Annotated in this window: 44 protein-coding genes, 1 other RNA gene and 2 pseudogenes (1 of these 47 running past the window's edge); 29 read left to right on the forward strand and 18 right to left on the reverse strand. The window is 61.1% G+C overall.

Features of this window, described 5'->3' with window-relative positions:
- Together RS887_RS01400 and RS887_RS01405 are read left to right on the forward strand one after the other, a co-directional pair.
- Positions 1–204, forward strand: the 3' end of a protein-coding gene (locus RS887_RS01400; RefSeq protein WP_322614111.1) for a universal stress protein. It extends 237 nt beyond the left edge of the window; the window shows 204 of its 441 coding nt (coding positions 238–441); its start codon lies beyond the left edge, outside the window; it ends in the stop codon at positions 202–204.
- 38 nt (positions 205–242) lie between these two features.
- Positions 243–320, forward strand: a pseudogene (locus RS887_RS01405) (outer membrane lipoprotein carrier protein LolA); the annotation flags it as partial.
- A 73-nt stretch (positions 321–393) separates the two neighbouring features.
- Here the strand turns inward: RS887_RS01405 and RS887_RS01410 are convergent.
- The gene (locus RS887_RS01410) at positions 394–2,313 is read right to left on the reverse strand and encodes an ATP-binding cassette domain-containing protein (RefSeq protein ID WP_322614112.1); all 1,920 of its coding nucleotides are present in this window, start codon (positions 2,311–2,313) and stop codon (positions 394–396) included.
- A 213-nt stretch (positions 2,314–2,526) separates the two neighbouring features.
- Between RS887_RS01410 and RS887_RS01415 the strand changes: the two genes are divergently transcribed.
- Positions 2,527–4,455 (forward strand): transglycosylase SLT domain-containing protein, encoded by a 1,929-nt coding sequence (locus tag RS887_RS01415; protein WP_322614113.1) that lies wholly within the window; start codon positions 2,527–2,529, stop codon positions 4,453–4,455.
- Positions 4,456–4,554: 99 nt separating this feature from the next.
- Here RS887_RS01415 and RS887_RS01420 read toward each other — a convergent pair whose 3' ends face one another.
- On the reverse strand, positions 4,555–6,342 hold the full coding sequence (locus RS887_RS01420; RefSeq protein WP_322615243.1) for an ABC transporter transmembrane domain-containing protein: 1,788 nt from the start codon (positions 6,340–6,342) through the stop codon (positions 4,555–4,557).
- Between the two features lie 251 nt (positions 6,343–6,593).
- On the opposite strand from RS887_RS01420, the gene RS887_RS01425 reads away from it, so the two are divergent.
- Positions 6,594–6,773: a PA1571 family protein gene (locus RS887_RS01425; protein WP_322614114.1), complete on the forward strand. Its 180-nt coding sequence runs from the start codon at positions 6,594–6,596 to the stop codon at positions 6,771–6,773.
- Between the two features lie 262 nt (positions 6,774–7,035).
- Here the strand turns inward: RS887_RS01425 and pdxB are convergent, their stop codons facing one another.
- A complete protein-coding gene (pdxB, locus tag RS887_RS01430; RefSeq protein ID WP_322614115.1) occupies positions 7,036–8,178 on the reverse strand; it encodes a 4-phosphoerythronate dehydrogenase PdxB in 1,143 nt (380 codons plus the stop codon).
- 255 nt (positions 8,179–8,433) lie between these two features.
- On the opposite strand from pdxB, the gene RS887_RS01435 reads away from it, so the two are divergent.
- Positions 8,434–9,834 (forward strand): MATE family efflux transporter, encoded by a 1,401-nt coding sequence (locus tag RS887_RS01435; protein WP_322614116.1) that lies wholly within the window; start codon positions 8,434–8,436, stop codon positions 9,832–9,834.
- A gap of 48 nt (positions 9,835–9,882) precedes the next feature.
- Here the strand turns inward: RS887_RS01435 and tusA are convergent, their stop codons facing one another.
- Both tusA and rlmM read right to left on the reverse strand, forming a co-directional pair.
- A complete protein-coding gene (gene tusA, locus RS887_RS01440; protein ID WP_322614117.1) occupies positions 9,883–10,134 on the reverse strand; it encodes a sulfurtransferase TusA in 252 nt (83 codons plus the stop codon).
- Positions 10,135–10,330: 196 nt separating this feature from the next.
- Positions 10,331–11,404 carry a 23S rRNA (cytidine(2498)-2'-O)-methyltransferase RlmM gene (rlmM, locus tag RS887_RS01445; RefSeq protein ID WP_322614118.1) on the reverse strand — a complete coding sequence of 358 codons (1,074 nt, stop codon included), beginning with the start codon at positions 11,402–11,404 and terminating at the stop codon, positions 10,331–10,333.
- A gap of 223 nt (positions 11,405–11,627) precedes the next feature.
- On the opposite strand from rlmM, the gene acnA reads away from it, so the two are divergent.
- From acnA to RS887_RS01460, 3 genes are all read left to right on the forward strand, one after another.
- Entirely contained in the window at positions 11,628–14,369 is a 2,742-nt protein-coding gene (gene acnA / locus RS887_RS01450; RefSeq protein WP_322614119.1) for an aconitate hydratase AcnA, read from the forward strand.
- A 252-nt stretch (positions 14,370–14,621) separates the two neighbouring features.
- Positions 14,622–15,413: a CPBP family intramembrane glutamic endopeptidase gene (locus RS887_RS01455; protein ID WP_322614120.1), complete on the forward strand. Its 792-nt coding sequence runs from the start codon at positions 14,622–14,624 to the stop codon at positions 15,411–15,413.
- A 104-nt stretch (positions 15,414–15,517) separates the two neighbouring features.
- Positions 15,518–17,083 (forward strand): PAS domain-containing methyl-accepting chemotaxis protein, encoded by a 1,566-nt coding sequence (locus RS887_RS01460; RefSeq protein ID WP_322614121.1) that lies wholly within the window; start codon positions 15,518–15,520, stop codon positions 17,081–17,083.
- 204 nt (positions 17,084–17,287) lie between these two features.
- Here the strand turns inward: RS887_RS01460 and RS887_RS01465 are convergent, their stop codons facing one another.
- Entirely contained in the window at positions 17,288–17,965 is a 678-nt protein-coding gene (locus RS887_RS01465; RefSeq protein WP_322614122.1) for an alpha/beta family hydrolase, read from the reverse strand.
- 94 nt (positions 17,966–18,059) lie between these two features.
- Here RS887_RS01465 and ccoN (RS887_RS01470) point away from each other — a divergent pair, with 94 nt between their 5' ends.
- The 16 genes from ccoN (RS887_RS01470) (at position 18,060) to RS887_RS01545 (ending at position 33,892) form a co-directional block, all read left to right on the forward strand.
- Positions 18,060–19,484, forward strand: coding sequence for a cytochrome-c oxidase, cbb3-type subunit I (gene ccoN / locus RS887_RS01470; protein ID WP_322614123.1), 1,425 nt, complete (start codon positions 18,060–18,062; stop codon positions 19,482–19,484).
- 10 nt (positions 19,485–19,494) lie between these two features.
- Positions 19,495–20,103: a cytochrome-c oxidase, cbb3-type subunit II gene (ccoO, locus tag RS887_RS01475; RefSeq protein ID WP_322614124.1), complete on the forward strand. Its 609-nt coding sequence runs from the start codon at positions 19,495–19,497 to the stop codon at positions 20,101–20,103.
- 3 nt (positions 20,104–20,106) lie between these two features.
- Positions 20,107–20,304, forward strand: a complete 198-nt coding sequence (locus RS887_RS01480) for a CcoQ/FixQ family Cbb3-type cytochrome c oxidase assembly chaperone (RefSeq protein ID WP_322614125.1) — start codon at positions 20,107–20,109, stop codon at positions 20,302–20,304.
- A complete protein-coding gene (gene ccoP / locus RS887_RS01485; protein WP_322614126.1) occupies positions 20,301–21,254 on the forward strand; it encodes a cytochrome-c oxidase, cbb3-type subunit III in 954 nt (317 codons plus the stop codon). Before RS887_RS01480 ends, ccoP (RS887_RS01485) begins: the two co-directional genes overlap by 4 nt.
- Before the next feature lie 482 nt (positions 21,255–21,736).
- Positions 21,737–23,176: a cytochrome-c oxidase, cbb3-type subunit I gene (ccoN, locus tag RS887_RS01490; RefSeq protein WP_322614127.1), complete on the forward strand. Its 1,440-nt coding sequence runs from the start codon at positions 21,737–21,739 to the stop codon at positions 23,174–23,176.
- Positions 23,176–23,784 carry a cytochrome-c oxidase, cbb3-type subunit II gene (ccoO, locus tag RS887_RS01495; protein ID WP_007905434.1) on the forward strand — a complete coding sequence of 203 codons (609 nt, stop codon included), beginning with the start codon at positions 23,176–23,178 and terminating at the stop codon, positions 23,782–23,784. The genes ccoN (RS887_RS01490) and ccoO (RS887_RS01495) overlap by 1 nt, the downstream gene beginning before the upstream one ends.
- 5 nt (positions 23,785–23,789) lie before the next feature.
- The gene (locus tag RS887_RS01500; RefSeq protein ID WP_003175465.1) at positions 23,790–23,975 is read left to right on the forward strand and encodes a CcoQ/FixQ family Cbb3-type cytochrome c oxidase assembly chaperone; all 186 of its coding nucleotides are present in this window, start codon (positions 23,790–23,792) and stop codon (positions 23,973–23,975) included.
- On the forward strand, positions 23,972–24,949 hold the full coding sequence (gene ccoP, locus RS887_RS01505) for a cytochrome-c oxidase, cbb3-type subunit III (protein WP_008017952.1): 978 nt from the start codon (positions 23,972–23,974) through the stop codon (positions 24,947–24,949). The genes RS887_RS01500 and ccoP (RS887_RS01505) overlap by 4 nt, the downstream gene beginning before the upstream one ends.
- Positions 24,950–25,367: 418 nt before the next feature.
- The gene (gene ccoG / locus RS887_RS01510; protein WP_322614128.1) at positions 25,368–26,783 is read left to right on the forward strand and encodes a cytochrome c oxidase accessory protein CcoG; all 1,416 of its coding nucleotides are present in this window, start codon (positions 25,368–25,370) and stop codon (positions 26,781–26,783) included.
- A gap of 11 nt (positions 26,784–26,794) precedes the next feature.
- Positions 26,795–27,334 carry a FixH family protein gene (locus RS887_RS01515; RefSeq protein WP_322614129.1) on the forward strand — a complete coding sequence of 180 codons (540 nt, stop codon included), beginning with the start codon at positions 26,795–26,797 and terminating at the stop codon, positions 27,332–27,334.
- A gap of 140 nt (positions 27,335–27,474) precedes the next feature.
- Positions 27,475–29,925 carry a heavy metal translocating P-type ATPase gene (locus RS887_RS01520; protein WP_322614130.1) on the forward strand — a complete coding sequence of 817 codons (2,451 nt, stop codon included), beginning with the start codon at positions 27,475–27,477 and terminating at the stop codon, positions 29,923–29,925.
- A gap of 22 nt (positions 29,926–29,947) precedes the next feature.
- Positions 29,948–30,166: a cbb3-type cytochrome oxidase assembly protein CcoS gene (ccoS, locus tag RS887_RS01525; protein WP_322614131.1), complete on the forward strand. Its 219-nt coding sequence runs from the start codon at positions 29,948–29,950 to the stop codon at positions 30,164–30,166.
- On the forward strand, positions 30,159–30,842 hold the full coding sequence (locus tag RS887_RS01530) for a sulfite exporter TauE/SafE family protein (RefSeq protein ID WP_322614132.1): 684 nt from the start codon (positions 30,159–30,161) through the stop codon (positions 30,840–30,842). Before ccoS ends, RS887_RS01530 begins: the two co-directional genes overlap by 8 nt.
- A gap of 213 nt (positions 30,843–31,055) precedes the next feature.
- Entirely contained in the window at positions 31,056–32,438 is a 1,383-nt protein-coding gene (gene hemN, locus RS887_RS01535) for an oxygen-independent coproporphyrinogen III oxidase (RefSeq protein ID WP_322615244.1), read from the forward strand.
- Between the two features lie 90 nt (positions 32,439–32,528).
- Positions 32,529–33,263 carry a fumarate/nitrate reduction transcriptional regulator Fnr gene (fnr, locus tag RS887_RS01540; protein ID WP_007995802.1) on the forward strand — a complete coding sequence of 245 codons (735 nt, stop codon included), beginning with the start codon at positions 32,529–32,531 and terminating at the stop codon, positions 33,261–33,263.
- 80 nt (positions 33,264–33,343) lie between these two features.
- On the forward strand, positions 33,344–33,892 hold the full coding sequence (locus RS887_RS01545; RefSeq protein ID WP_007985920.1) for an adenine phosphoribosyltransferase: 549 nt from the start codon (positions 33,344–33,346) through the stop codon (positions 33,890–33,892).
- A gap of 141 nt (positions 33,893–34,033) precedes the next feature.
- Here RS887_RS01545 and RS887_RS01550 read toward each other — a convergent pair.
- The 5 genes and pseudogenes from RS887_RS01550 to dnaX form a co-directional block, all read right to left on the reverse strand.
- Positions 34,034–35,181, reverse strand: a pseudogene (locus tag RS887_RS01550) (acyl-CoA dehydrogenase family protein).
- A gap of 192 nt (positions 35,182–35,373) precedes the next feature.
- Positions 35,374–35,976, reverse strand: a complete 603-nt coding sequence (gene recR, locus RS887_RS01555) for a recombination mediator RecR (protein ID WP_057715679.1) — start codon at positions 35,974–35,976, stop codon at positions 35,374–35,376.
- Positions 35,977–36,055: 79 nt separating this feature from the next.
- Positions 36,056–37,090, reverse strand: a complete 1,035-nt coding sequence (locus tag RS887_RS01560) for an NADP-dependent oxidoreductase (protein ID WP_322614133.1) — start codon at positions 37,088–37,090, stop codon at positions 36,056–36,058.
- A 265-nt stretch (positions 37,091–37,355) separates the two neighbouring features.
- Positions 37,356–37,694 (reverse strand): YbaB/EbfC family nucleoid-associated protein, encoded by a 339-nt coding sequence (locus RS887_RS01565; RefSeq protein WP_007985911.1) that lies wholly within the window; start codon positions 37,692–37,694, stop codon positions 37,356–37,358.
- 67 nt (positions 37,695–37,761) lie between these two features.
- Entirely contained in the window at positions 37,762–39,861 is a 2,100-nt protein-coding gene (gene dnaX / locus RS887_RS01570; RefSeq protein ID WP_322614134.1) for a DNA polymerase III subunit gamma/tau, read from the reverse strand.
- Positions 39,862–39,984: 123 nt separating this feature from the next.
- Between dnaX and RS887_RS01575 the strand changes: the two genes are divergently transcribed.
- On the forward strand, positions 39,985–40,782 hold the full coding sequence (locus tag RS887_RS01575) for a transporter substrate-binding domain-containing protein (protein ID WP_322614135.1): 798 nt from the start codon (positions 39,985–39,987) through the stop codon (positions 40,780–40,782).
- Between the two features lie 60 nt (positions 40,783–40,842).
- Here RS887_RS01575 and ffs read toward each other — a convergent pair.
- The 6 genes from ffs to RS887_RS01605 form a co-directional block, all read right to left on the reverse strand.
- An RNA gene (gene ffs / locus RS887_RS01580) (signal recognition particle sRNA small type) lies at positions 40,843–40,939 on the reverse strand.
- Between the two features lie 111 nt (positions 40,940–41,050).
- Positions 41,051–42,217, reverse strand: coding sequence for a zinc-binding metallopeptidase family protein (locus tag RS887_RS01585; protein WP_322614136.1), 1,167 nt, complete (start codon positions 42,215–42,217; stop codon positions 41,051–41,053).
- A gap of 179 nt (positions 42,218–42,396) precedes the next feature.
- A complete protein-coding gene (gene ligA / locus RS887_RS01590) occupies positions 42,397–44,754 on the reverse strand; it encodes an NAD-dependent DNA ligase LigA (RefSeq protein ID WP_322614137.1) in 2,358 nt (785 codons plus the stop codon).
- A 250-nt stretch (positions 44,755–45,004) separates the two neighbouring features.
- Positions 45,005–45,859, reverse strand: coding sequence for a cell division protein ZipA (gene zipA / locus RS887_RS01595; protein ID WP_322614138.1), 855 nt, complete (start codon positions 45,857–45,859; stop codon positions 45,005–45,007).
- A 258-nt stretch (positions 45,860–46,117) separates the two neighbouring features.
- Positions 46,118–49,606, reverse strand: coding sequence for a chromosome segregation protein SMC (gene smc / locus RS887_RS01600; RefSeq protein WP_322614139.1), 3,489 nt, complete (start codon positions 49,604–49,606; stop codon positions 46,118–46,120).
- Positions 49,607–49,608: 2 nt separating this feature from the next.
- Positions 49,609–50,268, reverse strand: coding sequence for a GntR family transcriptional regulator (locus RS887_RS01605; protein ID WP_322614140.1), 660 nt, complete (start codon positions 50,266–50,268; stop codon positions 49,609–49,611).
- Between the two features lie 276 nt (positions 50,269–50,544).
- On the opposite strand from RS887_RS01605, the gene xdhA reads away from it, so the two are divergent.
- The 4 genes from xdhA (at position 50,545) to guaD (ending at position 56,683) form a co-directional block, all read left to right on the forward strand.
- The gene (gene xdhA / locus RS887_RS01610) at positions 50,545–51,999 is read left to right on the forward strand and encodes a xanthine dehydrogenase small subunit (RefSeq protein ID WP_322614141.1); all 1,455 of its coding nucleotides are present in this window, start codon (positions 50,545–50,547) and stop codon (positions 51,997–51,999) included.
- Positions 51,992–54,391 (forward strand): xanthine dehydrogenase molybdopterin binding subunit, encoded by a 2,400-nt coding sequence (gene xdhB, locus RS887_RS01615; protein ID WP_322614142.1) that lies wholly within the window; start codon positions 51,992–51,994, stop codon positions 54,389–54,391. The genes xdhA and xdhB overlap by 8 nt, the downstream gene beginning before the upstream one ends.
- Positions 54,392–54,527: 136 nt before the next feature.
- Positions 54,528–55,370: a xanthine dehydrogenase accessory protein XdhC gene (gene xdhC, locus RS887_RS01620; RefSeq protein WP_322614143.1), complete on the forward strand. Its 843-nt coding sequence runs from the start codon at positions 54,528–54,530 to the stop codon at positions 55,368–55,370.
- A gap of 8 nt (positions 55,371–55,378) precedes the next feature.
- On the forward strand, positions 55,379–56,683 hold the full coding sequence (guaD, locus tag RS887_RS01625; protein ID WP_322614144.1) for a guanine deaminase: 1,305 nt from the start codon (positions 55,379–55,381) through the stop codon (positions 56,681–56,683).
- Between the two features lie 162 nt (positions 56,684–56,845).
- Here guaD and RS887_RS01630 read toward each other — a convergent pair whose 3' ends face one another.
- Positions 56,846–57,610, reverse strand: a complete 765-nt coding sequence (locus tag RS887_RS01630; RefSeq protein ID WP_008021853.1) for a GntR family transcriptional regulator — start codon at positions 57,608–57,610, stop codon at positions 56,846–56,848.
- Positions 57,611–57,671: the final 61 nt, after the last annotated feature.

Raw genomic sequence — 57,671 nt, forward strand, 5'->3', positions numbered from 1 at the left:
CTCTCAAAAGAGTACAGCCACCTGACCTATGGCCAGCCACGCCAGGAAATCCATCATATGGCCAAGGAACAGGAGTGCGACCTGATCGTCGTAGGCAGTCATGGCCGCCACGGCCTGGCACTGCTGCTGGGCTCCACCGCCAATGACGTGCTGCATGGCGCGCCTTGCGATGTGCTTGCGGTGCGCCTGCAAAACAAAAGCTGACAATACTGCCCCCCCCTGTAGGAGCGAGCTAGCTCGCGATGGTCGCCAACGATGACGCGGGCAGCCTGACACCCCGCGGCGCTCTCAGGTTCATCGCGAGCGAGCTCGCTCCTACAGGGAATTGATTGCAGTGCATATGAAAAGCCCGGCGCTCATCACTGAGCGCCGGGCTTTTTACTGCCGGATCAATCAGGCATCCAGCTCGGCCCAACGCTCAACCATGATGTCGAGCTCAGCCTGCAACTGCTCCAGCTGAGCAATCACCGCAGCCGTTTCGGCAGCAGGACGCTGATAGAAGCCCGCATCCGCCATCTGTGCTTGCACGGCGGCAATCTGCTGCTCCATGGCTTCGATCTGCCCCGGCAACGCTTCCAGCTCGCGCTGCAACTTGTAGCTGAGCTTTTTCTTCGCCACTGGCGCTTCGACGGCTGCCGCCACCGGTGCAGGCTCGGCCTTCACCACGGCGGAGTTCAGGTCGGCCTTGCCGGACTTGCTCTCGGTCACGCCCAGCAGGCGCGGCGAGCCGCCCTGACGCAGCCAGTCCTGGTAGCCACCGACGTACTCGCGAACCTTGCCTTCACCTTCGAAGACCAGGGTACTGGTGACCACGTTATCGAGGAATGCCCGATCGTGGCTGACCATCAGTACGGTGCCATTGAAGGTCAGCAAGACCTCTTCGAGCAATTCGAGGGTTTCGACGTCGAGGTCGTTGGTCGGCTCGTCGAGTACCAGCAGGTTCGCCGGCTTGCTGAACAGCTTCGCCAGCAACAGACGGGCACGCTCACCACCGGACAGCGCCTTGACTGGCGTGCGCGCACGCTGCGGGCTGAACAGGAAGTCGCCGAGGTAGCTCAGTACATGGCGGCTCTGGCCGTCGATATCGATGAAGTCGCGACCTTCGGCGACGTTGTCGATCACGGTTTTTTCCAGATCCAGTTGATGGCGCAACTGGTCGAAGTAGGCGACATCGATCCGGGTGCCCTCTTCCACTTTGCCGCTGGTCGGCTGCAAGCCGCTGAGCATCAGCTTCAGCAGCGTGGTCTTGCCGGTACCGTTGGCGCCGAGCAGACCGATACGGTCGCCGCGCTGCAGCACCATGGAGAAGTCCTTGATCAGGAACGGGCCGTCCGGGTGAGCGAAGCTCACGTTATCGAGGACCATTACCTGCTTGCCGGACTTGTCGGCGGTTTCCAGCTGGATATTGGCCTTGCCGGTACGCTCACGACGCTCGCTACGCTCGACACGCAAGGCTTTGAGCGCACGTACGCGGCCTTCGTTACGGGTGCGACGGGCCTTGATGCCCTGGCGAATCCATACTTCTTCCTGGGCCAGGCGCTTGTCGAACAGCGCATTGGCGGTTTCTTCGGCGGCCAGTGCGGCTTCTTTGTGCACGAGGAAACTGGCGTAGTCGCCGTTCCAGTCGATCAGGCCGCCGCGATCCAGTTCGAGGATGCGGGTTGCCAGGTTCTGCAGGAAAGAACGGTCATGCGTGATGAACAGCACGGCGCCCTGGAAATCCTTCAGCGCTTCTTCAAGCCAGGCGATGGCACCGATGTCCAGGTGGTTGGTCGGTTCGTCGAGCAGCAGCAGGTCCGGCTCGGACACCAGGGCCTGGGCCAGCAGGACGCGACGACGCCAGCCGCCGGACAACTCGGCGAGGGTCTTGTCGGCCGGCAGTTGCAGGCGGCTCAAGGTGCTGTCGACCAGGGTCTGCAAGCGCCAGCCATCGCGGGCTTCGAGGTCGTGCTGGACGTGCATCAGTTTGTCCAGATCGGCATCGGTGACGATGTTCTGGCTCAGGTGGTGATACTCGGCGAGCAACGCACCGACGCCGTCCAGGCCTTCGGCCACCACGTCGAACACTGTCCGCTCGTCGGCTACCGGCAATTCTTGCGGCAATTCGCCGATCTTGAGCCCGGGTGCGCGCCAAACGGAGCCGTCATCGGGCTTCTGGTCGCCCTTGACGAGCTTCATCATGCTGGACTTGCCAGTGCCGTTGCGGCCGATGATGCACACCCGCTCACCACGGGCGATCTGCCAGGACACCTTGTCCAACAACGGCATAGCGCCGAAAGCAAGGGACACATCGCTGAATTTGAGCAGGGTCATGAGCTTCTCCAAAAACCGGGCGCGCATTCTACCTGACTTGAGGCTTCACAAGGCCGGCAATTTCACTCTCGCAACACTCTGCATGACAAATGTTGCGAACTGATGCGGGAAGACCCGCAAAGCTTTCGCCGGCTGCTGGCAAAAGGCTAAGCTACAGACAATTCAGTGCGGGCCCGGCCCGCACTTGTCATGATTTCTCTGCCCGGACGTCTCATGCGCAGTCGCCTCTTCAGACTTTTATCCTGTTTTCTTCTCTCTGCCGCTGCCGTTCAATCCGCCCAGGCGGTGGACCTTTCCACCCAACGCCAGTATTACGATGAAGCCAAACGCGCCCTGGCCAAGGGCGATAGCGGCCCGTACTTCCGTTACAGCCGGGCCCTCGCCGATTATCCACTGGAACCGTACCTGGCTTACGACGAACTGACAGCACGCCTGAAAACCGCGAGCAACGCCGAAATCGAGAAATTCCTCGCCGAACATGGCGACCTGCCCCAGGCCAACTGGATGAAACTGCGCTGGTTGCGCTGGCTGGCGGAACGGGGCGACTGGGCGACCTTCGTCAGGTATTACGATCCCAAGATGAACTTCACCGAACTGGACTGCCTGAATGCGCAGTACCAGGTCAGCCATAACCTCAAATCCGAAGGTTATGCCAATACTGAAAAGCTCTGGCTGACCGGTAAATCCCAACCCGAAGCCTGCGATACCCTGTTCGGCATGTGGGCCGCAGATGGCCAATTGACCGAGCAAAAACGCTGGGAGCGCGCCAAACTCGCCGCCCAGGCGCGCAACTACCCGCTGGCCAACAGCCTGGTCAACAGCATGACCACCCTCGCCCCTCGCGGTCGCTTGCTGGTGGACGTCGCGCAGAAACCGGAACTGCTCAACCAGCCGTCACGCTTCACCCCGGCCGATGAAGCCATGTCCGACGTGGTCAGCCTCGGCCTGCGCCGCCTGGCTCGCCAGGATCCGGACAAGGCCATGGACCTGCTTGATGGCTACGCCAGCAGCATGCACTTCTCCCGGGATGAAAAAGTCGCAATCGCCCGGGAAATCGGCCTGACCCTCGCACGACGTTTCGACAGCCGTGCGCTGGATGTCATGACCAAATACGACCCCGAGCTGCGCGACAACACGGTTTCCGAATGGCGCTTGCGCCTGCTCCTGCGCCTGGCGCGCTGGGACGATGCCTACCAGTTGACCCGCCGCCTGCCCCAGGACCTGGCCACCACCAACCGCTGGCGCTACTGGCAGGCCCGCAGCCTGGAACTGGCGCAACCACAGAATCCGGAAGCACAGACGCTCTATAGAAGCCTGGCCCGCGAACGCGACTTCTATGGTTTCCTCGCCGCCGATCGCTCACAGTCGCCCTACTCGCTGCTCAACAAACCGCTGGTGCTCAGCCAGGCCACAATCAACAAGGTGCGCAACACGCCCGGCGTGCGCCGCGCCCTGGAGCTGCACGCCCGCGGGCAGGTCGTCGATGGTCGCCGTGAGTGGTATTACGTCAGCCGTCACTTTAGCCGCGACGAAATGGTCGCCCAGGCCAAACTGGCCTATGACCTGAAATGGTACTTCCCGGCGATCCGTACCATCAGCCAGGCACAGTATTGGGATGACCTGGATATCCGCTTCCCGATGGCTCACCGGGAAACCCTGGTCCGCGAAGCGAAGAACCGCGGCCTGCATCCGAGCTGGGCGTTCGCCATCACCCGCCAGGAAAGCGCATTCATGGACGACGCCCGTTCCGGTGTCGGCGCCTCGGGCCTGATGCAACTGATGCCGGCCACCGCCAAGGAAACCGCACGCAAGTTCAGCATTCCATATAGCTCGCCACAGCAATTGTTCGATCCGGACAAGAACATCCAGCTCGGCGCCGCGTATTTGAGCCAGGTACACAGCCAGTTCAATGGCAACCGCGTCCTCGCCTCCGCCGCCTACAACGCCGGCCCCGGCCGTGTACGCCAATGGCTGCGCGGTGCCGACCACCTGAGTTTCGACGTGTGGGTAGAAAGCATCCCGTTCGATGAAACCCGCCAGTATGTGCAAAACGTATTGTCGTACTCGGTGATCTACGGCCAGAAGCTCAATTCACCACAGCCGATCGTGGATTGGCACGAGCGGTTTTTCGATGATCAATGATCACTGTAGGAGCGAGCAGGCTCGCGATGGACATTAGAGTGCCGCTGGGTGTCAGGCATCCCGCGTCATCGTTGACGACCATCGCGAGCAGGCTCGCTCTTACAAGAGTTCCCCAGCGTTAATCAATCCATCACTGAACTGCAACGCCGCCAACCGCGCATACAACGCATTGCTGGCAATCAGCTCCTGATGCGTCCCCACCGCCACCAGTTTCCCCTGATCCATCACCGCGATTCGGTCGGCGTTTTTCACCGTGGCCAAACGATGGGCAATCACCAGGGTGGTACGGTTTTTCATCAAGCTCGGCAACGCCTGCTGGATCAGGTGTTCGCTCTGGGCGTCGAGGGCGCTGGTGGCTTCGTCGAGGAGCAGGATCGGGGCGTCCACCAGCAACGCGCGGGCAATGGCCAGTCGTTGGCGCTGGCCGCCGGACAAGCCGAGCCCCCCATCCCCCAGATGCGTCTGGTAACCGTTGGGCATGGCTTCGATAAAGTCATGGGCGTAAGCGATTTTTGCCGCTTCCTGCACCTCGGCCGAAGTCGCCTTCGGATTGCCATAGCGAATGTTTTCTTCAATGCTGCCGAAAAACAGCGCCGGGGTTTGTGACACCAGGGCGAAGCAGCGGCGCAGATCCAGTGGATCGAGTTGAGTCAAGGGCACGCCATCGAGCAGGATGCGTCCCTCGGCCGGGTCGTAAAAGCGCAGCAGCAAGTCATACACCGTCGACTTGCCGGCCCCTGATGGCCCGACCAGCGCCAATGTCTCACCGGCATTGACGCTCAGGTTCAAGCCGTCGACAGCATAACTTTCCGGCCGCGACGGGTAGGAAAACCGTACATTCTGCAATTGCAGGCGGCCGTCGACCCGTTCCGGCAGTGTCACCGTGCCGGACACCGGTGGCAGAATGATGTTTTCCGAACGCAGCAACTCGGCAATCCGTTCGGCCGCGCCGGCCGCCCGCTGCAATTCGCCGATCACCTCGCTCAAGGTGCCGAACGCACTGCCGACGATCAGGCTGTAGAACACGAACGCCGCCAGTTCGCCGGCGGAAATTCGCCCGGCGATAACGTCCATGCCGCCCACCCAGAGCATCACCCCGACCGCACCCAATACCAGGACGATCACCAGGGTGATCAGCCACGCCCGCTGGAAGATACGCTTGCGCGCGGTGTTGAAGGCCTCCTCCACCGTCACGGCAAACCGTCCCTCGTCCTGGGCCTGATGGTTGTAGGCCTGCACGGTCTTGATCTGGCCAAGGGTTTCCGACACATAACTGCCGATATCGGCAATCCGGTCCTGACTCAGGCGCGAGAGGTTGCGCACCCGGCGTCCGAAGATCAGGATCGGCGCGATCACCAGGGGCAAGGCCACCACCACGATGCTGGTGAGCTTGGGGTTGGTGATGAACAACAGGACGATCCCGCCGATCACCATCAACAGATTGCGCAAGAACAACGACAGCGAAGAACCGATGACCGACTGCAGCAGCGTGGTATCGGCGGTCAGGCGGGACTGGATTTCGGAACTGCGATTGTCTTCGTAAAACCCGGGGTGCAGATAAATCAGATGATTGAACACCTGACGCCGGATGTCGGCGACGCAGCGCTCGCCGATCCACGACACCAGGTAAAACCGTACAAACGTACCGATCGCCAGCCCCAGGACCAGCAACATGAACAGAGTGATGGATTGATTGAGCAGATGCGGTGACTGGGTCATGAACCCCTTGTCCACCAGCAGGCGAATACCCTGCCCCATGGACAAGGTAATGCCAGCGGTGACGATCAACGCCAGCAAGGCGCCGAAGGCCTGCCAGCGATAGGGCGCGATGAAACGACTGGCCAGGCGAAAGGCACGGCGGTGACGGGCAGAGAGCATCGCATTCATCCAGAACAAAGCAGTCAATAGAGTCAGCCTACACCGCTCAATGGGGTGGCTCGCTGCAAATCACAATGAGTCAGGTTAATTATGTCCGCCAACACTAGAGGCTAGACGCTATTGGTCTAAAGTTCGGCTAGCCACGCGGTGGCATTTCTGGTGGACTGGTTCTGTCCCCCCGGAAAGATCGCAGGGAGTTGTCATAGCCCGGTCACCTGGAGGCTCTACAGTAAGCACACAACCTGATGAGGAGACAGGCCATGTCCTTGCAACACAGCAGCGATGACAAGATTCAAGTGATCCGCACGCAACCAGACCAGTCTCTGGGTTGCTCGATTATTGACGAGCAGGGTCGCGAAGTACCGATCACTGAAGAGATGATCCAGTCCGCTTGCCGCGAACTGGAAAAGCGATTGGTCAAGCCTGCCGAACAAGAGTGATATAGCCACCGTCTTCTTGACCCGGCCCATTGTTGGCCGGGTTTTTTATTGCCAAAAAAAAACGGCAATTACCCCCTCTCTGTAGGAGCAGCCGGTCGACGCTCGAATGCTCGCGATGTACCTGAGAGCACCACGGGGTGTCAGGTTTCCCACGTCATCGTTGACGACCATCGCGAGCAGGGCTCGCTCCTACAGGGGATTTGTGGTGCATGAAGATCCAGTGTGGGAGCGGGCTTGCTCGCGAATGGGCCACCGAGGTCTATCAGATTGCCGTCGCCCCCAACGCCACCACAATCCTCTGCAACTCAGCCGAGTCCCCCTCGATCCGCACCTGCAACCCGTCGATCTCACGGCGCGACGGGTATTGCTTGCGCAGCCCATCGAATGCCGCACGCTGCTCGCTGACACTGCCGACAAGGCTGCGACGGAAATCCGCGTCGTCACGACGCGGGTCATACACGCCACGGCACAGCATTGCCAACGCCCAGGCCGGGTCGCTTTGCGCATTCAGGGTCACGTGCGACAGCCACGGTGCCGGCAGCAAATCGCTCAGGCTGACGCGGGCCGGTTGCCCGAAGAAGTCGCAATACGCCTGATAGACCTGCGCGGTCCCCCGCTGCCTGCCATCGAGGCTGTAACCGGCAATGTGCGGCGTCGCCAGCACGCACAGTTCGGCAAGCGCCACGTCGACTTCAGGCTCGCCTTCCCAGACATCGAGGACCGCTTGCAGGTCTTCGCGCTCCAGCAGCACATCGCGCAGTGCCGCGTTGTTGACCACCGGTCCGCGACTGGCATTGATCAGCCAGGTGCCGGACCTGAGTTGGTTCAGACGCTTTTCATCGAACAAATGCCAGGTCGACTGCTGGCCCTGTTTAGTCAATGGCGTGTGCAGACTGATGACGTCGCAGGCCTCGATGATCTGCTCGAGGCTGACGTAGTCACCGCCTTCAGCCGCTTGCCGTGGTGGATCGCACACCAGCACCTTCCAGCCCAGGCCTTGCAGGACCTTGACCAGCCGTCCGCCCACTTCGCCGGCACCGACCACACCGTAGGTACGCCGGGTCAGGTCGGCGCCTTCGATTTCGGCCAGGGTCAGCAAGCTGCCGAGCACATAGTCGACCACGCCGCGGGCATTGCAGCCCGGTGCGCTGGACCAGGTGATACCGGCCTGCTGAAAGTAATCCAGATCCAGATGATCGGTGCCGATGGTGCACGTGCCGACAAAGCGCACCTTGCTGCCTTCGAGCAGCGCGCGATTGACGTTGGTCACCGAACGCACCAGCAGCACATCGGCCTGCTCGACCGTGGCACGGTCGATGGCGCGACCCGGCATCCGGCGGATTTCACCGAAACCTTCAAAGAAAGCATCGAGCAGGGGGATATTTTCGTCGGCAACAATCAGCATGGCAGGCTCCTTTGGCGGGTTGGCAGTGTAGGCGCAGAATGCGTCCCTGTGTAGGAGCGAGCATGCTCGCGATGGGCGTTAACGATAACGAGGGCTGCCTGAATGAACGCGGTGCCCTCACATCCATCGCGAGCGAGCTCGCTCCTACAGGGAGAGCGGTGCGATTACAAATACCCAACTCAGTCTTTTCCTGACCGATTCGTCAACGCGTAGAATGCGCGGCCCTGCGCATCAAAACCTCTGGACGCTTCGCTTGTGAATTCCGTGACTGACACTACCGCCGCCCCACGCACGACCCCGGTTCGCCTGGAACTCAAGGGCCTGCTCGGCCTGGCCCTGCCCATCATGATCGCGCAACTGGCCACCACGGCCATGGGCTTCGTCGATGCAGTGATGGCCGGCCGCGTCAGCCCACGGGACCTGGCCTCCGTGGCCCTGGGCAACTCGATCTGGATTCCGGTCTACCTGTTGATGTCCGGCGTCCTGCTGGCCACCACACCCAAGGTCGCACAACGTTTTGGCGCCGGGCAGTTTGACGAGATCGGGCCACTGGTGCGCCAGGCGTTGTGGCTCGCACTCTGTGTCGGGTTGATCGGCAGTGGCCTGCTGCTCGGCGCCGAGCCGATCCTGCACTGGATGAAAGTCGATCCGCAATTGATCGATCCGAGCATGGGTTACCTGCACGGTATCGCCTTCGGCTTGCCGGGCATGGCTTTTTATTACGTACTGCGCTGCTACAGCGATGGCATGGGGCGAACCCGTCCGAGCATGGTCATTGGCCTGTGCGGCCTGCTGTTAAACATCCCGCTGAACTATGCGTTGATCTATGGCCATTTCGGTGCCCCGGCCCTGGGCGGCGTCGGTTGCGGCTGGGCCAGCGGCATCGTGATGTGGTTCATGGCGTTGAGCATGGCCGGCTGGACGTTCTGGGCCCCCTTCTATGCCCGCACCCGTGTGCTGGTGCGCTTCGACCGTCCGAAATGGGCCGTGATCAAGCGCCTGGTCGGGATTGGCCTGCCGATCGGTATCGCGGTCTTCGCCGAGTCCAGCATCTTCGCGGTCATCGCCCTGTTGATCGGCAGTCTCGGCTCTACCGTGGTGGCCGGGCATCAAATCGCTCTCAATATCAGCTCGTTGCTGTTCATGATTCCTTACTCGCTGGGCATGGCGGTAACGGTGAGGGTGGGTCAGGCACTGGGGGCCGGCAATCCCTGGCAGGCGCGCTTCGCGGCGAAGGTCGGGCTCGGCGCAGCACTGGTGTTCGCGGCGTTCTCGGCGAGCCTGATCCTGCTTCTGCGCGAGCCAATCGCCTCGATCTACACGCCTGACAGGAACGTGATCCAGATTGCATCGATGTTGATTGTCTATGCCGCGCTGTATCAGTTTTCCGATGCCATCCAGGTGATTTGCGCGGGCGCGTTGCGTGGATACCAGGACACCCGGGTGACGATGATCCTGACCCTGTTCGCCTATTGGGGCATCGGCCTGCCGGTCGGTTACGTACTGGGGCTGACCGACTGGTTCGGTCCGGCCAGCGGCCCGAGCGGGCTGTGGGAAGGGCTGATTGCCGGCTTGAGCTGTGCGGCGCTGATGCTGTCGATCCGCCTGACGCTCAGTGCGCGCAAACGGATTCGTAACAGCCGCTCGGCCGGTTGATTGCACAAACAAAAAGACCTGCTTTCGCAGGTCTTTTTTTGAGTGCCGTCAGCCGGACTTCTTGCGAATCCAGTAGAGGTAGGTGCCCTCCTCCTCGTGCTGCCCCACCAGTTCGTGGTCGAGAAACACGCAGAACTTGGGAATGTCGCGACGGGTCGACGGGTCGGTGGCGATCACCTTGAGCAGGCCGCCGGGCACCAGGTCACGAATGTGCTGGTGCAGCATCATCACCGGCTCGGGGCAGTTGAGGCCGATGGCGTCGAGGGTGCCGTCTACCGGCGTATCAAGCATTTCACTCATGATTAACTCCTGAAACTGGCCGGCATTGTCGCGCATTGCCGGGTGCAACGTCATCTGTGGCAAAACGCCGCCCTGGTGGGATTACCACTGACCTGTGGGAGCGGGCTTGCTCGCGAAGGCGTCGTGTCAGTCGACATCAACGCTGCTGACACACCGCTTTCGCGAGCAAGTCCGCTCCCACAGGGGGCCGTGTGTGTCAGCGGGACTTGGGTTTCTTCACATCCAGCCGACGCAAATGGCACGTCACTTCCTCGCGGTCGTGGTACAGCTGCTTGCAGCCGATCTCGACCTTGATGCCCCGTGCCTTGAAGCCATCGGCAATACGCTCCAGCAACCGTTTCACTTCGGCATAACGCTGTTTCATCGGCAGCTTGAGGTTGACCACTGCCTCGCGGCAATGGCCGTCACCGATCCACTCTTCCAGCATCGCCGCGTTGCGCGCCGGCTTCTCGACGATGTCGCAGACCATCCAGTCCACCGGCTGCTTGGGCTTGAAGGTGAAACCGTCGGCCATCAGATGCTGCACCAGACCGGTGTCCATCAGGCTTTCGGCCATCGGGCCGTTGTCGATGGCGGTCACCAGCATGCCGCGGTTGACCAGTTGCCAGGTCCAGCCACCGGGAGCGGCTCCCAGGTCGACGCCGGTCATGTCGCTGTGCAGGCGCTCGTCCCACTGGTCGCGCGGGATGAAGTGGTGCCAGGCCTCTTCCAGCTTCAGGGTCGAGCGGCTCGGCGCCTCCCGCGGAAACTTCAAACGGGGAATGCCCATCGGCCACATGGCCGAATTGTTCGACTCGGCCAGGCCCATGAACACTTCACGGCCGCTTTTGAAGGTCAGCAGCAGACGCGGCTTGTGCGCGTCCTCCACCAGTTTGCCAGCAGCCATCAGCGCCTTGCGCAGGTGCACTTCGAATTTCTTGCAGAAGTTCGACAGTTCCTTGCCGTCGTTGGTGTCGACCATTTCCAGCCACAGGCTGCCGCACAGCGGAAAGTCCACCATATGATCGAGGATCACGCTGATGCGGTCGGTTTCCGGCAGATCGATGAAAATCCCCCGGGCCCACTGGCGCAGGAAGATCAGCTCGGCGAAACGCTGCCCACGCATCAGGCGCTCGGCGCCGTCTTCTTCGGTGCAGACGAATTCGGCGCAAGCCGTGGCGGCCTTGGCCTTGGCATAACCGGCCACGTTCAGCCGTGCGGCAAGGTCGGAAATCTCGGAACAGACTTCACCTTCGAAGCCCGGCCGGCAATGCATGAATAGGGTGTTCATCAAATCTCCTGGGCAATGACGAGAAAGTTCAGCCATTGCGCGATGCCCAGACTTTGCGTTGAAGCAAAGCCTGTCACTAAAACCCGCGCATGATAGCCGAGTTCAGAACCTCGGACTTATCGATAGAGTCCGGTTATTAGCCAGCTACTTAAAACAGGGCTAGGTTTAATGCTCTGCCCGTCCCCTCAGTCCGCAGCCGTGCGGACTTAAAGGAGTGATTGCAATGCCGTCCCTCGATAGCCTGAAGACTTTGAAAACCCTGCAAGTCGGCAACAAGACCTACCACTACTTCAGCCTGCCCGCTGCCGCCAGGAGCCTGGGCGAGCTGGACAAGTTGCCGATGTCGTTGAAAGTACTGCTGGAAAACCTGCTGCGCTGGGAGGACGAAAAAACCGTCACCGGCGCCGACCTCAAGGCCCTGGCCGCGTGGCTGAAGGAGCGTCGCTCCGACCGCGAAATCCAGTTCCGCCCGGCTCGAGTGCTGATGCAAGACTTCACCGGTGTACCGGCGGTGGTCGACCTGGCCGCCATGCGTGCGGCGATGGCCAAGGCCGGCGGCGACCCGCAACGGATCAATCCGCTGTCGCCGGTGGACCTGGTGATCGACCACTCGGTGATGGTCGACAAGTTCGCCAGCAGCAGCGCCTTCGAACAGAACGTCGACATTGAAATGCAGCGCAATGGCGAGCGTTACGCCTTTCTGCGCTGGGGCCAGAGTGCCTTCGACAATTTCAGCGTGGTGCCGCCGGGCACTGGCATCTGCCACCAGGTGAACCTGGAATACCTCGGCCGCACGGTCTGGACCAAGGACGAGGACGGCCGCACCTATGCCTTCCCCGACACCTTGGTGGGCACCGACTCCCACACCACCATGATCAACGGCCTCGGCGTGCTTGGCTGGGGCGTCGGCGGGATCGAGGCGGAAGCGGCGATGCTCGGGCAACCGGTGTCGATGCTGATTCCGGAGGTGATCGGTTTCAAACTCACCGGCAAACTCAAGGAAGGCATCACTGCCACCGACCTGGTGCTGACCGTCACCCAGATGCTGCGCAAGAAAGGCGTGGTGGGCAAATTCGTCGAGTTCTACGGCGACGGCCTCGCCGACCTGCCGCTGGCCGACCGCGCGACCATCGCCAACATGGCTCCGGAATACGGTGCCACCTGCGGTTTCTTCCCGGTGGACGAGGTAACGCTGGAATACCTGCGCCTGTCCGGCCGCCCCCTCGAGACGGTGCAACTGGTCGAGGCCTACAGCAAGGCTCAAGGCTTGTGGCGCCTGCCCGGCCAGGAACCGGCGTTCACCGACAGCCTGGCGCTGGACATGGGCAGCGTCGAAGCCAGCCTCGCGGGGCCGAAACGCCCGCAGGACCGGGTGTCGCTGCCGAATGTCGCCCAAGCCTTCAGTGACTTCATCGACCAGCAATTCAAACCCACCAGCAAGGACGTAGGTCGCCTGGAAAGTGAAGGCGGTGGCGGCGTTGCGGTCGGCAACGCCGATCTGGCCGGTGAAGCGGATTACCACCACGAAGGCCAGACCTATCGCCTGAAAAACGGCGCGGTGGTGATTGCCGCCATCACCTCCTGCACCAACACCTCCAACCCGAGCGTGATGATGGCGGCCGGGCTGGTGGCGAAGAAAGCCGTGGAAAAAGGCCTGAAACGCAAGCCTTGGGTGAAGAGCTCGCTGGCACCGGGCTCGAAAGTGGTCACCGACTACTACAAGGCGGCCGGCCTGACCCAATACCTCGATGAATTGGGCTTCGCCTTGGTCGGCTATGGCTGCACCACCTGCATCGGCAACTCCGGGCCGCTGTCGGAGCCCATCGAAAAAGCCATCCAGCAAGCCGACCTGACCGTGGCCTCGGTGCTGTCGGGTAACCGCAACTTCGAAGGCCGGGTCCATCCGCTGGTGAAAACCAACTGGCTGGCCTCGCCGCCGCTGGTGGTGGCCTATGCGTTGGCTGGCACGGTACGCACCGACCTCAGCCGCGAGCCGTTGGGCAATGACAAGGACGGCAAACCGGTTTACCTGCGGGACATCTGGCCAAGCAGTAAAGAAATTGCCGACGCGGTGAATCAGGTCAACACCGCGATGTTCCACAAGGAATACGCCGAAGTGTTTGCCGGTGACGCGCAATGGCAGGCGATCGAAGTCCCGCAAGCGGCGACCTATGTCTGGCAGGACGACTCGACCTACATCCAGCATCCACCGTACTTCGACGACATCGGCGGTCCACCGCCAGTGGTCAGGGATGTCAACGGTGCGCGCGTCCTGGCACTGCTCGGCGACTCGGTGACCACAGACCACATCTCCCCCGCCGGCAACATCAAGGCCGACAGTCCGGCCGGGCAATACCTGCGCGACAAAGGCGTGGAGCCGCGGGACTTCAACTCCTACGGCTCACGGCGTGGCAACCATGAAGTGATGATGCGCGGCACCTTCGCCAACATCCGCATACGCAACGAAATGCTCGGCGGCGAGGAAGGCGGCAACACCCGCTACATACCCACCGGGGAGAAAATGCCGATCTACGACGCCGCCATGCGTTATCAGGCTTCGGGCACGCCGCTGGTGGTGATCGCCGGCCAGGAGTACGGTACCGGATCGAGTCGCGACTGGGCGGCCAAAGGCACCAACCTGCTGGGGGTGAAAGCGGTCATCGCCGAAAGCTTCGAACGGATTCACCGTTCCAACCTGGTGGGCATGGGCGTGCTGCCGTTGCAATTCAAGCTGGATCAGAACCGCAAGAGCCTGAACCTCAATGGCAGTGAAACCCTGGACATCCTCGGCTTGACCGGCGTCGAACTGACGCCACGGATGAACCTGAACCTGGTCATCACTCGCGAAGACGGCAGCCGCGAGAAGATCGAAGTGTTGTGTCGGATCGATACCTTGAATGAAGTGGAGTACTTCAAGTCCGGAGGGATTCTTCACTACGTGTTGCGGCAGTTGATTGCTTCGTAACTGACGAGGGATACACAAACAGACACCGCCTTCGGGCGGTGTTTTTGTTGAGGCTCTGCTTATAATTGCAGCCCTCAGACACCCCCCATACCTGTGGCGAGGGAGCTTGCTCCCGTTGGGCTGCGAAGCGGCCCCAGTACCTTGCGACCCGGTTTTATCAAGCACACCGCCAGCTATGGATTTACGACTGCTTCGCAGTCGAGCGGGAGCAAGCTCCCTCGCCACAAAGCTCTTCATCTTTAAGGACTTCAAATGACTGCCCTGCCATGGATGTTTCTGGCCCTGCTTTCCTTCGGCTATGGACTGGCGCTGACTTACGGCCATCTCGGTTGGCTCTCTGCAATCTCGGTATTCCTGTTACTGGCCGCCGGTGCGGCGGTTCGCCAGCGCGAAATTCCTTTTGTCCGCTATCTCGGCCACGGACTGTTCATCGTCCTGGCTCTGGCCCTGGCGACACATTGGCTTCCCGGCTTCTACAACGGTCGCGGTATCGATCCCCAGCGTTTCACCGACAACGCCGCGTTGTTCGCGATGCACCTGAATCTGGACAAACCGCTGATCGGCTTCTGGCTGTTGCTGGTTTGCCCGTGGATTGTCGGCCGCCGTTCGCTTCGGCTATCGCTGTATGCAACCACACTGGCACTGACCTTGAGCGCCGTGCTGGCATTGGGCGGCGCGCTGTTGCTGGGCGTTGTCGCTTGGGCGCCGAAATGGCCGGATCAGGCCTGGCTGTGGTTGCTGAACAATCTGTTGCTGGTGACCCTGGTCGAGGAAGCGCTGTTTCGTGGCTATATCCAGGGCGGCCTGAGCTGGTGCCTGAAAAGCCGGCCCTACGGTGAAAACCTCGCCCTGCTGCTGGCTTCGCTGGTCTTCGGCCTGGCCCATGCCGGTGCGGGATGGCAATGGGTGTTGCTGGCAACGCTGGCCGGTGTGGGCTATGGCCTGGCCTACCGGTTCGGCGGGCTGGGCGCCGCCATTGCCAGCCACTTTGGCTTGAACCTGCTGCATTTCGGCCTGTTCACCTATCCGATGCTCGCCGGCTGACGCAACGGTCATTTTGCGACGCAATACTGATTATCGAAAAATAATCTCAACTCTCCGCCGGCCTTGCCGATACAGCACTTGAAAGCCTTGCGGATTAAAAAACCATGCGTAACAACCAGCCCATTACACAACGCGAGCGGACCTTCCCGGCTCAGCAACGGTTGATTTCCACCACCGATGCCAAAGGCATGATCACCTACTGTAACGACGCATTCGTCGAAATCAGCGGGTTTTCCCGAGAGGAACTGATCCGTGCACCGCACAACCTGGTCCGTCACCCTGACGTGCCGGCTGCGGTGTTCGCTCACATGTGGGGCACACTGAAACTAGGCTTGCCATGGATGGGCATTGTCAAGAATCGCTGCAAGACCGGTGATCATTACTGGGTGAACGCCTATGTGACACCGATCTTCGAAGGCAATCAGGTGATCGGTTACGAGTCGGTGCGGGTCAAGCCCAGCGCCGAACAGATCCGCCGCGCCGAAGCGCTCTACCAACGCATCAACCAGGGCAAGTCGGCCGTTCCCTCCTCGGATAAATGGTTGCCGATCCTGCAGGACTGGCTGCCGTTCATTCTGGTCAGCCAATTAAGCTTCATGATCGGAGCGTCGCTGAACTCCCATTGGGGGTTCGCCCTGGCTGCCGGGCTCTCGGTGCCGCTGGGCCTGATGGGCCTTCAGTGGCAACAACGTGGCCTCAAGCGCTTGCTGCGCCTGGCCGAGCAGACGACCTCCGATCCGTTGATCGCGCAGATGTACACCGACAGTCGCGGCGCCCAGGCGCGCCTGGAAATGTCCATCCTCAGTCAGGAAGCACGCCTGAAAACCTGCCTGACACGCCTGCAGGACACGGCCGAACACCTGACCGACCAGGCCAGACAGTCCGATACCCTGGCGCACAACAGCTCCAGCGGCCTGGAACGTCAACGCGTCGAAACCGAGCAAGTGGCCACCGCGGTCAACCAGATGGCCGCGACCACCCAGGAAGTCGCCAGCCACGTGCAACGCACCGCTGACGCTACCCAGGAAGCCAATCGCCTGACCGGTCGTGGTCGTGACATTGCCGGGGAAACCCGCGAAGCCATCCAGCGCCTGTCGGTGGTGGTCGGTGAAACCGGCGTGACCGTGACCCAACTGGCCAAGGACAGCAACGAAATCGGCGGCGTGGTCGATGTGATCAAAGGCATCGCCGACCAGACCAACCTGCTGGCCCTGAACGCCGCCATCGAAGCGGCCCGTGCCGGCGAGATGGGTCGTGGTTTTGCGGTGGTGGCCGACGAAGTCCGTCAGCTGGCGCAACGCACCAGCGAGTCCACCGGGCAGATTCATGCGCTGATCGCCAAGCTCCAGCAAACCGCCGGCACGGCCGTGCAGACCATGGAAGCCGGGCATCGCCAGGCGGAAGAAGGCGTGGCGCGGGTTCTGGAAGCGGACCAGGCACTGGTGGGGATCAGCGAAGCGGTGGCCAACATTACCGACATGACCACCCAGATCGCGGCCGCGACCGAAGAGCAAAGCGCCGTGGCCGAAGAAATCAGCCGCAACATCAGCAACATCTCGGCGCTGGCGGACCAGACCTCGGAACAGGCGCAGAACTCGGCATTGCTGAGTGAAGAATTGACCAAGACGGCCAACACCCAGTATTCGCTGGTGGAGCGGTTTAACCGCTGATAGCAGTCGAAAAGCAAAAAACCCGGACGGCGAAAGCTTCCGGTTTTTTTGTTACCAATCTGAAAAGTATATTGCCTGTGAGGCCGCCATCGCGGGCAAGCCCGCTCCCACAGGTTTTTGCATGGATCACAAAATCAAACCACACCGCAGATCACTGTGGGAGCGGGCTTGCCCGCGAAGAGGCCCTGTTTGCAGGCGAGAATCTCACTGAAGAAATGCAGCCACCTTCTGCGCCGCAGCCGCCAAATGCTGCTCATGGCTAAACCCCGAAGCCTTCAACGGCTTCAAGTCATGATCCCCCGCCGCCAGCCACAACAACTCAATGCTCGGCGATAGCGCATACCCCTCGACCGCCTCACGATTGCCCAGTGCATCGCGTTCGCCCTGCACGATCAGGGTCCGTGTCTTCAGCCCAGCCAAATGCTCGACCCTTGGTTTCTCCGGTTTACCCACCGCATAAAACGGATAGCCCAGGCACACCAGCGCATCCGCCCCCAACTCATCGGCCAGCAGACTGGCCATCCGCCCGCCCATGGACTTGCCGCCCATGGCCAGCGACCCAGTGACATGGCGTCGCACTTGGGCATGCACCTCGCGCCAGCATTCCAGCAGTTTCGGCGCCGGATTAGGCGGGCGCTTGCCGCCGTCGATGCGCCGCTGCGCCATGTACGGAAACTCGAAGCGCAATACGTTGACGCCTTGAACGGCGAGGCGTGCAGCCATGTCGCTCATCCAGTCGCTGTCCATCGGTGCGCCGGCGCCGTGGGCGAGGATCAGCGTCGCCACAGCCTTGCCAGTCGCGGCATTCCACAACCATCCATGATCCCGCACGCACTGCGCCCATTGATCCCCGTCAATACCGGCCTTGTGCCCTTTGTCCATGCTTGCCTCGCTTTCAGTCTGCCTATAACTCCGGCCGAAGGGTGCACTGCCTTGCGCTGCGCGCTCACTTCGGCTGAACCGTGGATGGGGAACCATGAACACTTCTATCAGTACCGCCTACAACTACAAGGTGGTCCGCCAATTCGCCATTATGACGGTGGTGTGGGGCATCGTCGGCATGGGGCTCGGGGTTTTTCTCGCTGCCCAGTTGGTCTGGCCCGAACTCAACTTCAATTTGCCGTGGACCAGCTTCGGCCGCTTGCGCCCGCTGCACACCAACGCGGTGATCTTCGCCTTCGGCGGCTGCGCACTGTTCGCCAGTTCGTTCTACTCGGTGCAACGCACCTGCCAGACCCAGCTGTTTGCGCCGAAAATCGCCGCGTTCTGTTTCTGGGGCTGGCAGCTTGTCATTCTCCTGGCGGCCATCAGCCTGCCCTTGGGCTACACCAGTTCCAAGGAATACGCCGAGCTGGAATGGCCGATCGACATCCTGATCACCATCGTCTGGGTCGCCTACGCCATCGTGTTCTTCGGCACGATCATGCAGCGCAAGACCAAACACATTTATGTCGGTAACTGGTTCTTCGGTGCGTTCATCATCACCGTGGCGATCCTGCACATTGTCAACAACATGGAACTGCCGGTCAGCTTCACCAAGTCCTACTCACTGTACTCCGGTGCCACCGATGCGATGGTGCAATGGTGGTACGGCCACAACGCCGTAGGCTTTTTCCTCACCGCCGGCTTCCTCGGGATGATGTACTACTTCGTGCCGAAACAGGCCGAGCGCCCGGTGTATTCCTATCGCCTGTCGATCGTGCACTTCTGGGCGCTGATCACCCTGTACATCTGGGCCGGTCCGCACCACTTGCACTACACCGCGCTGCCGGACTGGGCGCAGTCGCTGGGCATGGTGATGTCGCTGATCCTGCTGGCACCGAGCTGGGGCGGGATGATCAACGGCATGATGACCCTGTCGGGCGCCTGGCATAAGTTGCGCAGCGACCCGATCCTGCGCTTCCTCGTGGTGTCGCTGGCGTTCTACGGCATGTCGACCTTCGAAGGGCCGATGATGGCGATCAAGACGGTCAACGCCCTCTCGCACTACACCGACTGGACCATCGGCCACGTACACGCCGGCGCGCTCGGCTGGGTGGCGATGATCTCCATCGGCGCGCTGTACCACATGATCCCGAAAGTCTTCGGACGCGAGCAGATGCACAGCATCGGCCTGATCAACGCGCACTTCTGGCTCGCCACTATCGGCACCGTTCTGTACATCGCCTCGATGTGGGTCAACGGTATCGCCCAGGGCCTGATGTGGCGTGCGGTGAACGAGGACGGCACGCTGACTTACTCCTTCGTCGAGACCCTGGTGGCCAGCCATCCAGGCTTCGTCGTGCGGCTGGTGGGTGGTGCGATCTTCCTCAGCGGCATGTTGCTGATGGCCTACAACACCTGGCGTACCGTGCGGGCCTCGCAGCCTGCCGAAGTCGCCGCTGCCGCGCAGATGGCCTGAGGAGTCCGCCATGAAACACGAAACTATCGAGAAAAACGTCGGCCTGTTGCTGTTGCTGATGATCCTGGCCGTGAGCATCGGCGGCCTGACCCAGATCGTCCCGCTGTTCTTCCAGGACGTGACCAACAAACCGGTGGAAGGCATGAAGCCCTACACCGCGCTGCAACTGGAAGGTCGCGACCTCTATATCCGCGAAGGCTGCGTCGGCTGCCACTCACAGATGATCCGCCCGTTCCGCGCCGAGACCGAGCGCTACGGGCACTACTCGGTGGCCGGTGAAAGCGTTTGGGATCACCCGTTCCTGTGGGGCTCGAAACGCACCGGACCGGACCTGGCACGGGTCGGCGGGCGTTACTCGGATGACTGGCACCGCGCGCACTTGTACAACCCACGCAACGTCGTACCGGAGTCGAAGATGCCGGCCTACCCGTGGCTGGTGGCCAATCAGCTCGACAGCAGCCACACCGAAACCAAGCTGCGCGCCATGCGTACCCTGGGCGTGCCGTACACCGACGAGGACATCACCGGCGCCGTCGCTTCGCTCAAGGGCAAGAGCGAGATGGATGCGCTGGTCGCCTACCTGCAAGTGCTCGGCACTGCCATCAAGAGCAAGAGGTGAGCCATGGTTGTTGAGATGAGCACTGGAATGATCCGTGGCTTGGGCACCGTCATTGTCTTCATCGCCTTCGTCGGCCTGACCCTGTGGGTGTTCAACGGCAAGCGCGGTCCGGCATTCGCCGAAGCGCGCCTGCTGCCGTTCGCCGACGAGCCACAACCCGACATCACCGAAGAATCAGCAACAAGGAGTACCCGGCCATGACCACCTTCTGGAGTACGTGGATCTGCGTACTGACCATCGGCAGCCTGATCGGCCTGACCTGGTTGCTGATCGGCACCCGCAAGGGTGAAACCAAGGGCAGCGTCGACCAGACCATGGGCCACAGCTTCGACGGCATCGAGGAATACGACAACCCGTTGCCGCAATGGTGGTTCATGCTGTTCGCCGGCACCCTGGTGTTTGCGGTCGGCTACCTGATCCTCTATCCCGGCCTGGGCAACTGGAAAGGCATCCTCCCCGGCTATGAAAACGGCTGGACCGGCGTGCACGAGTGGGAAAAGGAAATGGCCAAGGCTGACGCGAAGTTCGGGCCGATCTTCGCCAGGTTCGCGGCGATGCCCGTGGAAGAAGTGGCCAAGGACCCACAGGCGCTGAAAATGGGCGGCCGCCTGTTTGCCTCCAACTGCTCGGTGTGCCACGGCTCGGATGCCAAGGGTGCGTTCGGCTTCCCCAACCTGACCGACAGCGACTGGCGCTGGGGCGGCAGTGCAGAAACCATCAAGACCACCATCATGGGTGGCCGGATGGCGGCGATGCCGGCCTGGGGTGAAGTCCTGGGGGAAGAAGGCGTGAAAAACGTCGCCGCTTATGTGCGCCATGGTCTGGCCGGCCTGCCGTTACCTGCCGACAGCAAAGCCGACCTGCAGGCCGGACAGCAAGCATTCAGTACCACCTGCGTCGCCTGTCACGGGGCAAACGGCCAGGGCACTGCAGCCATGGGCGCGCCGAACCTGACGCACCCGACCGGCTTCATTTATGGCACCAGCCTGACGCAGCTCGAACAAACGATTCGTCATGGTCGCCAGGGCCATATGCCGGCGCAAAACGAACTGCTCGGCAACGATAAGGTGCAATTGCTGGCCGCGTATGTGTACAGCCTGTCCCACGGTTTGAATACCGAGCACCTACAGGCTGAAGACAACCGCGAATAAATCCCGACCGCTCTGCTGCCGCATTCTCCCGGATGCGGCAGTTCCCTGCCCCTTTGCGACCCATTGTCGCACCCTCGCACAGACTTTCTTTCGGAACCCCGGATTCGAGTCTAAGCTTCCCCCGATGCGGACTGGCCGTTGCCGGTTCCAGGTCGACCCTGAACGATGTGTTCGACGAATCTGCCCGATGACAGGCCGCAAAGGCTGGTAGATACCGGCTGTCGCGCCAGTTGCCTTCGGTCAGCCAAACGTTGCGTTTGAACACACCTCGTTACATCCGACCTGACCCCCTCGCCTGATCAGTCCGACGGGACGTTTTGCCCACGGGTATTTTTGTCCCTACGCGGCGCATGGAAAGGCCGCAGAATCAGCATTTGAAAGCATTGACCCAGGTCATGGCGCGTTGCAATGACCCCCTGCTTTCTCCATACTTGCGGCCGATTTTCAATCCTAATAAAACACCCAAACCGTGGAACCTTAGAATGAGCACAGCAATCAGTCCGACTGCTTATAACTATAAGGTAGTCCGCCAGTTCGCCATCATGACGGTGGTCTGGGGGATCCTTGGCATGGGGCTCGGTGTCTTCATCGCCTCACAGCTCGTATGGCCGGAATTGAACTTCGGTCTGCCGTGGACGACTTTTGGACGCTTACGCCCGTTGCACACCAACCTGGTGATTTTCGCCTTCGGTGGATGTGCACTGTTTGCCACTTCTTATTACGTCGTGCAGCGAACCTGCCAAACGCGACTGATTTCCGACAGCCTCGCCGCCTTCACCTTCTGGGGATGGCAAGCGGTGATTGTCGGCGCGATCATTACCTTGCCGATGGGTTTCACCACCACCAAGGAATACGCGGAACTGGAATGGCCCCTGGCTATTCTGCTGGCCATTGTCTGGGTCACCTACGGTCTGGTGTTCTTCGGCACCATCGTCAAGCGCAAGACCAAGCACATCTATGTGGGTAACTGGTTCTACGGTGCGTTCATTGTCGTGACCGCGATGCTGCACATCGTCAACCACATGTCGCTGCCGGTCAGCCTGTTCAAGTCCTACTCGGCCTACTCGGGTGCGACGGACGCGATGATCCAGTGGTGGTACGGCCACAACGCCGTAGGCTTCTTCCTGACCACCGGCTTCCTGGGGATGATGTACTACTTCGTGCCGAAACAGGCCGAGCGTCCGATCTACTCCTATCGCCTGTCGATCGTGCACTTCTGGGCGCTGATCACCCTGTACATCTGGGCCGGTCCGCACCACCTGCACTACACCGCACTGCCGGACTGGGCGCAGTCCCTGGGCATGGCCATGTCGATCATCCTGCTGGCGCCGAGCTGGGGCGGCATGATCAACGGCATGATGACCCTGTCGGGCGCCTGGCATAAGCTGCGCACCGACCCGATCCTGCGTTTCCTGGTGGTGTCCCTGGCGTTCTACGGCATGTCGACCTTCGAAGGCCCGATGATGGCGATCAAGACCGTCAACTCGCTCTCGCACTACACCGACTGGACCATCGGCCACGTACACGCCGGCGCTCTGGGCTGGGTGGCGATGATCTCGATCGGCGCCATCTACCACATGATCCCGAAACTGTTCGGTCGTACGCAGATGCACAGCACCGGCCTGATCAACACGCACTTCTGGCTCGCGACCATCGGTACCGTGCTCTACATCGCGTCGATGTGGGTCAACGGCATCACCCAGGGCCTGATGTGGCGTGCAATCAACGATGACGGCACCCTCACCTACTCGTTCGTCGAAGCGCTGCAAGCCAGCCACCCTGGCTTCATCGTTCGCGCCCTGGGCGGTGCGTTCTTCGCCACCGGCATGCTGTTCATGGCCTACAACGTTTTCCGTACCGTACGCGCCTCGAACCCGGCAGAAGCCCAAGCCGCCGAAAAGATCGTAGTTGGAGCTCACTGATGAAGCATGAAGCAGTCGAGAAGAATATTGGCCTGCTGGCCTTCTTCATGGTCATCGCCGTCAGCGTCGGCGGCCTGACCCAGATCGTTCCGCTGTTTTTCCAGGATGTCACCAACAAGCCGGTCGAGGGCATGAAGCCTCGCACCGCCCTTGAACTGGAAGGCCGGGACGTTTATATCGCCAACGGTTGTGTCGGCTGCCACTCGCAGATGATCCGTCCGTTCCGCGCCGAGACCGAACGCTACGGCCACTACTCGGTCGCCGGTGAAAGCGTCTGGGACCACCCGTTCCTGTGGGGTTCCAAGCGTACCGGTCCGGACCTGGCCCGTGTCGGCGGTCGTTACTCCGATGACTGGCAGCGTGCGCATTTGTACAACCCGCGCAACGTAGTGCCTGAGTCGAAAATGCCGGCCTACCCGTTCCTCGTGGAAAACAAGCTCGACGGCAAAGACACTGCGAAGAAAATGGAAGTCTTGCGCACCCTCGGCGTCCCTTACACCGACGAAGACATCGCCGGTGCGAAGGATGCCGTGAAGGGCAAAACCGAAATGGACGCGCTGGTGGCCTATCTGCAAGGCCTGGGCACCATCATCAAAAGCAAACGGTGATCTAAATGGATATCGGGATGATTCGTGGCCTGGGCACCGTCGTTGTGATGGTGGCCTTTATCGGACTGGCCCTTTGGGTGTTCAGTCCCAAGCGCAAGTCGGAGTTTGAAGACGCGACCTTGCTGCCTTTCGCGGATGATCCCGAAGCCATCAAGCACGTCGAGCAAGCTTCTAGGAGTAACAAAGAATGACTACATTCTGGAGTCTGTACGTCACAGTCCTCAGTCTCGGTACGATCTTTTCCCTGACCTGGCTGCTGCTGTCGACCCGCAAGGGCCAGCGCGCAGAACAGACGGACGAGACAGTCGGGCACTCCTTCGACGGGATCGAGGAGTACGACAACCCGCTGCCGAAATGGTGGTTCATGCTGTTCGTGGGCACCATCATCTTCGCATTGGGCTACCTGGCGCTGTATCCGGGCCTGGGTAACTGGAAAGGCCTGCTGCCGGGTTACGGCTACCTCGACAACGAGAAGCAGACCCCGTTCGCCAACGGCCAGACCGGCTGGACCGGCGTTCACGAGTGGGAAAAGGAAATGGCCAGGTCGGACGCCAAGTTCGGTCCGATCTTCGCCAAGTTCGCGGCCATGCCAATCGAAGAAGTGGCCAAGGACCCGCAAGCCCTGAAGATGGGTGGCCGCCTGTTCGCCTCCAACTGCTCGGTTTGCCATGGTTCCGATGCCAAGGGCGCCTATGGCTTCCCTAACCTGACCGACGCCGACTGGCGCTGGGGCGGCGAGCCGCAAACCATCAAGACCACCATCATGGGCGGCCGTCATGCCGTGATGCCTGCGTGGGCTGAAGTGATTGGCGAGCAAGGCGTGGCCGACGTGGCCGCGTTTGTCCTGACCAACCTCGATGGCCGCAAGCTGCCGGAAGGCACCAAGGCCGACCCGGTTGCCGGGCAGAAACTGTTCGCCACCAACTGCGTGGCGTGCCACGGTCCGGAAGGCAAAGGCACGCCAGCGATGGGCGCACCCGACCTGACTCACCCTGCCGCGTTCATCTACGGTTCGAGCTTCGCTCAACTGCAGCAGACCATCCGTTACGGCCGTCAGGGCCAGATGCCTGCGCAAGAACAGTTGCAAGGCAACGACAAGGTTCACCTGCTGGCCGCTTACGTCTACAGCCTGTCTCACGGTGAGAAGGCAGCGGACGCCCAGTAAGGCAAACGCTTGAAGCAATAAAAACGGCCCCGCCAATGTGAATTGGCGGGGCCGTTTTGTTTGGATCACGATATCCCATTGATCGAAACCTGTAGGAGCTGCCGAAGGCTGCGATCTTTTGATCTTGTTTTTTTACATCCACACCGCAGTTCATCTGCGTGAAGAAGCCAAGATCAAAAGATCGCAGCCTTCGGCAGCGCCTACAAGGGATCAGCACTCCACCCCGAAAACTCGTCCATAATTCCCAAGTCAATTGATTCAAGTCATTACACCATCAATTGATTTTGCCAAACGTGACCAAAGGTCGCACCCGCAGGCCAGAGCGACAGGCGTATCATTGAGCCACTGCAACACCCCTTTTTGACCCCGGTCGGCACGTACTGACCGAGGCATTTTTCCACTGCCGTGGGATGCAATGATGAGCAACCAGATTCCGGTACACGACATCACTCCACCCAACAAGAACGCGAACAACAGCGTCGACCTCTACGCCTCCAGAGAAAAAATCTACACCCGCGCCTTCACCGGCCTGTTCCGCAACCTGCGCATGACCGGCGGTGCCGTGTTGTTCCTGCTGTATTTCGGCACTGTGTGGCTGAACTGGGGCGGTCATCAGGCTGTCTGGTGGAACCTGCCGGAGCGCAAGTTCTTCATTTTCGGCGCCACCTTCTGGCCCCAGGACTTCATCCTGCTGTCGGGCATGTTGATCATCGCCGCATTCGGCCTGTTCTTCATCACGGTCTATGCTGGCCGGGTCTGGTGCGGCTACACCTGCCCGCAGAGCGTCTGGACCTGGATTTTCATGTGGTGCGAAAAGGTCACCGAAGGCGACCGCAACCAGCGCATCAAGCTCGACAAGGCGCCGATGAACGCCAACAAGTTCCTGCGCAAATTCAGCAAACACGTCATGTGGCTGTTGATCGGCTTCGTCACCGGCATGACCTTCGTCGGCTACTTCTCGCCGATTCGTGAATTGACCATCGACTTCTTTATCGGTGAAGCGGATGGCTGGTCATACTTCTGGGTCGGTTTCTTCACCCTCGCCACCTACGGCAATGCCGGCTGGTTGCGCGAACAGGTGTGCATCTACATGTGCCCGTACGCACGCTTCCAGAGCGTGATGTTCGACAAGGACACCCTGATCGTTTCCTACGACCCGCGTCGTGGCGAAGGCCGTGGTCCGCGCAAGAAAGGTATCGACTACAAGGCCCAGGGCCTGGGTGACTGCATCGACTGCACCATGTGCGTCCAGGTCTGCCCGACCGGTATCGACATCCGCGACGGCCTGCAAATCGAATGCATCGGTTGCGCCGCCTGCATCGATGCCTGCGACGCCATCATGGACAAGATGGAATACCCGCGCGGGTTGATCAGCTACACCACCGAGCACAACCTGTCCGGGCAGAAAACCCATAAACTGCGCCCGCGGCTGATCGGCTATGCCGTGGTGCTGCTGGCGATGATCAGCTTGCTGGTGACCGCGTTCTTCATGCGCTCGCTGGTGGGTTTCGATGTCAGCAAGGACCGCGTGCTGTACCGCGAGAACGCCGAAGGCCGGATCGAAAACGTCTACAGCCTGAAAATCATGAACAAGGACCAGCGCGACCATACCTACGTGCTCGAAGCCGCTGGCCTGCCGGATCTCAAATTGCAGGGCCGGCGCGAGATCAAGGTCGCGGCCGGCGAGATCGTCAGCCAGCCTGCGGAGCTGTCTGTCGCACCGGAAAAACTGCCGTCGAGCACCAACGAGGTGAAATTCGTCCTCAAGGATGCCGATGACGACAGCATCCACATTGAAGCCAAGAGCCGGTTCATCGGCCCACAAAATCGTTGAGAGAACTGAACATGCCCGCTGCAACTGCCGCAAGTCCCTGGTACAAGCACCTCTGGCCATGGATCATCATCGGGATCCTGGCCTGCTCGGTGACCCTGACCTTGTCCATGGTGACCATCGCGGTGAACAACCCGGACAACCTGGTCAACGACAACTACTACGAGGCCGGCAAAGGCATCAACCGCTCCCTCGACCGTGAGCTGCTGGCCCAGACCCTGAACATGCGCGCCAGCGTTCATCTCGATGACTTGACCGGCGAAGTTGACCTGCGCCTGAGCGGCGAGAGCCAGCCCAAGACCCTGGAGCTGAACCTGATCTCGCCGACCCAGCCGGAGAAGGATCGCAAGATCACCCTGACCCGCAGCGAAACCGAACAGGGCCGCTACATTGGCCAGTTGAGCGACAAGATCGAAGGTCGGCGTTTTGTCGAATTGCTCGGTACTCAGGATGAGCACATCTGGCGCATGTTCGAAGAGGAACCGGTCAGTCATGACAAGGATCTGCTGCTGGGCGACGAACCGCTGCAAGGCGCCGAAGACCTGAAGAAGTAAAAGCTGCGCTTCGCGCATTCGCGGGCAAGCCCGCTCCCACAGGGTTTTGCATTGTTCGCAAAATTGCTGGACACCGCCAGTCACTGTGGGAGCGGACTTGCCCGCGAAGAGGCCCTCCCGGACGACATAGATTTCACCCCATGACCATCCCACTCCCCTGCTATCACTGCGCACTGCCCGTCCCGACCGGCAGTCGCTTCACCGCCGTCGTGCTCGGGGAGTCCCGCGAATTCTGCTGCCCGGGTTGCCAGGCCGTGGCCGAGGCCATTGTCGCCGGCGGCCTGGAAAGCTATTACCAGCATCGCAGAGAAGCCTCGGCCAACCCCGAGGCGCTGCCGGTGCAACTGGTGGACGAACTGGCGCTGTACGACCGCGCCGATGTGCAGCAGCCCTTTGTCCGCCACGATGGCGAACTCGCCGAAACCACGCTGTTGATGGAAGGCATCAGTTGTGCCGCCTGCGGCTGGCTGATCGAAAAACACCTGCGCACCTTGCCGGCCGTGGCCGAAGCGCGCCTGAACCTGTCCAACCATCGCCTGTACGTACGCTGGAGCGATGCGCAGTTACCGCTGAGCCAGGTCCTCAGCGAACTGCGCCAGATCGGTTACGCCGCACACCCGTATCAGGCCGACCGGGCCAGTGAACAACTGGCCAGCGAAAACCGCCTGGCCCTGCGCCAGCTCGGTGTGGCCGGGCTGCTGTGGTTCCAGGCGATGATGGCAACCATGGCCACCTGGCCTGAATTCAACATCGACCTCAGCCCTGAACTGCACACCATCCTGCGCTGGGTCGCCCTGTTCCTCACCACCCCGATCGTGTTCTACAGCTGCGCGCCGTTTTTCAAAGGCGCCATGCGCGATCTGCGTACCCGCCATCTGACCATGGACGTTTCCGTGTCGCTGGCCATCGGCAGCGCCTTCATTGCCGGGATCTGGACTTCGATCACCGGGGTCGGCGAACTGTATTTCGATGCCGTCGGCATGTTTGCCCTGTTCCTGCTGGCCGGGCGTTACCTGGAACGGCGCGCCCGCGAGCGCACGGCCGCCGCCACCGCACAGCTGGTGAATCTATTGCCCGCCTCGTGCCTGCGCTTGACGCCCGATGGCCAGAGCGAACGCATTCTGCTCAGTGAACTGCGTGTCGGCGACCAGGTGCTGGTTCATCCGGGCGCCATTCTTCCGGCTGACGGCAAGATCCTCGACGGTCAGTCGAGTGTCGACGAGTCGCTGCTGACTGGCGAATACCTGCCGCAACCACGCACCCGCGGCGATGCGGTCACCGCTGGCACCCTGAACGTCGAAGGCGCGCTGACCGTCGAGGTTCAGGCCCTGGGCCAGGACACTCGCCTCTCGGCCATCGTTCGCCTGCTCGATCGTGCCCAGGCCGAAAAGCCGCGACTGGCGGAAATCGCCGACCGCGCCGCGCAATGGTTCCTGCTGTTGTCGCTGATCGCTGCCGCCGCGATTGGCCTGCTGTGGTGGCAACTGGATGCCTCGCGAGCCTTCTGGATTGTGCTGGCGATGCTGGTGGCGACCTGCCCGTGCGCCCTGTCGCTGGCGACGCCGACCGCCCTCACCGCCGCCACCGGTACCTTGCACAAACTCGGCCTGCTGCTAACCCGCGGCCATGTGCTGGAAGGCCTGAACCAGATCGATACGGTGATTTTCGACAAGACCGGCACCCTCACCGAAGGACGCCTGGCATTGCGCTCGATCCGCCCGCTCGGCGCGCTCGACAGCGATCGATGCCTGAGCCTCGCCGCCGCCCTGGAAAACCGCTCCGAACATCCGATCGCCCGTGCGTTCGGACGCGCGCCACTGGCCGCCGAAGAAGTCCACAGCACGCCGGGCCTTGGCCTGGAGGGGCTGGTCGAGGGGCGCCGCCTGCGCATTGGCCAAGCGCGTTTCGTCTGCGAACTCAGCGGCGCCGGGGTGCCGTCGATACCCGAAGAAGCCGGCCAATGGCTGCTGCTCGGCGACAGCCAGGGACCGTTGGCCTGGCTCGTCCTCGATGATCGCTTGCGTGCCGATGCGCCCGCATTGCTGGCCGCGTGCAAGGCGCGTGGCTGGCGCACGCTGTTGTTGTCCGGTGACAGCTCGCCGATGGTCGCCAGCGTGGCGGCGCAACTCGGTATCGATGAAGCCCGCGGCGGTTTGCGTCCGGACGATAAACTGCAGGTCCTGCAACAACTGCACAAGGAAGGTCGCAAAGTATTGATGCTCGGTGACGGGGTCAATGACGTGCCGGTACTGGCGGCTGCGGATATCAGCGTCGCCATGGGCTCGGCCACCGACCTGGCGAAAACCAGTGCCGATGCCGTGTTGCTGTCCAACCGCCTCGACGCACTGGTGCAAGCCTTCAGCCTGGCGCGGCGCACCCGTCGGATCATTATCGAGAACCTGCTGTGGGCCGGGTTGTACAATGGCCTCATGTTGCCCTTCGCCGCCCTCGGCTGGATCACTCCGGTATGGGCTGCGGTGGGCATGTCGATCAGTTCGTTGACCGTGGTGTTGAACGCGCTGCGCCTGACTCGAATGCCGAGCGCGCCCGCCCTCTCCACCACGCCAGAAACCCGCCCGCTGCCGGCCTGAGCCGCGCGGGCATGGAGTCCAGATGCCAGCTCTTTACGTGATGATTCCCGCTGCGCTGCTGATCGTGGCCATCGCTGTCTATATCTTCTTCTGGGCGGTCGACAGCGGTCAGTACGATGACCTTGACGGCCCGGCCCACAGCATCCTGTTCGACGACCAGGACCCGAACCACACCGCCGCCGTCGATGAGGCCAGCGGCCAACCGGCCAAAGCGCAAGACAAGGCCCCGCCCCATGCTTGAGTTGGCGCCCCTGCTGGTGTCTGCGGTGATCCTCGGCTTGCTCGGCGGCGGCCATTGCCTGGGCATGTGCGGCGGCTTGATGGGCGCGCTGACCCTGGCGATCCCCAAGGAACAACGCACTCGCCGCTTTCGCCTGCTGCTGGCCTACAACCTGGGACGGATTCTGAGTTATGCCTGCGCCGGACTGCTGATCGGCCTGGCCGGATGGGCCGTGGCCAGCAGCCCGGCGGCGATGTTCATGCGCATCCTCGCCGGACTGCTGCTGGTCGCCATGGGCCTGTACCTGGCCGGCTGGTGGAGCGGCCTGACCCGTATCGAAAGCCTCGGTCGAGGCTTGTGGCGGCACATCCAGCCAGTCGCCAACCGGTTGCTGCCGGTATCGAGCGTGCCGCGTGCGCTGCTGTTGGGTGCGCTCTGGGGCTGGCTGCCGTGCGGCCTGGTCTACAGCACCTTGTTATGGTCGGCCAGTCAGGGCAACGCGCTGGACAGCGCATTGTTGATGCTCGCGTTCGGGCTCGGCACCTGGCCGGTGCTGCTGGCGACAGGCCTTGCCGCCGAGCGCATCACCGCACTGTTGCGCAAGCGCAGCGTACGGATGGCGGGTGGGATGCTGGTGATGTTGTTTGGTATCTGGACACTGCCGGGACCGCATCAGCACTGGTTGATGGGGCATTAGCCCGGCGGCGCGCCCATCGCGAGCAAGCTCGCTCCCACAGGTTTTGTGTGCACAGCGACTCCCTGTGGGAGCGAGCTTGCTCCGGGCGGCGTTCCGACGATGAGGCCCTCACAATCGACAAAGATTCTGACCTTGATGCAAATCAAGATCCCCCAACCCGCCCTCGCATAAAGTGGCCGACACTGCCAGCCTATCCGGGGGAATGCCCGCATGATGCTCGACGCCATTCGTTGGGACACCGATCTGATCCGCCGTTATGACCTGGCGGGACCGCGCTACACCTCGTACCCGACCGCCGTGCAATTCGACAGCCAGGTCGGCACCTTCGACCTGTTTCACGCCCTGCGCGACAGCCGCAAGGCCCAACGCCCGCTATCGCTGTACGTGCACGTGCCGTTCTGCGCGAACATTTGCTATTACTGCGCCTGCAACAAGGTCATCACCAAGGATCGCGGCCGGGCGCAGCCGTATTTGCAGCGCCTGGAACAGGAAATCCAGTTGATCGCCTGCCACCTCGACCCCACGCAGAAAGTCGAACAACTGCACTTCGGTGGCGGCACGCCGACCTTTCTCAGTCACGACGAACTGCGCCAATTGATGGCGCACTTGCGCAAACACTTCAATTTGCTGGACGACGACTCCGGCGACTACGGCATCGAGATAGACCCGCGCGAGGCCGACTGGTCGACCATGGGCCTGCTGCGCGAACTGGGCTTCAATCGGGTCAGCATCGGCCTGCAAGACCTCGACCCGGCGGTCCAGCGAGCGGTCAATCGCCTGCAAAGCCTGGAAGAAACCCGCGCAGTGATCGACGCCGCCCGCACCTTGCAGTTTCGCTCCATCAACATCGACCTGATCTACGGCCTGCCGAGACAGACGCCGGAGAACTTCGCCCGCACCGTCGAAGAGGTCATCCGCCTGCAACCGGACAGACTATCGGTGTTCAACTACGCCCACCTGCCGGAACGCTTCATGCCGCAGCGGCGCATCAACAGCGATGAACTGCCGACACCCGCGCAGAAACTGGAAATGTTGCAGCGCACCATTGAGCAACTGATTGCCGCCGGCTACCGCTACATCGGCATGGACCACTTCGCCCTGCCCGACGATGAGCTGGCGATTGCCCAGGAAGAATCGACCCTGCAACGCAATTTCCAGGGCTACACCACCCACGGTCACTGCGACTTGATCGGCCTCGGCGTCTCGGCAATCAGCCAGATCGGCGACCTTTACTGCCAGAACAGCAGCGACCTGAACCACTATCAGAACGCCCTTGCATCAATGCAGCTGGCCACCAGCCGCGGCCTGCTGTGCAATGCCGATGACCGGTTGCGGCGTGCAGTCATCCAGCAGTTGATCTGCCATTTCAGTCTCGAATACGCCGACATCGAACAGGCCTTCAACATCGATTTTCAAGGTTACTTCGGCGAACTCTGGCCCCAACTGCAAGACATGGCCAAAGACGGGCTGATCGAGCTCGATCGCGACAGAATCACCATCCTGCCCACCGGACGACTGTTGGTGCGCTCGGTGTGCATGGTGTTCGACGCGTATCTGGAACAACACAGTCGCCAGCGTTTTTCACGTGTAGTCTAATTCTGCAAGCAAACACCCCAGACTGGCCTCGATATCCTATGGTGAGTTACCCTTACGTCTTATGTGTGAATTCCCACAAGGATTGAAGAAATGTCCGAGCCAGTAAAACTGCGCGCTCATAATCAAGCCCATTGCAAGGATTGCAGCCTGGCCCCTCTTTGCCTGCCACTTTCGCTGAATCTGGAAGACATGGATGCACTGGACGAAATCGTCAAACGCGGCCGGCCGCTGAAAAAAGGCGAATTTCTGTTTCGCCAGGGCGATACCTTCGATTCTGTCTACGCAGTCCGTTCTGGCGCCCTCAAGACCTTCAGCCTGAGCGACACCGGTGAAGAACAGCTCACCGGTTTCCACTTGCCCAGCGAACTGGTCGGCCTGTCGGGCATGGACACCGAAAAGCACCCGGTGTCGGCACAAGCCCTGGAAACCACCTCGGTGTGTGAAATCCCCTTTGAACGCCTCGACGAACTGGCCCTGCAACTGCCGCAGTTGCGCCGTCAGTTGATGCGCGTGATGAGCCGCGAAATCCGTGACGATCAGCAGATGATGCTGCTGTTGTCGAAAAAGACCGCCGACGAACGCATCGCCACGTTCCTGGTCAACCTCTCGGCACGTTTTCGCGCCCGGGGCTTTTCCGCCAACCAGTTCCGCCTGAGCATGTCGCGTAACGAAATCGGCAACTACCTGGGCCTGGCGGTAGAAACCGTGTCCCGCGTCTTTACGCGCTTCCAGCAAAACGAACTGATCGCGGCAGAAGGCAAGGAAATCCGGATTATCGACCCGATCCAGCTGTGCGCCCTGGCCGGTGGCTCACTGGAAAGCTGAATCAAACCATTGCGGCTGAGCGAAACGGTTCAGCCGCCGTTATACTTCGTCGTTTGCAGCCCTGCCAGGATTCTCCGACTATGGCCTTCGACTCCTTCGACATCAAATCCCTTATCCGCCCTGTCATCGACTTCCCGAAACCGGGTGTGATCTTTCGCGACATCACCCCGCTGTTCCAGTCGCCCACGGCCCTGCGCCTGGTGATGGACAGCTTCGCTCACCGTTACGTCGAGGCTGACTTCACCCATATCGGCGCCATGGATGCCCGCGGTTTCCTGATCGGTTCGGTACTGGCCTATCAGTTGAACAAGCCGCTGGTGCTGTTCCGCAAGCAAGGCAAGCTGCCGGCTGACGTGCTGGCCGAGGGCTATGCGACCGAATACGGCGAAGCCTTCCTGGAAGTGCACGCCGACAGCCTGTGCGAGGGGGATTCGGTGGTGATGTTCGATGACCTGATCGCGACTGGCGGCACCCTGATTGCCGCCGCCAACCTGATCCGCCGCATGGGCGCCCGGGTGCATGAAGCGGCGGCGATTATCGATCTGCCGGAGCTGGGTGGCTCGCAGCGTCTGGAAGACATGGGTATTCCTACCTTCTGCCTGACGCAGTTTGCGTTGACTGACAAGTAATCTGGCGCCTGTACTGACGCCTTCGCGAGCAAGCCCGCTCCCACAGTGAATTGCATTCTTCCTGACAGTACGCGGTCAAGTGTGGGAGCGGGCTTGCTCGCGAATGGCGGCAGCGGCAACACCACTAAATTCAAGATCGGCTCAAAGCCCCATCTGCTTGCTGATGATCTCGTTCATCACTTCCCGCGTCCCGCCGCCAATCGACAGGATCCGGTTATCACGGTACAGCCGCTCCACCAGACTCTCGCGCATGTAACCCAGCCCACCGAGTATCTGCACCGCATCGGTCACGATCCGGTCTGCCGTATCCGTCGCAAAATTCTTGGCCATGGAAATTTCCTTGATCACACTCTTTCCCGCCGCCATTTTCGCGGCCTGGCGGTAAGTGAATTCCCGGGACACTTCCAGCGCGGTCGCCATCTCGGCGAGGCGGTGCTTGATCACCTGAAACTTGCCGATCGGTTTGCCAAAGGCTTCGCGCTGGCGCGCCCACTTCAGGCTCTCCTCCAGCGCCAGCTGTGCAGTCATGTTGGCCATCAACGCCAGGGCCAGGCGCTCGCTCTGGAAATTACCCATGATGCAGGCAAAGCCCATGTTCTCGACGCCGATCAGATTGCCTGCAGGAACCCGGCAATCATCGAAGAACAGTTCAGCCGTGTCTGACGCCCACCAGCCCATTTTCTTCAGTTGCCGTCCTACGGTGAAACCGGGCGTGCCTTTCTCGATCAGCAACAGGCTAATGCCAGCGAAACCTGACTCGCCCGTGCGCACCGCGACGGTATAAAAATCCGCGCGCACGCCGCTGGTGATAAAGGTCTTGCTGCCACTGACCCGGTAGAAATCGCCGTCGCGCACGGCACGGGTTTGCAGGTTGGCTACGTCGGAGCCGCCACCGGGCTCGGTGATGGCCAGGGCGCTGATCTTCTCGCCCGACAGTACCTGCGGCAGCACACGATCGCGTACTTCGGGCCGGGCCCACTTGAGAACAGGCGGCAAGCCGATATCCAGTGAGCCCAGGCCGGCAACCAAGCCGCCTGAGCCGCAGCGCATCAACTCTTCACTGGCGGCCACCTTGGCGAACAGACCCCTTCGTGGCTGCCTCCGTAAACCTCCGGGTACCCGATACCGAGAATCCCCGCCGCGCCGGCCTTGAGGTAAAGCTCGCGAGGAAAGCTTTCGGCTTCTTCCCACTGCTCGATATCAGGAAGAATCTCGCGCTCGACGAAACGTCTGACGCTGTCACGGACCAATTGGTGGCTGGGGTCGAAGTATTCCTGAAAGGCAGGCATCGGCGAGCTCCACTGAAGGGGTCAGTGAAGTTAACCGAGCGCTTGCTTGGTTTTCAACAGGATTGTGTGAATCAGTGAAACCGAGGCGCGCCCTTCGCGAGCAAGCCCGCTCCCACAGGGGATTGCGGCGTACACAAAACCAATGTGGGAGCGGGCTTGCTCGCGAAGGCGTCAGAAAAGACACCACAAAACTCAGAGCGAAATCGGCTTGCGCCCGGCAAACGAATGCGCCAGCGTGCCGCCATCGACCAGTTCCAGCTCACCACCGAGCGGCACGCCATGGGCGATACGCGAGGCGATCAGGCCTTTGCTGCTGAGCAATTGGGCGATGTAATGCGCGGTGGCTTCACCTTCCACGGTCGGGTTGGTGGCCAGGATGACTTCGGTGAAAGTGCCGGCCTCTTCGATCCGTGCCATCAATTGCGGAATGCCGATGGCTTCCGGCCCCAAGCCGTCGAGCGGCGACAGATGGCCCTTGAGCACGAAATAGCGTCCGCGAAAACCGGTCTGCTCCACGGCATAGACGTCCATCGGGCCTTCCACCACGCAGAGCAAGGTGTCGTCGCGACGGGTATCGGCGCATTGCGGGCACAGATCATCTTCAGTCAGCGTACGGCACAAGCGGCAGTGACCGACCCCTTCCATGGCCTGGCTCAGGGCCAGCGCCAGTCGTGAGCCGCCGCTGCGGTCACGTTCGAGCAACTGCAACGCCATGCGCTGGGCGGTTTTCTGACCCACGCCTGGCAAAATTCGCAGGGCGTCGATCAGTTGGCGAATCAAAGGGCTGAAGCTCATGGTGGAAAAGTCCGACAAAACAACGAGACGCGGTTTATACCCGCGCCTCGGTTGAGCGTCAAATTGCAGCGTCAATAACTCAGTCCCGGGAAACCCGAACCACCAGTTTGCCGAAGTTGCGCCCTTCCAGCATGCCGATGAACGCGTCGGGCGCCTGCTCCAGGCCATCGACCACGTCTTCACGGAATTTCACCTTGCCATCGCGCACCCAGGGCGCCATGGCACTGAGGAATTCCGGCTGGCGATCACTATAGTCATCGAACACGATGAAGCCCTGGATGCGTACCCGCTTGGTCAACAAGGTGCGCTGCAGCAGTGGCAGGCGATCCGGCCCGCTCGGCGCTTCATAGGCGTTATAGGAAGCAATCAGGCCGCAGAGTGGAATCCGCGCCTTGGGATTGAGCAACGGCACCACGGCGTCGAACACTTTGCCGCCGACGTTTTCATAATAAATGTCGATGCCTTTGGGACAGGCGTGTACCAGTTCTTCAGCAAAGTCGGGGCTCTTGTGGTCGATGCAGGCGTCGAAGCCCAATTCGTCGACCACATACCGGCACTTGTCCGCGCCGCCGGCCACGCCGACCACACGCAGCCCCTTGATCTTCGCCACCTGGCCGACCACCGAGCCCACCGCGCCGGACGCCGCTGCAACCACCAGGGTCTCGCCGGCCTTGGGCTGGCCGATGTCCATCAGGCCCATGTACGCGGTCATCCCTGGCATGCCCAGCACTCCAAGGGCCATCGACGCACTTGGCAATCCCGACGGCACCGGAATGATGCTGCGTCCGTCATTGATGCTGTGGCTTTGCCAACCGGTGGCACCGACCACCAGATCACCTTCCTGAAACTTCGGATTGAGCGATCGCTCGACCCGGCTCACAGCGCCCCCGGTCATGACTTCGCCGATTTCCACCGGTGCAGCGTAGGAAGGTGCGTCACTCATTCGTCCGCGCATGTAGGGATCCAGCGACAGGAAAACGGTCTTGAGCAGCACCTGACCGTCGGCCAGTTCCGGCAGCGCCACCCGCTCCATGCGGAAGTTTTCCGGCGTCGGCGCGCCGACCGGGCGAGAAGCCAGGACAATGCGTTGATTGAGGATCATGGGGTCGGACATGGCAGCGTCTCCTGTGATCGATGAGGTTCGGTGATATAGGGAGCAGACCTTTGTGGTGGTACGGCGTTCGATGTTTATTCAGCAAGACCGAGGTGACTTCTTCGCGAGCAAGCCCGCTCCCACATTTGGAATGCAATCCCCTGTGGGAGCGGGCTTGCTCGCGAAAGCGGCTTCACATACATACATACATACCTGACAGCCAGAAACAAAAATGCCAGGCGCAATGCCTGGCATTTTTGTAGCTCATCTGCCGCCTGAAGGCGAATCAGAATGGCAGTTTCATGCCCGGCGGCAGTTGCATGCCGGCTGTCATGCTGCCCATTTTTTCCTGGCTGTTGGCTTCGATCTTGCGCACGGCGTCGTTGACGGCGGCCGCGACGACCGCTTCCAGCATTTCCTTGTCGTCCTCGCTCAGGCCTTCAACCAGGCTTGGGTCGATGGTGACGCTCTTGACGTCATGGCGACCGGTCATCACCACGGTGACCATATCGCCACCGGCCTTACCGGTGACTTCGGCGTTGGCCAGTTCTTCCTGCATCTTGGCCATTTTTTCCTGCATCTGCTGCGCCTGCTTCATCAGGCCGGCCATGCCACCTTTCATCATGGTAATCACCTCAAAAGTACTTGGATCAAAACAGCGCCCGGCCCATGCGGCCGAGCACCTTCAGTTATTAGCCCTGAGTGACCAGGGCATCGACAGGCTCAATAGTATCGTTACGGATCACCGCACCGAACTGCTGCATCATTTGCTGGATGAACGGATCACCGTGAATCGATTCCTCCGCCTCGCGCTGACGGTCGGCGCGGCGGCGCGAAGCCGCCTGTGCCGGGGTTTCCTGCTCGGGCTTGATCAGCTCGATGCTCAGGGTCAGCGTACGCTGGTGATACTGGTTCAGCGCATCGTTGAGGCGACGCTGCTGAGTGGCGTTGAACAAGGCACTGTGGGCTGGGTCCAGGTGCATCAGCCAATTGTCGCCATCCACCGCGATCAGCGTACAGTTGGCGGCGATACTGCCGGTCATGCCGGAAATCGGCAATTTCGGGAACAGCTCCAGCCATTGCAGGGCCAGACCGGTGGCCGGCATTGCCGCGGGCTCAGGCTCGGGCTCCGGAGCCGGGTCAGCAGCATGCTCGCTGGCCAATTCGTCGAGGTAACTGTAGGCCGAATCCATGTCCGGTTCGATGTAATCCTCGTCCAGCGGCGGCTCGTCATCCAGGTCCATACCCGGCGTCGCGGCATCGACGTCGGCCACCGTGGGTTCCGGGATCGGCGCGGCAGCCCACTCCGGGGCGTCCGGCACCACGCTGTCCGGCGTCGGCAACGGCATCGGCATCGGCATCGGTATCGGCGGTAATTCGGGTTGTTCGCTGGCGGTTTCCAGCACCGGCTCCGCCGCCGGTTGCTGAACGGGCGCGGGCTCGACCGGATCATTCCATGGCAGGTCGACAACCTCTTCGACCACCACCGCGTCAACTACAGGCGCAGGAACAGGAACAGGAACAGGTGCAGGCTCTGGCACAACGACCTGCGCTACCGGTTCCGGTTCCGGTTCCGCCACTGGCGCAGCCGCTATCGGTGCAACGGCCGCAGCGACTACCGGCGCGGCAGCCACTGAATTTGCGGAATCAACTGTGGCCTGGCTGATCCCCACTGGCTTTAGCGGTTGCCTCGGGGCATCCGCGGTGTCTGCAGGCCGGAACGCCAGCATCCGCAGCAACACCATTTCAAAACCACCCCGGGGATCCGGCGCCAGCGGCAAATCGCGGCGGCCGATCAGGCCCATCTGGTAGTAGAACTGCACGTCTTCGGCCGGCAACGCCTGGGCCAGTGCCAGCACGCGATCACGGTCGCCATGACCGTTATCGACACCTTCCGGCAACGCCTGGGCGATGGCAACGCGGTGCAGCACATTGAGGATTTCCGACAGCACACCGTTCCAGTCCGGACCCTGTTCGGCCAGGTGGCGGACGGCTTCGAGCAACGCCTTGGCATCGCCTTCGATCAGCGCATGCAGGACGTCGTAGACCTGCCCGTGATCGAGTGTCCCGAGCATCGCCCGCACGTCGGCGGCCAAAACCTTGCCTTCACCGAAGGCAATGGCCTGATCGGTCAGACTCATGGCATCACGCATCGACCCGTCGGCAGCACGGCCCAGCAACCACAGCGCATCATCTTCGAACGGCACATTCTCGGCACCCAGCACGTGGGTCAAGTGCTCGACAACGCGTTCCGGCGTCATGTTCTTCAGGGAGAACTGCAGGCATCGCGACAGAATCGTTGCCGGAAGTTTCTGCGGGTCAGTGGTCGCCAGGATGAACTTGACGTAGGGTGGCGGTTCCTCAAGGGTTTTGAGCAGCGCGTTGAACGAATGGCTGGAGAGCATGTGCACTTCGTCGATCAGGTAGACCTTGAAGCGCCCGCGACTCGGGGCGTACTGCACGTTGTCGAGCAATTCGCGGGTGTCTTCGACCTTGGTGCGGCTCGCGGCGTCGATCTCGATCAGGTCGACAAAGCGGCCCTCGTCGATTTCGCGGCACACCGAGCATTCACCGCAGGGCGAAGAAGTGATACCCGTTTCACAGTTCAGGCATTTGGCAATGATCCGCGCGATGGTGGTCTTGCCGACCCCACGGGTACCGGTAAAGAGGTAGGCGTGGTGCAGCCGCTGGCTGTCCAAGGCATTGATCAGAGCCTTGAGCACATGGGTCTGGCCGACCATTTCGCGGAACGAGCGCGGACGCCATTTACGTGCAAGAACCTGATAACTCATCGAAAACCGTCGCAGCGAAGGAAGCAGAAGCGGCTAATGCTAGCGGAGCAAGGCACAAATTGCATCCGGTGCGCTCGTGTATTCTGGCCAAGCTGCACATCGGGGGCTTTTAACGGAGTGTTTATGAGGCTGGCCTTGGGGGCATTGCTGCTGATCAGCCTGGACGGAGCGGCCGCGCCAGCACCGCTGCGCTTCGTGATAAGCGACAGCTGGACCATGCCCATGGTGCAATTTGAACGGGGCAAACCGACCCAGGGCATCCTCTATGACGTGATGCTCAGTCTCGCGACCCAGGTCGGCTTACCGGCCGAATTCCATGTATTGCCCCGCGGGCGAGTGCAAAGTGCCATGGAGCAAGGCGAGGTCGATGTCCGCTGTTATGCCGCACAATCGTGGCTGCCCCGGCAGTCCGGCGACTACATCTGGAGCATCCCGCTCTTTACCCAGCCCGACCTGTTGGTCGCCCGGCATGTGCAGCCCGACGCCGTGAACCCGGCGGATTTGCCCTACCAGTCCATCGGCACCGTGCTGAGCTACAGCTACCCGACCCTGCAACCGCTGTTCGACACCGACCGGTTGCATCGCGACGACGCACGCAGCCAGGAACAGGTGCTGGAAAAACTCCTCGCCGGCCGCAACCGCTATGCCGTCAGCAATCGATGGAGCCTGGACTGGTTCAATCAGCGCCTGCTGCCGGAGCGACAACTGCACAGCGTGGCGGTGCTGCAGGAGCAGAACGTCGGCTGCTACGTACGCAATGACCCGCAAGTGCCGGTGGAGCGCATTCTGCGCACCCTGGTGCGGATGAAGATGTCCGGGGAGATCGATGCGACTGTTCGGTTGTATATCGGTGGCGAGCCTGCGGCTGTGGATAAATCGGAAACGACAAAAAACCGCCCTGGACAAGATCCTGGCAGCTAGCAAAAGGGTATTTTCAGAAAGATAACGCGAGAGAACACTCGCGTGGCGTTAAGGTGGTAACCCCACCAGCCACACCCCGGCACACAATGTCACCGCTGCGGCTGCTCCCTTCCAGGCCTGACCGGGTTCACGGCTGATCGTTGCGGGGGGACCGATGGGGTCACCATAACGACGCTCACCTGACGGCGAGCCGCGCCATTGTACCTATCTGAGGCGAAGTTACAACCGTTGGTTTCGGATTAAAAATATGAGGGGGTTCAAGCACTTGCTATTGCACCTGCAGCACCTCATCCGCCCTGCCGCCCTCCTGCTGAATCACCAGGTGGATAAAGTGCAGCCTGGCAATCACCGCAGGCGGCAGGACGAACGGATAGAAATCCGGCTGCCCCATGCTGCGCGATAGCTCATTGAGCATGCCCGCCAGCTCGATCCACGCGTTGACGAACGACAGAAAAGCCGCACCACCGGGATGCTGCGGATCGAAGAGGGTTTCAGGCGGAAACGGCTGATAGTCGAAATCCATGTCCCGGGCGCTCATGCCAAAGCCCAGCGCGGTGTCCAAGGCGTCCATCATGTGCAGGTAATGCGCCCAGGTTTCCGCCCAGTCTTCCCACGGGTGCATGGTCGCGTAGGCGCTGACGTAGTGCTGCTGCCAGTCGAGCGGCGCCCCCTGCCGATAATGTCGCTCAAGGGCTTCGGCATAGCTGGCGCGCTCATCGCCGAACAACCGGCGAAAGGGTTCCAGCCAATGGCTGCTGGCGATCAAGCGGTCCCAGTAGTAATGCCCGACTTCGTGGCGAAAATGTCCGAGCAGCGTGCGATAGGGTTCGTGCAATTGCGCCCGCACCTGCTCGCGGTGCGCGTCGTCGGCTTCCTTGATATCGAGGGTGATCAGGCCATTGGCATGTCCGGTGGTGGGCGGTTTGCCTTCGAGGTCCATGCCGATGAAATCGAAGGCAAGGCCGGTCTCTTCATCGACTGTCCTGGGAATCACCTGCAACCCCAGGCTGACCAGTTGCGCGACCAGACGCCGCTTGGCGGTTTCCACCTTGCGCCAGCGCTCATGGTTGTCGGCTATCGACAGATCGGGAATGGTGCGGTTGAGGCTGCAGGCAACGCACAAGACCTCATGGTCATTGGCAGGCAGCAACCAATTACAGGCCGCCGGGGAATCGAGGTTGGCGCAACGTCGAAACAGGCCAGTCTCCGGATCGACATCAAGCAGCCAGGTGCCCGCTTGCACACCCGGCTGCAGCGAGGACAAGCGACTCTGCTCCGGCTGATAACCCAACGCCGCCGAACAGGCCAGGCACTGACTGTTGCGAAAAAACAACGACTGCCCGCAACGACAGGGCCAGACCTTGCCGTTGCGCGAACTTTCGCCCATGAACGGCGCGGCGATGCGCGAGCTGAGCTGTTCGAAGAAAGGGTACATGGCGATCTCTCCCTGGGCTTGCCAAGACTAGATCATTCCCTAGAGGTGATCGTTCCCGTTTTCTGCGGGCTGTTGAAATCGTCTTCGCGAGCAAGTGGATCGCCGCACCGCCGCTCCCACAGAGGAATGCGGTCTAATGTGGGAGCGGCGGTGCGCGATCCGACTTGCTCGCGAAGGCTTCACACCGAAATATCGTGTTTGCGCAGAAACTCGACAAACGCCTCTTCATCCAGCACCTTCAACCCCAGCTCATTGGCCTTGGTCAACTTGGAGCCCGCGCCGGGCCCAGCCACCACGCAATGGGTCTTGGCCGACACGGAGCCGGCGACCTTGGCCCCCAGGCTTTCGAGCTTGTCCTTGGCCACATCGCGGCTCATCAGCTCCAGGGAGCCGGTCAGCACCCAGGTCTGCCCGGCCAGCGGCAAGCCTTCGACGACCTTCTTCTCGCTCTGCCAGTGCATGCCGAAATCGACCAGTTGCTTCTCGGCCGCTTCGGCCAATTGGCGATTTTCTTCGAGCGCAAAGAACTCGCGCACCGAATTGGCTTGTTTCTCCGGTAGCGCCTGACGCATATCGAGCCAGTCAGCACCGATCACCGCCTGCAGCGAACCGAATTTGTCCGCCAGCTTCTGTGCCCCACCCGGCCCTACCGACGGAATGTGCAGTTTGTCGAGGAAACCGCCCAACGTCGTACTTGCGGCAAACTCGGCGCCCAACTCACCCTGATCCTGAATCTGCAAACCATGCTTGAGCAGTTCAGCGATCACCTGCTGGTTGTGCGCGTCCTCGAAGAAGCTGTGGATCTCGTGCGCGACTTCCAGCCCGACGTCCGGCAAGTACGTCAGCACTTGCGGCAAGGCCTGCTGCACCCGCTCCAGCGAACCCAGGGAACGGGCCAGCACCTTGGCGGTCTCCTCGCCGACATCGGGAATGCCGAGGGCGTAGATGAACCGCGCCAGGCCCGGCTTCTTGCTGTCTTCGATGGCGCCGAGCAGGTTCTTGCTCGACAGTTCGGCAAAGCCTTCCAGATCGACGATCTGCTCGAACGTCAGGGCATACAGATCGGCCGGCGAACTCACCAGGCCTTCGTCCACCAGTTGCTCGACACTCTTCTCACCCAGGCCCTCGATATCCATCGCGCGACGGGACACGAAGTGAATGATTGCCTGCTTGAGTTGCGCGCCACAGGCCAGGCGGCCGACGCAGCGATACACCGCGCCTTCGCTGACCGTCTCGCGACCCTTGCTGCGCTTGATCAGTTGCGTGCGCTCGACATGGGAACCACACACCGGGCACTGCTCGGGAATCTGCACCGGCCGGGCGTTTTCCGGACGACGCTCAATGACCACTTGCACCACTTGCGGAATCACGTCACCCGCACGGCGAATGATCACCGTGTCACCGATCATCAGGCCCAGGCGCGCCACTTCATCCATGTTGTGCAACGTGGCGTTGGCCACCGTGACACCGGCGACCTTGACCGGCTTCAGGCGCGCCACCGGCGTCACCGCACCGGTGCGGCCGACCTGGAATTCCACATCGAGCAGTTCGGTGAGCTCTTCCATCGCCGGGAATTTGTGGGCGATGGCCCAACGCGGCTCACGGGCGCGAAAACCCAGTTCGCGCTGGGAGGCAATGCTGTTGACCTTGAACACCACGCCGTCAATTTCATAGGGCAGTGCGCTGCGCCGCTCACCGATGTCGCGGTAGTAATCCAGGCATTCGGCGATACCCTGCGCCAGTTTCAGCTCATGACTGATCGGCATGCCCCAGGCCTGGAGTTGCTGCAAATTGCCGACGTGCGTGTCGGCAATGTCCGCCGACACCTGGCCGATGCCATAGCAGCAGAACTCCAGCGGACGATTGGCGGTGATCTTCGAGTCCAGCTGCCGCAAACTGCCGGCCGCCGCGTTGCGCGGGTTGGCGAAGGTCTTGCCGCCGACTTCCAGCTGCGTGGCGTTGAGCCGCTCGAAACCGGCCTTGGACATGAACACTTCGCCGCGCACTTCCAGGGTCGCCGGCCAGCCGGTACCGTGCAGCTTGAGCGGAATGTTGCGTACCGTGCGCACGTTGACACTGATGTCTTCGCCCGTCGTGCCATCGCCGCGGGTCGCGCCGCGCACCAGGATGCCATCCTGATACAACAGGCTGACGGCCAGGCCATCGAGCTTGGGTTCACAGCTATATTCAACGGTTGCGCCGCCACCGAACAGGTCGCCCGCCGGCAAATCCAGGCCTTCGGTCACCCGACGGTCGAACTCACGCATGTCGGTTTCTTCGAAGGCGTTACCGAGGCTGAGCATTGGCACTTCGTGACGCACCTGGGTAAACGCCGACAGCGCCGCGCTGCCCACTCGCTGTGTGGGCGAGTCGCTGGTGATCAGTTCGGGATTGGCCGCTTCCAGCGCCTTGAGCTCGTTGAACAAGCGGTCGTATTCGGCGTCCGGAATGCTCGGCTCGTCGAGCACGTGGTAACGATAGTTGTGCTGATCCAGCTCAGCGCGCAGCTCTAAAATACGGTTCTTGGCGGCGGTCATGGGTGTTCTCTCATAAAGCAAAAGAGCAGCCGAGGCTGCTCAATTTTCTAAATCACAGTAGCTCAAGGCTATGGACATTGTGGTGAGGGAGCTTGCTCCCGCTCGGCGGCGTAGCCGTCGTAAATCCTGCAATCGCGCTGAACCTGACACAACGAGGGGGATGGTTTTGGGGCTGCTTCGCCCGAGCGCGGACCGGCCCAGCGGGAGCAAGCTCCCTCGCCACAACAGCCCCCCCCTCAAACCTTTCGAATCAGCGTTTCTGGGTCAGGGCGCGGCGCTCAAATTCCACGATGCGCTGACGATAGTGCTCGATCGTCTGGGCAGTCAGTACGCTGCGCTGGTCGTCCTTCAGTTCGCCGTTGAGCTCCTGGGACAGTTTACGCGCCGCGGCCACCATCACGTCGAAGGCTTGCTTCGGATGGCGAGGGACTGGCAGCCCCAGGAAGAAGATCACCGCCGGGGTGCTGAAGTGGTCGATGTCGTCCAGGTCGAATACGCCGGGCTTGACGGCGTTGGCCATGGAGAACAGGACTTCACCGTTGCCCGCCATGCTTTCGTGACGGTGGAAAATATCCATCTCACCGAAACGCAGACCGCTTTCCAGAATGTTCTGCAACAGCGCCGGGCCCTTGAAACCGGCAGGGTCGCGGCAGATCACGCTGATCACCAGCACTTCTTCAGCTTGCGGCTGATCCTTGTCGCCGACCGATGGCGAGGATTTGGTTTCGGCCGGGAAATCGTCGTCGCGGCTACTGAAACTCGGGCCGCCGTCCAGATCCAGGCTGAGGTTCATGTCACCCTGGGAAGGCTCGCTGTGGCTACGCTTGCCGCGCTTGGAACCCGACTCGCGAGGCTCCCGGGCCGGCATGCTCACCGACGGCAGGTCCTGCTCGTCCAGTTGCGGCTCTTTATGGGTGTCCAGCACGCGCGGCGGGCCCAGCAGCTCGGCGCTGCTGTCCTCGTCCGGCAGGTTGGACAGATTTCGATCAAGACGGAACTTCAGTTTTCCCTTGCCGCCGCGCATACGGCGCCAGCCATCGAAAAGAATACCGGCAATGACAATGATGCCGATGACGATCAGCCACTCGCGCAGACCGATTTCCATGTAATCCCGTGCCTCTATGAAAAATGCTGAAAAATAAGGGGTTTACAACCTGTAAACCGCTTTAAAACGTGGCGCCAACTCTATGTTCTGACAGGCGTTTTGCCCACGTATACGAAAAATTGACATTAAACTAGCACGACCAAAGGTAACTTTACACCGTCTACCACGTTGGCTAGCGCGAATATGTCGATTGGCCAGCAAGTCGAAGCGTGGAAAAGAGTCCTACAAGCCATAAACATCCCTTCCTGCAACCACGACTCAGGCGTCCACCATCGCCATCGCCTCCTCGACATCCACTGCCACCAGACGCGAACAACCGGGTTCGTGCATCGTCACCCCCATCAGCTGTTCGGCCATTTCCATGGCGATCTTGTTGTGGGTGATATAGATGAACTGCACTGTCTGTGACATCTCTTTTACCAATCGCGCGTAGCGTCCAACGTTAGCGTCATCCAGTGGCGCGTCAACCTCATCGAGCATGCAGAACGGCGCCGGGTTCAACTTGAAGATCGCAAAAACCAGGGCCAGTGCGGTCAGGGCTTTTTCGCCACCGGAGAGCAAATGGATGGTGCTGTTCTTCTTCCCTGGCGGCTGCGCCATGATTGTTACCCCTGTATCGAGTAAATCTTCGCCCGTCAGTTCCAAATACGCGCGGCCTCCACCGAAAACTTTCGGGAAAAGCGCCTGTAAACCGCCATTGATCTGATCAAAGGTATCCTTGAATCGGTTGCGGGTTTCCTTGTCGATCTTGCGAATCACGTTCTCAAGGGTTTCAAGGGCTTCCACCAGATCGTCGTTCTGGGCATCCAGATAACGTTTACGCTCCGATTGTTGCTGGTACTCATCGATGGCCGCCAGGTTGATCGCACCCAGGCGCTGAATCCTCGCGGCGATGCGCTCGAGTTCGTCCTCGGCTTCCTTCTCGCTGGCCTCGGCAGTCAATGTCGCGAGTACGCCGTGGAGATCGTAGCCGTCTTCCAGCAACTGGTCCTGCAAGGTCTTGCGGCGCACGGTCAGGGCTTGCCATTCCATACGCTGGGTTTCGAGCTGACCGCGAATCAACTGGGATTGTTGTTCGGCCTGGCTGCGGCGCTTCTCGGCTTCGCGCAATTCGCGGTCGGCGTCTTCGAGGGCGATCTGCGCGGTCTTGAGTTCTTCGTCGACGGTCATGCGTTTGTCGAGCAACTCCTCGAGCCTCAAACGCAATTCTTCCAGTGGCGCTTCGCCCTCCTCCAGATTGAGGCTCAGTTGCTCGCGTTTTTCGGTCAGCCGCTCGGACTGCATCTCCAGCCGCTCCAGCGCCTGACGCGTCGAATCATGCTGTGCCTTGAGCGAACCCAAACGCACCGCCAACTGGTGGGCGTGATCCTTGTGTTGCCGCGCTTCCTGACGCACCCGGTCCAGGCGCTCACGCAAACTGTCGCGCTGCGCCAGCAGCAGCTCACGCTGCTCGGTGTCCTGCGCCATGCTGTCGAGGGCTTCCTGCAATTGCAGGCGCGCTTCACCGATGTTTTCGTGCTCCAGGGCCCGCTGCTCGTCCAGTTCGGTGAGTTCTTCGTCGAGGCGGGTACGGCGCAGGGTCAATTGCTCGACCTTGGCTTTGCCGGCCGACAGTTGAGCCTTCAACTCACCTTGCTGACGCGCTTCGTCCTGCAGCAAGCGGCGCAAATGTTCGCGACCGTTTTCCTGCTGACGCTGCTGCGCCCTGAGATTCTGAAGTTGGGTTTCCAGGGTTTCGACAGCGGCTTCAAGCGCTTCGCGCTCATGGCCCAGTTGCTGGATTTCCTGACCACGGGCGAGCACGCCGCTTTCCGCTTCACTGGCCCGGCGCACACGCAGAAAATGCCGTCCGACCCAGTAACCATCACGGCTGATCAGGCTCTGCCCGGCAGCCAGTTGCCCGCGCAAGGCCAAGGCCTGTTCAAGGCTGTCGACCGGCTTGACCTGCCCCAGCCATGGCGACAGGTCGATCTGTGCCTCGACCTTGTCCAGCAGGCTGCCCGGCACGCGCACGCCATCGCTGGCCGGGCTGAGCAAACGCAAGTCGCCCTGGGCAAAGCCCGACAGATCGAAATCGTTGAAATCGTCCACCAGCACCGCTTGCAGGTCGGCACCGAGCACGGTTTCCACCGCCAGTTCCCAACCGGCTTCAACCTTCAGGCCTTCGGCCAGGCGCGGACGATCCGCGAGATTTTGTTCGCGCAACCACTCGGCGGTACCAGTGCCTGGGTCGAGCGCGGCTTGCTGCAAGGCTTCAAGCGAAGCCAGTCTACCGTTGAGTCGCTGCAAATCGCCCTGGGCCTGTTGTTGCGCCGACAGCGCCTGCTGCAGTTCCTGCCGCAATTGCTCAAGCTTTTCGACCTGCGCTTCTTCGCTGGTCTGCAAATCCTCAAGGGTTGCTTCGGATTCAGCGAGCTGCTCGCTGAGCGCCATGATCGCCGCGTCTTCCGGGTCCGCCGAGAGCAAGGCGCGCTCTTCACCAAGACGTTTCTGCCGATCGGCCAGGCGCTCAAGGCTGGTTTCCAGCTGCTGGATCCGCGACTGCTGCACTTCGGCCTGACGGCGCGGCTCGGCGGCGGTGAGGTTGAACGTATCCCACTGCTCTTGCCAGCCATGCATGGTGGTTTCGGATTCTTCCAGCGCGGCAGCGGCCTCTTCGGCGGCGGCGCTGGTGACTTCCTGTTCCGGGGTGAGCATGTCCAGCTCTTCGCCGAGGGTCAGCAGCAGCGTGCGGTCGTGGCCCAGGTGCGATTCGGTTTCCAGGCGTGCGCGCTCGGCTTCTTTCAGGTCGTCCTGCAATTGCCGCAGACGCTGCTGGCCGTGCTGGATGCTCTGCTCGACCCGGGCAATGTCGCCGCCGACCGAGTAGAAGCGCCCTTGCACCAGATTGAAGCGCTCCGACAGGTCGTGGTGCCCGTCACGCAGGCGTTCGATGCTCGCGTCGGCATTGCGTTGTTCGGCCACCAGGGCTTCGAAGGAAACCTCCTGGTTACCGATGATCGCTTCACGCTGGCCGATCTGATCGTTCAACGCCTGCCAGCGCAGGGCCGACAGTTGGGCCTTGAGCTGACGCTCCTCGCCCTTGTATTCCTGATACTTCCTGGCAGCCTCCGCCTGGCGGTGCAAGCGTTCGAGCTGACGCTCAAGCTCTTCGCGCAGGTCGGTGAGGCGCTCAAGGTTTTCGTGGGTGCGCCGGATACGGTTTTCCGTCTCGCGCCGGCGCTCCTTGTACTTGGAGATCCCGGCCGCTTCTTCGATGAAGTTGCGCAGGTCTTCGGGCTTGGACTCGATCAGCTTGGAGATCATCCCCTGCTCGATGATCGAGTAGCTGCGCGGGCCAAGGCCGGTGCCGAGGAAGATGTCAGTGATGTCGCGGCGCCGGCATTTGGTGCCGTTGAGGTAATAGGTGGTCTGGCTGTCGCGAGTCACTTTGCGGCGAATGGAAATTTCCGCATAGGCAGCGTACTCGCCGAGCAGTGTCCCGTCGGAGTTATCGAACACCAGTTCGATGCTCGCCTGGCTCACCGGCTTGCGGCTGGTGGAACCGTTGAAGATGACGTCGGTCATCGACTCGCCGCGCAGGTTCTTCGCCGAACTCTCGCCCATTACCCAACGCACGGCGTCGATGATGTTCGATTTGCCGCAGCCATTGGGCCCGACCACTGCCGCCATGTTACTGGGGAAGTTCACCGTGGTCGGGTCGACGAAGGACTTGAACCCCGCCAGCTTGATGCACTTTAGGCGCACGCTCAGGCGTCCGTCAGAGCGGAGATCACCAGATCGCAACTGCGCTGGGCGTAAGCCGTCAGTACCACGCGAATCTGCGCAAAGTCACGGGCGATCACGGCCGCGAGCAAGCGTTCGAACAGTTCCAGGAACTCGCTCATCGACGCCTTGCGCTGGTCCAGGGCAAGGAAATAGGCACGACTCATGGCCGGCTGCAGATTCTCGACGGTTTCCTGCAAGTACGGGTTGTTGGCAAACCCATAGGTGGCACGCATCACGTTGAAACTGTCGTCGACGAAGGTGTGGATGTCCTGGCGCTCGTAGCTGGCGGTCAGGCGCTGCTGAATCTGCACGAACGGCGCCAGGTCGGCCTGGACTTTCCAGCCACTGGCCACGGAGTTGGCCAACAGGATGTACATCTCGCTCATCAGCGTGCACAGGCTCTGCACCTTATGCGCGGTGAGCTCGGTCACGTGGGCGCCACGTCGCGGCAGGATCGCGATCAGGTGCCGACGCTCGAGAATCAGCAAGGCCTCACGGACCGAACCACGGCTGACATTGAGGGCCAGCGTGACCTTCTGTTCCTGGATGCGCTCCCCGGGCTTCATTTCGCCGCGAATGATGCGTTCGGCGAGGTGGTGAGCGATTTGTTCGGCGAGGCTGTCCGGCGCCTTGAACGTCATGGTTGTCCTTCAAACTCTTCGATCTGTACAAGCGGCGCAGTGTAGCGCAATTGCTGCGTCAGGGCGGAGTGCCCGCCCGGTGGTTTTTGGCACGATTCAAGCTAATTCAAGCAAAAAGGCAGGCTATCGAACCAACGACAATAATTAAGGAACAGGTGGTTGATCGACAAAATGCAATTTCCTGACCTTTAAGTCAGAAAATCATTGACCGAAAAGTCAGACCTGCTAAATTCGGTCCTATCGGTTAACAACAATAATGAGTCTGCGAGGCCTTCCGTGATCCAGTTTTTACTAAACCAGGAACTCCGTAGCGAGCACGCCCTGGACCCGAACCTGACCGTGCTCAATTATCTGCGCGACCATGTAGGCAAGCCCGGCACCAAAGAAGGCTGCGCCAGCGGTGACTGCGGCGCCTGCACCGTGGTGGTCGGCGAATTGCAAACGGATGATGACGGCCGCGAACACATTCGCTATCGCAGCCTCAACTCGTGCCTGACCTTCGTCTCGTCCCTGCACGGCAAACAACTGATCAGCGTTGAAGACCTCAAGCACAAAGGGCAACTGCACAGCGTGCAGAAAGCCATGGTCGAGTGCCACGGTTCGCAATGCGGCTTCTGTACCCCCGGTTTCGTGATGTCGCTGTTTGCCCTGCAAAAGAACAGCGATGCACCCGATCATGCCAAGGCCCACGAAGCACTGGCCGGCAATCTCTGCCGCTGCACCGGCTACCGGCCGATCCTGGAAGCCGCCGAACAGTCCTGCTGCGGCAAGCAACCGGACCAGTTCGACGCCCGCGAGGCCGACACCATCGCGCGCCTGAAAGCCATTGCCCCTACCGATATCGGCGAACTCAACAGCGGCGACAAACGCTGCCTGGTGCCGTTGACCGTGGCCGACCTGGCCGATCTCTACGACGCTTATCCGCAGGCCCGCCTGTTGGCCGGCGGTACCGACCTGGCACTGGAAGTCACGCAGTTCCACCGCACCCTGCCGGTGATGATCTACGTCGGCAACGTCGCCGAGATGAAACGCATCGAACGTTTTGACGATCGTCTGGAAATCGGCGCCGCCACGGCCCTTTCCGACTGCTACGAGGCCTTGAACGCCGAGTACCCGGACTTCGGTGAATTGCTGCACCGCTTCGCCTCCTTGCAGATCCGCAACCAGGGCACCCTCGGCGGCAATATCGGCAACGCCTCGCCGATTGGTGACTCGCCGCCCCTGCTGATCGCCCTCGGCGCGCAAATCGTGCTGTGCAAAGGCGAAACCCGCCGCACCCTGGCGCTGGAAGATTACTTCATCGATTACCGCGTCACCGCGCGCCAGGAAAGCGAGTTCATCGAGAAGATCATCGTGCCGCGCGCCAGCGTCGAAAAACTGTTCCGCGCCTACAAAGTCTCCAAGCGTCTGGACGACGACATTTCCGCCGTGTGCGCCGCCTTCAACATTCGTCTGGAAAACGGCGTAGTCGCCGAGGCCCGCGTCGCCTTCGGCGGCATGGCGGCCATCCCGAAACGCGCCGCTGCTTGCGAGGCCGCATTGCTTGGTTCGCCATTCAACAACGCCACCGTTGAACGCGCCTGCGCGGCCCTGGGCGAAGATTTCACGCCGCTCTCGGACTTCCGCGCCAGCAAGGAATATCGCCTGCTCAGTGCGCAAAACCTGCTGCGCAAATACTTCATCGAACTGCAAACACCGCACATCGAGACTCGGGTGACCGCTTATGTCTAATCATCACGCCGTAGAGAAGACCCAAGCCGAATTGGCTGAACTGTTCGCCAAGGACCTGACCACCGGTGTCGGCCGCAGCGTCAAGCACGACAGCGCCGCCAAGCATGTCGCCGGTGAAGCGCAGTACATCGACGATCGCCTGGAGTTTCCGAACCAGTTGCACGTTTATGCACGCATGTCGGACCGCGCCCACGCGCGGATCATCAGCATCGACACCGCGCCCTGCTACGCCTTCGAAGGCGTGCGCATCGCCATTACCCACGAAGACGTACCGGGCCTGAAAGACATCGGCCCATTGCTGCCCGGCGATCCGCTGCTGGCCATCGATACCGTGCAATTCGTCGGTCAACCGGTGGTCGCCGTTGCCGCGAAAGACCTGGAAACCGCGCGCAAGGCGGCCATGGCCGCGATCATCGAATACGAAGACCTCGAGCCCGTGCTGGATGTGGTCGAAGCCCTGCGCAAACGCCACTTCGTACTGGAAAGCCACACTCACAAGCGTGGCGATTCGGTCACGGCGCTGGCCACCGCCGAGCACCGCATTCAAGGCACCTTGCATATCGGCGGCCAGGAACACTTCTACCTGGAAACCCAGATCTCTTCGGTGATGCCGACCGAAGATGGCGGCATGATCGTCTACTGCTCGACCCAGAACCCCACCGAAGTGCAAAAACTGGTAGCGGAAGTGCTGGACGTGTCGATGAACAAGATCGTCGTCGACATGCGCCGCATGGGCGGCGGTTTCGGCGGCAAGGAAACCCAGGCCGCGAGCCCGGCCTGCCTGTGCGCGGTGATCGCGCACCTGACCGGCCAACCGACCAAGATGCGCCTGCCACGGGTCGAAGACATGCTGATGACCGGCAAGCGCCATCCGTTCTATGTCGAATACGACGTGGGCTTCGACGACAGCGGGCGCCTGCATGGCATCCAGCTGGAACTGGCGGGTAACTGCGGCTGCTCGCCGGACCTGTCGAACTCGATTGTTGACCGTGCCATGTTCCACTCCGACAACTCGTACTACCTGGGCGACGCGACCATCAACGGTTATCGCTGCAAGACGAACACTGCGTCGAACACCGCCTACCGTGGTTTCGGCGGCCCGCAAGGCATGGTCGCCATCGAAGAAGTGATGGACGCGATTGCCCGGCATCTGAACCTCGACCCGCTGGCGGTGCGCAAGGCCAACTATTACGGCAAGACCGAACGCAACGTCACCCATTACTACCAGACCGTCGAGCACAACATGCTCGAAGAGATGACCGCCGAACTGGAAGAAAGCAGCCAGTACGCCGAGCGTCGCGAAGCCATCCGTCGCTACAACGCCAACAGCCCGATCCTGAAAAAAGGCCTGGCGCTGACGCCGGTGAAATTCGGCATTTCCTTCACCGCCAGCTTCCTCAACCAGGCAGGTGCCTTGGTGCACGTCTACACCGACGGCAGCATCCACCTGAACCACGGCGGCACCGAAATGGGCCAGGGCCTGAACACCAAGGTCGCGCAGGTGGTGGCCGAAGTGTTCCAGGTGGAAATGGACCGCGTGCAAATCACTGCGACCAACACCGACAAAGTACCGAACACCTCGCCGACCGCCGCTTCCAGCGGTGCCGACCTGAACGGCAAGGCCGCGCAGAACGCGGCGGAAACCATCAAGAAACGGCTGGTGGAATTCGCGGCCCGCCAATACAAGGTCAGCGAAGAGGACGTGGAATTCCACAACGGTCATGTGCGGGTTCGCGATCACATCCTGACGTTCGAAGCGTTGATCCAGCAGGCGTACTTCGCCCAGGTATCGCTGTCGAGCACCGGCTTCTACAAGACCCCGAAAATCTACTACGACCGCAGCCAGGCCCGTGGCCGGCCGTTCTACTACTTCGCCTTTGGTGCGGCGTGCTGCGAAGTGCTGGTCGACACCCTGACCGGCGAATACAAGATGCTGCGCACCGACATCCTCCACGACGTCGGCGCCTCGCTGAACCCGGCCATCGACATCGGTCAGGTCGAGGGCGGTTTCATCCAGGGCATGGGCTGGCTGACCATGGAAGAGCTGGTGTGGAACAACAAGGGCAAGCTGATGACCAACGGCCCGGCCAGCTACAAGATCCCGGCCGTAGCGGACATGCCCCTGGACCTGCGGGTGAAGCTGGTGGAAAACCGCAAGAACCCTGAGGACACGGTGTTCCATTCCAAGGCCGTGGGCGAGCCGCCGTTCATGCTCGGCATCGCCTCGTGGTGTGCAATCAAGGACGCCGTGGCGAGCCTGGGCGACTACAAGCATCAACCGAAAATCGATGCACCGGCGACTCCGGAGCGGGTGTTGTGGGGCTGTGAGCAGATGCGCCAGTTGAAGGCGGCGAAAGCTGTCGAGGCTGAAACCGAGTTGGCTTCGCTCTAGGACCGAGGCGCGGCCTTCGCGAGCAAGCCCGCTCCCACAGGGTTATGTGCTGATTTGTGGACTTATGCAAATCCAATGTGGGAGCGGGCTTGCTCGCGAAGACGCCCGAACAGACAACAACAATGTCGAGGTGAACATGTACAACTGGATCGACGCCCTCGCCGACCTGCAAAACCGGGGTGAGCCCTGCGTGCTGATAACCATCATCGAAGAGCTCGGCTCGACGCCGCGCAATGCCGGCTCGAAGATGGTCATCAGCGCGAACCAGGCCTTCGACACCATCGGTGGCGGACACCTGGAATACAAAGCCATGCAGATTGCCCGCGAGATGCTGGCCAGCGGCAAACAGGATACCCATCTGGAGCGTTTCAGCCTCGGCGCCAGCCTCGGCCAATGCTGCGGTGGTGCAACGGTATTGCTGTTCGAACCGATGGGCCAGGTACAGGCGCAGATCGCCGTGTTCGGTGCCGGCCATGTGGGCCGGGCGCTGGTGCCACTGCTGGCCAGCCTGCCTTGCCGGGTGCGCTGGATCGACTCGCGGGAAGATGAATTCCCGGAGCAGATCCCCCATGGCGTGCGCAAGATCGTCAGCGAAGAACCGGTGGATGAAGTCGACGACCTGCCCGCTGGCAGTTATTGCATCGTGATGACCCACAACCATCAACTCGACCTCGAACTGACCGCTGCGATCCTCAAACGCAACGACTTCGCCTACTTCGGCCTGATCGGCTCGAAGACCAAACGCGTGAAGTTCGAACATCGCCTGCGCGACCGCGGCTTCGACACCAGCGTCGTGCAACGCATGCGCTGCCCGATGGGCATCGGCGAAGTCAAAGGCAAGTTGCCTGTGGAAATCGCCATCTCCATCGCCGGCGAAATCATCGCCACCTATAACGCGAATTTCGGTCAGCACACCGCCAGCGCCGGATCGATTGCCAAACTGCTGCCTGCGTCACGCCGCAGCCAAGCCTCCAACTGAGAATTCTCATGCCTCTGACTCGCAAAGCCTACCGCGCCGCCATCCTGCACAGCATCGCCGACCCTGCCATCGTGGGCATCGAAGCCTCCTACGAGTATTTCGAAGACGGTTTGCTGGTTGTGGACAACGGCCGGATCAGCGCCCTCGGCCACGCCAGCGAACTGCTGCCGACCCTGGCGGCTGACGTCGAAATCACCCACTATCAGGACGCACTGATCACTCCCGGCTTTATCGATACCCACATCCATTTGCCGCAAACCGGCATGGTCGGTGCCTACGGCGAACAATTGCTGGACTGGCTCAACACCTACACTTTCCCGTGCGAAAGCCAGTTCGCCGACAAGGCACACGCCGACGAAGTCGCGGACATTTTCATCAAGGAACTGCTGCGCAACGGCACCACCACTGCGCTGGTGTTCGGCAGCGTGCATCCGCAATCGGTGAACTCGTTCTTCGAGGCGGCCGAACAGTTGGACCTGCGGATGATCGCCGGCAAGGTGATGATGGACCGCAACGCGCCGGACTACCTGACCGACACCGCTGAATCCAGCTATCTGGAAAGCAAGGCATTGATCGAGCGCTGGCACGGCAAGGGTCGCCTGCACTACGCCGTCACCCCACGCTTCGCACCGACCAGCACCCCGGAACAGCTCACCCTGGCCGGCCAGTTGCTGACTGAATACCCGGATCTGTACATGCAGACCCACATCAGCGAAAACCTCAAGGAAATCGAGTGGGTCAAGGAACTGTTCCCGGAGCGCAAGGGCTACCTGGACGTCTACGATCACTACCAGTTGCTCGGCGAGCGCTCGGTGTTCGCCCACGGCGTGCACCTGTGCGATGACGAGTGCGCGCGACTGGCAGAAACCGGTTCGGCCATTTCGTTCTGCCCGACCTCGAACTTCTTCCTCGGCAGTGGCCTGTTCAACTTGCCGATGGCCGAGAAGCACAAACTCAATGTCGGCATCGGCACCGATGTGGGCGGCGGCACCAGTTTCTCGCTGCTGCAAACCCTCAACGAAGCCTACAAGGTCATGCAGCTGCAAGGTGCACGCCTGAGCCCGTTCAAGTCGCTGTACCTGGCCACCCTCGGTGGCGCCCGTGCGCTGCGCCTGGAGGACAAGATCGGCAACCTGCAACCTGGCACCGACGCCGACTTCCTGGTGCTGGACTACAACGCCACGCCGCTGCTGGGCTATCGCCTGAAGCAGGCCCATAACATCGCCGAGACGTTGTTCGTGTTGATGACGCTGGGGGATGACCGGACGGTGCTGCAGACTTATGCGGCGGGGAATCTGGTGCATCAGCGCTAAGCTATTCCGGGCATAAAAAATTCCCCGTGATCATCAGATTCCGGGGGATTTTTTATGCCCTGTAGGAGCGAGCTTGCTCGCGATGGTCGTTAACGATCACGCGGGAAGCCTGACACCCCGTGGCGTCCTCAGGTTCATCGCGAGCAAGCTCGCTCCCACAGGTCAGATTTTCGCTGGCGAACGCCCTGGCTTCTTGGTCTGCAACAAATGCGAGAACACCGCATGCAGATCATCCGAAGCACTTTCCTCGTCGAGGTTGAGCTTGCTGTCGATGTGATCCATGTGATGCATCATCAGGTCGACCGCCAGTTCAGCGTCGCGTTTTTCGATGGCATCGATCAGTTGGGTGTGCTCGTCGTAGGAGCAGTGGGAGCGGTTGCCGCTTTCGTACTGGGCGATGATCAGCGAAGTCTGGGACACCAGGCTGCGCTGGAAGCTGATCAACGGGGCGTTCTTCGCCGCTTCGGCCAGTTTCAAGTGGAATTCGCCCGACAGGCGGATGCCGGCACCACGATCCCCACGGGAAAAGCTGTCGCGCTCGTCATTGACCATCTGGCGCAATTCGGCAATCTGCTCGGCGGTGGCGTGCTGCACCGCCAATTCGGTGATCGCGCGCTCGACCAGACGCCGGGCCATGAACACCTGTCGCGCCTCTTCGACGCTCGGGCTGGCGACGACGGCGCCGCGATTCGGACGCAGCAGCACCACGCCTTCATGGGCCAGGCGCGACAAGGCGCGGCGAATGATGGTGCGGCTGACCCCGAAAATTTCCCCCAGCGCTTCTTCGCTCAACTTGGTGCCGGGCGCCAGACGCTGCTCGAGGATGGCCTCGAAGATATGCGCGTAGACAATATCATCCTGGGTACCGCTGCGGCCGGCTTTGCCTGCTCGCGGTTGTTTCTTTAGGGGTTGCAACTGTTCGTTCATGGGCACTCGAGTCGGAAGAACTGCGGCGAATTGACGGTGACTGTAATACGGCACAGTGGGT

Origin of the sequence: Pseudomonas sp. BIC9C, from assembly GCF_034541995.1 — a bacterium.
GTDB classification, from domain to species: Bacteria; Pseudomonadota; Gammaproteobacteria; order Pseudomonadales; family Pseudomonadaceae; genus Aquipseudomonas; species Aquipseudomonas fluorescens_CC.

What these genes read in the sequence shown, in the direction of transcription:
- RS887_RS01460 (WP_322614121.1), top strand. Translation starts at nt 15,518, where the DNA reads ATGCGTAACAACCAGCCCATTACACAACGCGAGCGGACCTTCCCGGCT.
- RS887_RS01545 (WP_007985920.1), top strand. Translation starts at nt 33,344, where the DNA reads ATGGCCTTCGACTCCTTCGACATCAAATCCCTTATCCGCCCTGTCATC.
- RS887_RS01480 (WP_322614125.1), top strand. Translation starts at nt 20,107, where the DNA reads ATGGTTGTTGAGATGAGCACTGGAATGATCCGTGGCTTGGGCACCGTC.
- zipA (WP_322614138.1), bottom strand. Translation starts at nt 45,859, where the DNA reads ATGGAAATCGGTCTGCGCGAGTGGCTGATCGTCATCGGCATCATTGTC.
- rlmM (WP_322614118.1), bottom strand. Translation starts at nt 11,404, where the DNA reads ATGAACACCCTATTCATGCATTGCCGGCCGGGCTTCGAAGGTGAAGTC.
- RS887_RS01585 (WP_322614136.1), bottom strand. Translation starts at nt 42,217, where the DNA reads ATGTACCCTTTCTTCGAACAGCTCAGCTCGCGCATCGCCGCGCCGTTC.
- ligA (WP_322614137.1), bottom strand. Translation starts at nt 44,754, where the DNA reads ATGACCGCCGCCAAGAACCGTATTTTAGAGCTGCGCGCTGAGCTGGAT.
- RS887_RS01455 (WP_322614120.1), top strand. Translation starts at nt 14,622, where the DNA reads ATGACTGCCCTGCCATGGATGTTTCTGGCCCTGCTTTCCTTCGGCTAT.
- ccoP (WP_008017952.1), top strand. Translation starts at nt 23,972, where the DNA reads ATGACTACATTCTGGAGTCTGTACGTCACAGTCCTCAGTCTCGGTACG.
- hemN (WP_322615244.1), top strand. Translation starts at nt 31,056, where the DNA reads ATGCTCGACGCCATTCGTTGGGACACCGATCTGATCCGCCGTTATGAC.
- RS887_RS01565 (WP_007985911.1), bottom strand. Translation starts at nt 37,694, where the DNA reads ATGATGAAAGGTGGCATGGCCGGCCTGATGAAGCAGGCGCAGCAGATG.
- xdhC (WP_322614143.1), top strand. Translation starts at nt 54,528, where the DNA reads ATGTACAACTGGATCGACGCCCTCGCCGACCTGCAAAACCGGGGTGAG.
- ccoN (WP_322614127.1), top strand. Translation starts at nt 21,737, where the DNA reads ATGAGCACAGCAATCAGTCCGACTGCTTATAACTATAAGGTAGTCCGC.
- guaD (WP_322614144.1), top strand. Translation starts at nt 55,379, where the DNA reads ATGCCTCTGACTCGCAAAGCCTACCGCGCCGCCATCCTGCACAGCATC.
- ccoP (WP_322614126.1), top strand. Translation starts at nt 20,301, where the DNA reads ATGACCACCTTCTGGAGTACGTGGATCTGCGTACTGACCATCGGCAGC.
- RS887_RS01415 (WP_322614113.1), top strand. Translation starts at nt 2,527, where the DNA reads ATGCGCAGTCGCCTCTTCAGACTTTTATCCTGTTTTCTTCTCTCTGCC.
- RS887_RS01425 (WP_322614114.1), top strand. Translation starts at nt 6,594, where the DNA reads ATGTCCTTGCAACACAGCAGCGATGACAAGATTCAAGTGATCCGCACG.
- recR (WP_057715679.1), bottom strand. Translation starts at nt 35,976, where the DNA reads ATGAGCTTCAGCCCTTTGATTCGCCAACTGATCGACGCCCTGCGAATT.
- RS887_RS01465 (WP_322614122.1), bottom strand. Translation starts at nt 17,965, where the DNA reads ATGGACAAAGGGCACAAGGCCGGTATTGACGGGGATCAATGGGCGCAG.
- RS887_RS01560 (WP_322614133.1), bottom strand. Translation starts at nt 37,090, where the DNA reads ATGTCCGACCCCATGATCCTCAATCAACGCATTGTCCTGGCTTCTCGC.
- RS887_RS01420 (WP_322615243.1), bottom strand. Translation starts at nt 6,342, where the DNA reads ATGAATGCGATGCTCTCTGCCCGTCACCGCCGTGCCTTTCGCCTGGCC.
- fnr (WP_007995802.1), top strand. Translation starts at nt 32,529, where the DNA reads ATGTCCGAGCCAGTAAAACTGCGCGCTCATAATCAAGCCCATTGCAAG.
- RS887_RS01500 (WP_003175465.1), top strand. Translation starts at nt 23,790, where the DNA reads ATGGATATCGGGATGATTCGTGGCCTGGGCACCGTCGTTGTGATGGTG.
- ccoG (WP_322614128.1), top strand. Translation starts at nt 25,368, where the DNA reads ATGAGCAACCAGATTCCGGTACACGACATCACTCCACCCAACAAGAAC.
- RS887_RS01530 (WP_322614132.1), top strand. Translation starts at nt 30,159, where the DNA reads ATGCTTGAGTTGGCGCCCCTGCTGGTGTCTGCGGTGATCCTCGGCTTG.
- ccoO (WP_322614124.1), top strand. Translation starts at nt 19,495, where the DNA reads ATGAAACACGAAACTATCGAGAAAAACGTCGGCCTGTTGCTGTTGCTG.
- RS887_RS01410 (WP_322614112.1), bottom strand. Translation starts at nt 2,313, where the DNA reads ATGACCCTGCTCAAATTCAGCGATGTGTCCCTTGCTTTCGGCGCTATG.
- RS887_RS01520 (WP_322614130.1), top strand. Translation starts at nt 27,475, where the DNA reads ATGACCATCCCACTCCCCTGCTATCACTGCGCACTGCCCGTCCCGACC.
- RS887_RS01515 (WP_322614129.1), top strand. Translation starts at nt 26,795, where the DNA reads ATGCCCGCTGCAACTGCCGCAAGTCCCTGGTACAAGCACCTCTGGCCA.
- RS887_RS01630 (WP_008021853.1), bottom strand. Translation starts at nt 57,610, where the DNA reads ATGAACGAACAGTTGCAACCCCTAAAGAAACAACCGCGAGCAGGCAAA.
- ccoO (WP_007905434.1), top strand. Translation starts at nt 23,176, where the DNA reads ATGAAGCATGAAGCAGTCGAGAAGAATATTGGCCTGCTGGCCTTCTTC.
- xdhB (WP_322614142.1), top strand. Translation starts at nt 51,992, where the DNA reads ATGTCTAATCATCACGCCGTAGAGAAGACCCAAGCCGAATTGGCTGAA.
- ccoN (WP_322614123.1), top strand. Translation starts at nt 18,060, where the DNA reads ATGAACACTTCTATCAGTACCGCCTACAACTACAAGGTGGTCCGCCAA.
- ccoS (WP_322614131.1), top strand. Translation starts at nt 29,948, where the DNA reads ATGCCAGCTCTTTACGTGATGATTCCCGCTGCGCTGCTGATCGTGGCC.
- pdxB (WP_322614115.1), bottom strand. Translation starts at nt 8,178, where the DNA reads ATGCTGATTGTTGCCGACGAAAATATCCCCCTGCTCGATGCTTTCTTT.
- acnA (WP_322614119.1), top strand. Translation starts at nt 11,628, where the DNA reads ATGCCGTCCCTCGATAGCCTGAAGACTTTGAAAACCCTGCAAGTCGGC.
- RS887_RS01575 (WP_322614135.1), top strand. Translation starts at nt 39,985, where the DNA reads ATGAGGCTGGCCTTGGGGGCATTGCTGCTGATCAGCCTGGACGGAGCG.
- dnaX (WP_322614134.1), bottom strand. Translation starts at nt 39,861, where the DNA reads ATGAGTTATCAGGTTCTTGCACGTAAATGGCGTCCGCGCTCGTTCCGC.
- tusA (WP_322614117.1), bottom strand. Translation starts at nt 10,134, where the DNA reads ATGAGTGAAATGCTTGATACGCCGGTAGACGGCACCCTCGACGCCATC.
- RS887_RS01605 (WP_322614140.1), bottom strand. Translation starts at nt 50,268, where the DNA reads ATGACGTTCAAGGCGCCGGACAGCCTCGCCGAACAAATCGCTCACCAC.